Genomic DNA, 57671 nt, shown 5'->3' with positions numbered 1-57671 from the left:
AGTTATGCGCGCCACCATCAAGATGCAGAGTAAACCGGCCAAAGCTGGGATCGTGGGCACGCAGAATTGCCTGCAGGCGTCCGGAGATCCCTTGTGAGGATAAACGTATACCTGCCAGCGGCCAGCGCGCTTCATCGACTTCCAGCGTGGAGAGTAAACGCCCGCGCAGGCGTAAAAGCGCTTTGGGTTTAACCGTCAGTTGCGGGTTGAGTAATGAGCCGTTCAGCTCGCCAGGAATAGTGCCAAAAAGCTGCATCGCAGAGAATTTGCTTTCACCCGTCAGCTGTAAAGGCAGTTGGCTTTGCGTGAGGCTGAGATGACCCGGCCCTATTCCCAGTACCACATTACCTTTGCCGCCGCGTCCCTGGGTTAACATATTAAGACGCCCACTGATCTCGGTGGCATCCAGGCCGGCCTGCCAGTTGTTCAGCGTCAGATTCACAAAGCCAGACAGCGGTTGCGCCGCAAGTGGCCAGTAATATTCCCCGCGTTCAATCGTTATGCGCTCGCGGCTGGCCTGCCAGGGAAGATGGAGCAAGGGCTGGTCAGTTCCCGCCGTAGTAATATTGAGCACACCACGCTGATGCTGCCAGCTTAATGCGGCTTGCACCGGCTGTGGAAAAGCCGCCAGCGCCAGCATGCCGGTAATCTCGCCGTTAACGGGTAAGCCGTTGGCATATTCAGGCAGTTCGAAGTGACCATTAAGGCTCAGCGGTTCGGGTAATGCCGGATGCGTCAAGGTCAGTTGGCTAATATTCAACTGCTGGCCCTGTAAGGTGGCATCGAGCTGCAAGTTGGTGCCGCGGTAGTGCAACTGTTGGCGGGATGAATCCAGCGTCAGATCCAGCCCCCCGGCATAATCCTGCCAGGGAGAGAGCGTGAGTTTGCCAATATGGATGTCAGCGCCCGGTAACATTGCCTGCCACTGGGCCAGCGTTTTGGGCGCGTCCGTCGCGTTTTCCGTTTCAGGAAGCTGTTGAAGACATTCGCTCTGTAGCGTCACCAGCTCCGCATTAAGTTGCCAACGCGAGTGCTGCCAGCCAAGGGCAGCGTGGTTGACACTTGCCAGACGACAGTCCCCCACCTGGTAATGGATTTGGGGAAACACAACCTGTCCGTTGCGCCAGCGCGGCGCGCCTTCCAGTTCGACGCGCGTGCCGACAGGCAGCCAAATGCCAACCAGACGCGGCAGCCACTGTGTAATGGTCAGCAATAATCCCAGCAGCAACACAATCAGCGCCAGCACAGCGGCGAGACGTCGACGGAAAATCCGCGGCATGAAAACAAGAATCCTTTTTTTCTCAATATCCTGAGAATAATGATGGCACGTAACGCCGGGAAGGTGAAGGTTTCACCCCCTAAGGTAAACAGGTATCAGCAAAAAGTAACAGAAAACGTTATTCTTGTTGCATCCCCTTTTCAGGAGCACAACGATGAAAATCGCCGTATACAGCACTAAACACTATGACCAGAAGTATCTTGAACAGGTCAACCAACAGTATGGTTTCGAATTGGTCTTCTTTGATTTTTTACTCAGCGAAACCACAGCGAAGACGGCTGTAGACTGTGATGCGGTTTGTATCTTTGTGAATGATGACGGTAGCCGTCCGGTACTGGAAGAGCTGGCCGCGCTTGGCGTCAAATACATTGCACTGCGCTGTGCGGGATTTAATAACGTCGACCTTGATGCCGCTGCGGCGCTGGGACTGCAGGTCGTGCGTGTACCGGCTTATTCCCCGGAAGCCGTCGCCGAACATGCGGTGGGACTGATGATGACGCTAAACCGCCGGATTCATCGCGCTTACCAACGCACCCGCGATGCCAATTTTTCCCTGGATGGCCTGACCGGTTTTAATATGCATAACAAAACCGCCGGAATCATCGGCACCGGCAAAATTGGCATTGCCACTCTGCGCATATTAAAAGGGTTCGGCATGCGTTTGCTGGCTTTCGATCCCTATCCGAGCGAGCAGGCTTTAGCGCTCGGCGCGGAGTATGTCGATCTGAAAACCCTGTTTGCACAGTCGCACGTGATAACGCTGCACTGTCCACTCACGCCGGAAAATCACCATTTACTGAATGCGCAGGCTTTTTCACAGATGCGCGATGGCGTGATGATCATCAATACCAGCCGGGGAGGATTAATTGATTCTCAGGCCGCAATTGACGCGCTGAAACAGCAAAAAATTGGTGCGCTCGGCATGGACGTTTATGAAAATGAGCGGGACCTGTTTTTTGAAGATAAATCGAATGATGTGATTCAGGATGATGTTTTCCGCCGTCTGTCAGCCTGTCACAATGTGCTGTTTACCGGCCATCAGGCTTTTCTGACAGCCGAAGCCCTGACCGCGATTTCAGAAACCACGCTGGAAAATATCAGTCAGCTCAACCGGGGAGAATCCTGTCAAAATCAAGTTACCGCCTGACGCGGTGGGCCGGCACCATCCGGCCTGCTTCATTTAGCGTGCGCAGTTGCCACCGATCAACGCCTGCTCGCTGCAGCGACGGCCGTTAACTAACTGGCACATCCCGATGCGCGAACCGTCCAGTTGACTTGAAAACGCCAGGGTACCTCCTGCATTGGCACAGTTTGCCTCTGCCATAGACGACATCACCACGTGTGGCTGAACATGGGCGGCAGTAGCTTGCTGTGGTGGCTCGTTGTCGTCGCTGTTACTGCTACAGGCAGACAGTAGCAACGCGGCACCAGCCAGCAGAAAAGTAGCGGCTTTCATCAATCAGACTCCGGGAAGGTGAGTTAAAGGCTAAGCAAGAATATGTCAGGCCCGACGCGGGGTCGATAGAAGAAACAGCTTTTTACAAAAAATATGACGGCTAATTGCAAGCAGAATTATCCTGTTATCACACTGTCACGTAACTGCACTTATCTAAGCATGATGATTACCGGAGAAAAACAATGTTAATGGATATGCTGATTCGTATCGCTTTGGCTGGGATTCTGGGCGGTCTGATTGGCCTGGAACGCCAGATGCGCGCCAAAGAAGCCGGATTGCGGACCCACATCCTGGTCGGTATCGGCAGCGCCATGTTTATGCTGGTGTCCAAATATGGCTTTGCGGATATGTTGATAAAAGATCATGTCGCCCTCGATCCCAGCCGCGTCGCGGCACAGGTGGTGAGCGGTATGGGCTTTCTTGGCGCAGGCACCATCCTGATTCAAAAACAGGTGGTAAAAGGCCTGACCACGGCGGCCGGACTGTGGGTTACCGCCGCTATCGGACTGGTAATCGGGAGCGGCATGTATGAGATTGGCATTTACGGTACGGTGCTGGCCCTGGTGGTGCTGGAGGTGTTCCGCCGCCTGAGCCATTTATTGATTGGCAAACATCACACGCTGATTGTTTATCTTAAGGCCAAGAGCGTGCCATTGGTCCTGCTGGTGATGCAACGCGAAGGCATTCGCTACGGTAATATTTCGGTTATTAACCGGGATGAAGAAAGTGGCCAGTGTGAATTAAGCGTGCAGGTGACCTTGTCCCGCAAATCCAGCGATGCGCATCTGTATGACAAAATTATGGAAGTTAAAGGCGTGCAGTCGCTGGAAATGATGTAATCAGTGTAGGCTGGCATCAGATCATTACCCTTGACACCTGTGCAAACAACGTTGAGTGACCCAGCCACATTGACGGGATAACTTTGCTCAGGTGTCGCATAGATTGATAGACTCTGAAAGTACTCATGAGGTTCAATATGTGCGCTCTCTGCTGGGCGGACGCAAAACCACTATTCATCGTCGACGTCTGCCACTGTCTGTATATGGAAGCATAGTTGTATTAGGGAAATATGATTTTGAAAAATGCCAGATTCATTAAAAACACTGCGCTGTTTATCGTGTGCTTCTTATTAGCCTTCTGGCTTTCAGCATACAAAATGCCTCTGAACGCGTTAACCCAGACAATAGTCGGCTGGTCATATTCGCACCTTCATGGTCTTATAACAGATACTTATGAAAGCGGATCAGATCCGATTACTTTTGCAACGTTGGTCGCGGTCCTTCTCGTTTATTCATTCATACTCTATGCCGCTTGTAGAAAGCTCATCGCTGTCTTCAAAAGATGATAAAAACTCCAATGACGTAAGCCAAAACGGGGGAGTATGACCAGAGTTTAATCGTACTCCCCCGAGTGCAACTTAGGCAGATGCTGTTGAGCCATTGCCCGCTTGCCGGGCTTTCCTTAGTTATAAAATGTTATCTCGCTAGCGCTTTAAATAAGAAACGAAACCACCACAATTTTTGCCAGACAACATCTCTTTTAAAAGCTGGAGCAGGAATTGATGTCGATTTTACAATGTGCCATGTGAAGTTAAGAAAACATCTACTGTGGCCGTGCTCATAGCCATATGTGCAAACCTCGTAATGTTTCTTGCTGTCTACAGGTGTGTTAGTGCTTAAATCCCTGATAAGTGAATGATATGAATCATTCCTGTCGAGGTTCCGCTCAAGACAAAAATAAGCCTTCGGAAGGTAACGCTGACGTGAACCATGATATTTATGAAATTTTACAAACCTGTAATCCTCAGCGCCATAGTGTCCTGAAAACTCTTCATCATAACCCCAAAAACGCATAAATCTTGCGCGAGAAATAAAGAACAAATTACTGTGGCCTTTGTAAAAACCTCGCTGATTTTTTCGATAAATCTTGTAAAAATTTCGATCTGGACTTTTATGATTGATGAGATAACGGAACGTTTTTTCCGGTAACTCATGATCAAGATCAGTTATTAATACTTTGTCTGATTTGGCATAAGTGACCCCTAAATTTCTTGCGCCACCCTGATTCCACTTAATATCACTGTCTATACACAGCCAGGTCAGATTCAGTCTAAACTCAGGTACTTCATACTTTAAAGGAGAGCAGTCGTCTACTATTACAAACTCTGTGACCTGCAATACTTCTTCAGGCATCTTTTCGTATTTCCTGAGAAGGCTTATTACAGAATCAATATTATCTTGATTGCAATAAAAATGTGTTATGTAAGTAAGTTTTATATGCTGCTTATCTGTTATTCTATTTGCCATATTTGTTTTCAGTTCGTTGCAACAAGGAAGCTAATCAACTTCATATGTATATTACAGCGAAGAAAGATAAAGCAAAAAAAACTAAACTCAATAATTAATCACAGCACCCTGAAAAGAATTAATTACTTGACAGAAATTAAGATTGGCTCCAACAAAAATACTGGATACTGTTAACGCTCACATTACCTTGGTTAAAAATCTTCGCTTATATTAACTTTTGATTTGTGGTTTTTTACTTTAATGAAAACTGACGGTGTATTGCCCCGCTGTCGCGTTCAAGATCTGACGAAAGGTAATCATCGTTTTGTAGTCACGGAGCATTTTCCTGTATCCCTTTCTTTCTCTACTGACACCCAGCATCAGCCATCATCTGTATTAATCAATACACATCAATTGTGAGAATTGTAATCTCTATGATGTATAAGTGATTTTTTTTGGTTAAAGCATCTGTGATTGATCGTTTTTACCGATCGTTTTTGCATAATTGATCTGCACATACGATTACACACACAAACTGTACGCCTATAAGATTGAATGGTTGCTGACACGAGGGAATGTATGATGACTTATATAATTATAATTCTGGCCATTCTTATAGCTGTAGGGATTGTATTTTGGTTAAAGGATCGACCAGGCGATAGTCCGCAATATCAGGAAGGCGGCTACGACTAAATCAAATGACTATCAGCCCGTAATACCGGGCTTTTTATTATCCGCAACCGGCAAAGCTGATTCAGTAACTGACCGTGAACCCATAATCTGCTGTTTGGTTGGTGCGAATTCCTCAAGCTCTAAACAGGGTTTGCCGCGCAACTCCCTAACAATTCGTTCTCAAGCTTGAAATATGGTGCACTCATTGAGATTTTTACCGCCTTTGCTTCTGCAGAACGGGCAATTACACACTCATCGTTATGACTCAGTACAGCTATGGGTTTTCTGCGCAGGTCTGGTCTAGATACTGTCTGACAGCTGGCATAAAACGAATTAACGTCAACCAGGGCGAACCACAGTCGCCACCATTAGGGTTGAAAACCTGGAACACCCTTTCCTCACCCGCTAACGTTGAAATATCGCGAAAGGTTGTAGTGTGCGTTTCAATCCATTTGTTTGCAGCGTGTAGCGTGTAGCGTGTAGCGTGTAAGTCCAGTTTAGGCGATCAAGTTCCCGAACAAAATCAATCGTGCTGAGTGTGGAGCGCCCTTTGCAGTCGCGCTTAATAGCCTGGCGAAAAGCAATCATGATTTCGTAGTCACGGTGCATTTTTTTGCGCTCCAATTTTATCTGTATATAAATACTGCAATATCAATTCATGATTTTGATCAAGCTTTACGGTTGAGAGATTTGTGGAGCCTATGAATTCCAATAATTTTTAGCGTGAATACTCTTCTATGAGCAATTTTACTGTTTACTTAAAAACTCAATAACCATAAATTATACATGGTTAAATTTTTCTCATTACTATGGCTTTCATTTAGTAACGGCGGATCGATAGCACGAACATTAAGGACAACGAAAAGGATAAGAAAATGTATTACAGGGATGAAATAATAAATTATTTGCAAACCAATAACATATTGGCTTCTAAATTAGATCGTGCGTTAACAGGTGTCATGGATTTAGTTTCAGACCAGATAGATACGATTAGTGCAGGTGCAAAACGTGCAATTTATTATACATCGTGCTTTACTCAAGAATACCAAGACGTGTGTAAAAAACAGCTGAATGAAGATGTAAGATTTACTAAAGGTCTCTACCATTTCTTACAGCGCAAAGATATTGTTTATGAGATATTGCATATTTATTTTGAAGAAATATTCAAGAAAAAAACATCAGATCAATTAGAATGCATTAAAAAAAACCTGATGGCTGTTAATATTTACATTGCTGCAAACGCTTTAACTAAATCCGGGTTTGCTTTGGCAACGGCAACATGTGTTTCAATCGGCTTGAATCTTAGCCTTAATATGGGTTCTATTGCTGGTCGTACAGCGAGAGTAGCAGTTGCATATGCGGGAATGTATGGCATTGTGCAGAAGGCCGCAGATAGCGCTGATCGTCTTCGAACTAGCTATCCAGCATTCTTTTCAACGCTATATGCTAATGAACTTGAAATGCTTTATTTCCTGGTTGAGCCCATATTTATTCGTGCCGACGCGTTCCGGGCTCAATGGGCATCAGATGCAGATATTGCTAAAATCATTGAAAGAATGATTAGGTAGCCATGATGTCATTTATTAAGAAAGCTTTTTTGTGGCTGTTTCAACAGCTATTTTCGCTATATGCGCCACCAATTTGCGTTTTAATATTTGCAGTTGCTTTTTTTCAGGTATTCCCTGATGGGCCTCTATGGCCTGTTGGTATATTTGCTATATTCATCATGTTTATATTTGTAAAATATTTAAAATGGTAATGTTATGCATGAGCGCTTTAGTTGGTAAGTCTGTCGGCGGCAGTTGTGGCTGTGTTAAGTGTTTACTGAGTTTTTCAAAAAGCAGCATAAAGTGGCCGATTTCTTTTGCGCTTCATTATCCGTTCCCACGTGCCCCATTCCCTTTATCAAAGTCTGTTCCAGGGCTGAGGAGAGTCCAGCCATCGCGAACAGGCACGATGTAGTCTGTCTGAACTGCCTCAGCTGTTTCAGTGCTGTAGGCAGTCATTTCCCTGTCATCGTTAACCGATTCCTGTTTCAGACCATCCGCACTTATGGCGTAACACGCATCGCTCATCTTTGGAACGCAGCAGTAAAACGTGCTGGCATTCGTCGCCGGAATCCGTACCATACGCGGCATACTTTTGCCTGCTGGCTGTTTACTGCCGCTAGCGCAAATCCATCATTTATTACGAGTCATCTGGGGCATGAAAACGCGCTAAGGGTTTATGAAGTCGATACTTCGTGGATACATGAACTGGACGCCGATCAGGTGCAGATGCTCAACAGTCAGCTTGCCCTTTAAAAACGTTGCCCCCTGCATGCCCCTTTTGGTTTTAGAGATTGAATAAAATGCAACAAGATCAGGAAATTAATAAGAAAGAGCAGTACAACCTCAACAAACTTCAGAAGCGTTTGCGTCGTAACGTCGGCGAGGCTATTGCTGATTTTAATATGATTGAGGAAGGCGATCGCATCATGGTGTGCCTGTCGGGCGGCAAAGACAGCTACACCATGCTGGAAATCCTGCGTAACCTGCAAAAAAGTGCGCCGGTGAAATTCAGCCTGGTGGCGGTTAATCTGGATCAGAAACAGCCAGGATTTCCAGGTCATATCCTGCCCGAGTATCTTGAAGCGCAAGGTGTTGAGTACAAGATCGTTGAAGAAGACACCTACTCTATCGTTAAAGATAAAATTCCCGAGGGTAAAACGACCTGCTCTCTATGCTCACGTCTGCGCCGTGGAATTTTGTATCGCACCGCCACGGAACTGGGTTGTACCAAAATTGCTCTAGGTCACCATCGTGATGACATTCTGCAAACGCTGTTTTTGAACATGTTTTACGGTGGCAAGATGAAAGGTATGCCGCCGAAACTGATGAGCGACGACGGTAAGCACATCGTGATCCGCCCTCTGGCTTACTGCCGTGAGAAAGATATCATTCGTTTCTCAGAAGCCCGTCAGTTCCCGATTATCCCGTGCAACCTTTGCGGTTCACAGCCTAATCTGCAACGCCAGGTTATCGCTGATATGCTGCGCGACTGGGACAAGCGCTATCCTGGCCGTATTGAAACGATGTTCAGCGCCATGCAAAACGTCGTGCCCTCTCACCTTGCCGATATCAACCTGTTTGATTTCAAAGGCATTCAACACGGTGACGCGGTAGTCGACGGTGGCGATCTGGCATTTGATCGTGAAACGCTACCGGTCAACCCGGTTGGCTGGCGTGCCGACGAAGAAGAAAACCCGGCTGTCAGCGAACGTCTTAACGTGCTGGAAATTAAGTAACGTTTATCTATTGGTTAAAAGCAAAGGGCACGCGTCATGTCGCGTGCCCTTTTTTTATACGTTGCGGTGAGGGGGCGGGTCCATTACCGGCGGAAACTCAGGATCCGGTGGCGGATCGGGTTGCGGCTGCGGAATGGGCGGCGGATCGGTCGGAATTGGCTCGCTGCTGTGTATCGCCATAATGCCGTTCTCCTCTGTAGCGAATGGATTTTAAGCTTAGGAAAGAATTGACATCTCAGCCAGCGGACAAAAAAAAGCCGGCGAGTTAGCCGGCGTATTTCGAATTAAAAATGCTATGCAATAATTCTAAAAAAGGAAGTAAGACAATATGGAGCGCAACGCCCATCGCTTGACGTTGCATTCACCTGCGGGAGAGATTTTGCGCGCTTTGCGCATCGCAGATATTGATGTCGATCAGCTTTAGCCCTGTTAATGTGATTTTCCTGCGCAACGCCCCCTGCACCTCTTCCCACGGCCTTATAGCCAGCGTCGCTTACGCAGATAGCCTGCTACACCCAACGCCAGCAGCACGAGTAAAAGACAAAAGACACTAAAGCCATAGCGCCATGCTCCGCCGGGAATGCCGCCCAGGTTGACACCAAACAGGCCGGTCAAAAAGGTAGCAGGCAGAAAGATCATCGCCATCAGCGACATAGTATAGGTTCGGCGGTTCATGGATTCTGCCATTACCGAGGCGACTTCATCTGCCAGTACGGCGGTTCTGGCTACGCCAGCATCAAGATCGTCCAGGCCGCGTCCCAGCCTGTCGGCAATTTCCTGCATACGACGGCGTTCGCTGTCGTCCATCCAGGGCAGTTTTTCACTTGCCAGACGGGAGAAGACATCGCGCTGCGGTGCCATATAACGTCGCATCACAATCAGCTGCTTGCGTAACAGGCCCAGCTCACCGCGCGGTGGAATACGCTGGTCCAGTAAGGCATCTTCCAGCTCAATGATTTTGTCATGTAAATCTTCGATAAATTCGCTGGTGTGACCGGTTAAGGCATCGCAAACCTCCACCAGCCAGCTGCCACAGTTAACCGGCCCGTTGCCGTTTTGTAGATCGGTCAGTACTTCGTCCACGGCAAACACTTTGCGGCGGCGGGTAGATACAATCAGCTGATCGTTGATAAAAACCCGCATCGCCACGAGCTGGTCGGGACGTGCGTCACTGTTGTGGTTCACGCTGCGCAGAACGATCATAAAACCATCGCCCAGGCGGTTAACCCGCGGGCGCATGCTTTCACCGGCAAGCGCATCGCGCACGGCATCCGGAATCTGGGGCGTTGACTGCAACCATTCTGCGCTACGCGGATGCGTATAGTTGAGGTGTAACCAGCACGGATGCTCGTCGTGCAGCAACTGCGTTTCGTCAATCGGCACCATGCCGCCCTTGCCATCCAACTGGCAGGAAATGATGGCATCGGTCACCTTCAGCGCTTTTCCTTGAATCACATCCACAACGTCACCCCACTATCAAAATCAATACGATACAGTCTAGCGTGACGGGATTGAGTTGCAATCTTCAGCCTGTATACAAAGATGTCAAAAGGCGGCCGCATGTTGGCCGCTATCTCTTAATGCTTCTCTATCCACAGCTCGCGGCTATAGGCAACGTCTTCGGGATTGGTAATCGGATAACCCTTCACCCACGGCTTAATCAGACGACCATTGGTATACTGATAAAGTGGCGCGATGGGTGCCTGATCAGCGATGATTTGTTCTGCCCGGTTGTAGTCAGCGTTACGTGCCTGCTCACTGGTTTCCATGCTCGCTTTTGCAAGTACCGCATCATATTCGGCATTGCTGAAACGCGGAATATTGCTGCTGTTGCCTGAGGTCAGCAGATTCAGGAAGGTCGAGGGTTCATTGTAATCCCCTACCCAGGAGGCGCGAATAACGTCAAAGTTGCCACTGTTACGGCTGTCTATGTAGGTTTTCCACTCCTGGTTTTGCAGCTTCACGTCCACGCCGAGATTCTTCTTCCACATTGAGGCCACCGCAATCGCTATTTTCTGGTGGCTTTCAGAGGTGTTGTACAACAACGTCAGCTTGAGCGGCTTCCCGGGGCCGTAACCGGCGGCAGCCAGCAACGCTCTGGCCTGGGCATCCATTTCTTTTTGGTTGTGCTGTTGCTGCAGCGTGGGCAGCGGTTTAAAGCCTGCCGTTACATCCGGCGTGAAATGCCATGCCGGTTTTTCCCCCGTGCCTAAGACTTTTTCGGCGATGACGGCGCGATCGATACTCCACGACAGCGCTTTGCGGACACGAACATCGGCGGTTGGTCCTTTCTGGGTATTAAAGGCGTAATAGTACGTTCCCAGCTGATCGGGCGTAAAGACCTGGCCCGGCAGCGTCTTTTTCAACAACGCATACATGTTCTTAGGGAAAGACTCCGTAATATCCACATCATCGGCACGATAGCGCTTGGTGGCACTGGACTCTTCATTGATGGGCACAAAGGTCACTTTGGTTAAGACGGAGTGGGCGTTGTCCCAGTAATGCGGATTACGCTCCAGGACAATTTTTTCATTCACAACCCGTTGGCTGAGTTGGTAAGCGCCGTTGCCCACCAGTTTGCCCGGCAACGTCCACTGCGCACCCTCTTTTTCAACCACAGCTTGCGGCACAGGATAAAAAGCAACGTTGGAGAGCATGGCAGGAAACCAGGGAACCGGACGCGTCAGCGTAATCCTGAGGCGATTTTTATCCAGCGCAGTCACACCCAGCTTATCCGGTGGCATGTCACCTTTGGTGATTGCTGCCGCATTGCTCAGGCCGCTCAGCGCAATAAAGGACGCCTGAGAAGAAGAGGTTTTAGGATCGACGACGCGCTGCCAACTGTAGACAAAGTCCTGCGCCGTCACCGGTTCGCCATCAGACCAGCGGGCATTATTTCGCAGGGTAACGATCCAGACTTTGTTGTCACTGCTGCTCCAGCTCTGTGCCACGCCAGGCACAATTTTGCCGTGCGCATCCTGGCTGGTCAGCCCTTCATACAGATCGCGCATTACCTGTATTTCAGGCAGACCTACGGCTTTAGCGGGATCGAGCGAGGCGGGCTCATCTTTAATATGGCGGACAATTTCTTGTTTAGCGGCAAGTTGGGCACCGGCGGGAACATCGGCTGCGAAGATCGGCATGGACGCGCTAAGCAGGCTCAGGGCCGTTAGCGTCAACGAAAAGCGGATTACCATTATCACCCCTTTATAATAAAGAAGCGCTGAATCAGCATATTACTGACTCAGCCTGTTAACGGTCACTTTAGCGCAAATCGCTGATTGATAAATAGCTATTTTCCCTGACCCGCTTTTCCGCTACTTTGACATAAACCCTCAGGAGAAAGTCACTATGTCATCCCTTCACCCGCGACCGCTACGCGGCAAACTGGCTATTTCCTGGCAGCAGTATGGCCGATCGGTTCTGGGCGCCCCACTGCTCTGGTTTCCGGCCGTGCAGGCAGACAGCGACAGTGGCCTGATTCTGGCCGGTACGCACGGCGATGAAAACGCAGCAATAGCGGCCCTTTCCGCTGCGCTGCGGACGTTGCCGGAGGCGCAGCGTCGCCATCATGTGGTGCTGGCGATGAATCCTGACGGCTGTCAGCTGGGTTTGCGAGCCAATGCGAAAGGTGTCGATCTGAACCGCAATTTTCCAGCCGCCAACTGGCAGTCAGGGGATACGGTTTATCGCTGGAATAGCGCAGCAGACGAACGGGACGTAACGCTGTCGACGGGCACACATCCGGCATCCGAGCCAGAAACCCAGGCGCTGTGTGCGCTGATTCATCAGCTTAAACCGGCCTGGGTGGTTTCCTGGCACGAACCGCTGGCCTGCATCGATGATCCCGATCAGACGGAAATCGGCGCCTGGCTGGCGGCACAGACCGGTTTACCTCGCGTCAGCAGCGTGGGCTACGCCACGCCGGGTTCCTTTGGCAGTTGGTGTCACGACCTGAGTTTGCCGTGCGTGACCGCCGAGATGCCTGTCATTTCCGTGGATGAAGCCACTGAAACCTATCTGGAGACGATGCTCACTCTGCTGCGCTGGCAGCCGTAATCAACGCACCGTCCTGCACCTTAAGGGCCGGTTCGGCATCGACAGCCAGCCAGGTTGCACCGTCTAAATCGGCAAAACGCACCAGCGGCACCAGCGGCAGTGCGGCGCGAATCGCCCTTGATGTGCAGATCATACAGCCCGCCATGAGCGTAAAGCCCTGCTGTCGCGCAGCATGCGCCAGGGCTAGTGCTTCGGTCAGTCCGCCCGCTTTATCGAGTTTAATATTCACCATCTCATAGCGCCCACGCAGTGCAGGCAGGCTTTCACGCGTGTGACAGCTCTCGTCGGCACAAATGGGGAGAGGATGAATAAAGTTCGCCAGCGCCTCGTCTTCCCCTGCCGGTAAGGGCTGTTCGAGCATAGCAACCTCAAGATCGGCTAATAGCTGGCAACGCGCGGCCAGGCCCTCAGCGTGCCAGGATTCATTAGCATCGATGAGTAATGTCGCCTCTGGTACGGCGGCACGAATCGCCATCAGCCGCTCGGTAATAAAGTTATTATCCATTTTGATTTTGAGCAGGGTGGCGCCATGTTGCCATAAAGCCTGCGCGCTGCTGGCCATCGCCTCCGGTGTATCAATGCTCACCGTGTGGGCAGTGATCACAGAACGGGTCGGTTCGACGCCAACTAACTGCTCCAGACTCCGATGCTGCTGGCGTGCAGCAAGATCCCAGAGCGCGCTGTCGATGGCATTTCTTGCCGCGCCTGCCGGCAACAGGTTCTGTAAGGCATCCCGTGACAACCCCTGCTGCAGTTGTGGCATAACGGTAGCAATTTGCTCCAGCACCAGCGCTTCGCTTTCGCCATAGCGCGTGTAAGGTGTGGCCTCACCAATGCCTTTCACGCCATCTTCTTCAATTTCCACGACGACGACTTTAGCTTCGGTGCGAGTGCCTCGAGCAATGACAAACGGCGTGTGCAGCGGCCATGCTTCGGGATAACATTTTACCGTTCTCATTACCTCTCCTTATTGTCGGTGATTCATCACTGTCATTTAACTTTAGGCAACAAATGCTCTCGTAAACCCTTAAAATTTATGTCATAAACAATGGCTATACCTGTACTGACGCGTTATTTTTGTCAGATCACATCATTAGAAGGAATGCTTATGTCTCAGACTGTTCACTTTCAGGGCAACCCGGTCGCGGTTGCAGGTCAGTTCCCGCAGCCGGGCGACAGCGTTAAATCGTTTACTCTGGTGGCTAAAAACCTGGCTAACGTCTCACTCTCTGAGTATGCAGGAAAACGCAAGATTCTGAATATTTTTCCCAGCGTCGATACCGGCGTGTGCGCCTCTTCGGTACGTAAGTTTAACCAGCTGGCGGGTGAACTGAGTAATACCGTGGTGTTATGTATTTCCGCTGATCTGCCCTTTGCCCAGTCGCGTTTTTGTGGCGCGGACAACCTGAACAATGTGGTTACGCTCTCCACGCTGCGCGGGGGTGAATTCAAACGTGATTTTGGTGTGGAAATTGCCGATGGCGCCCTGCAAGGCCTGACCGCACGTGCAGTGATCGTTCTGGATGAGCATGACAAAGTGCTTTACAGTCAGTTGGTGAATGAAATCACCACTGAACCCGATTATGACTCCGCACTCGCTGCGCTGAAATAATGACCACAGCGGATAAGCCAGACTTATCCGCTGCGTTTGTTTTATTCGCTGTCGCCGCGTTTTTGCCCCAAACCGTACTCTCGCAATTTATTGGCAATGGCCGTATGGGAAACACCCAGGCGTTTTGCCAGTTTGCGCGTGCTGGGATAAGAAAGGTATAAACGCGTCAGAATTGACCGCTCAAAGCGGCTGGTGATCTGGTCCAGCGTCCCTTCCATCGCCTCTTCCCCGAGTGACACATCCAGTGCCTGTTTAGGTAAAACGATATGCTGAGGCCGTAATTCGTGGCCTTCCAGTTGCGTTAAGGCACGATAGAGCGCGTTTTTGAGCTGACGCACGTTTCCGGGCCAGTTATAGCGCATCAGAAAAGCATTCAGCTGTGAGGACAACCGTGGACGCGGAATGCCCTGTTCATCGGCGAAGCGCGCCACAAACATGTCCGTTAACGGCATAATGTCCTGAACCCGCTCGCGCAGGGGCGGCAGGTTTAGCGTCAGCACGTTGAGCCGGTAAAAAAGGTCTTCCCTGAATTCGCCACGTTGCACCAGCTCAAACAGATTCTTCTGGGTCGCGCAAATCACGCGGACATTGACGTGAACTTCGTGCTCTTCACCCACGCGCCGGAACGTGCCGTCGTTAAGAAAGCGCAGCAGTTTGGTCTGCATGGTCGGCGACATCTCACCAATCTCGTCCAGCAGTACCGACCCGCCGTTGGCCTGCTCGAAAAAGCCTTTTTTTCCCTCAAGCGCATTAGGATAGGCACCCGCCGCATGACCAAAAAGCTCACTTTCCGCCACATCATCCGGCAGAGATGCGCAGTTGAGTGCCAGAAAAGGCATTTTCCCGCGAGCGCTGCGTAAGTGGCAGGCCCGCGCCAGCATATCTTTGCCCGTACCGGTGTCACCGATGATCAGGAGCGGCGCATCATGCATCGCCAGCTTGCGCGCCTGTTCCACGACCTGACGCATTTTGGGCGTGACCGCAACGATATGATCGAACTCGGTTTCGTCGGTGACGACCAGACTCTGCAACTGGCGGCCCATGCGAGCGGTGGACTTCAGCATCACCATCGCACCGACAAGCTGTTCTGCCTGGTCATTTTCTTCTGACAGGTAGATCGGATGCGCTTCCATCAGGAAATCGCGCCCTTCTATCACCACATGTTGTGCCTGAGCCTGAACGCGGTCGCTTTCCAGCCAGCGCATAAAGTTGAAGCCGTTGATCAGATGATCGGCCGTCACGTTGCGGATCTTGTTTTCATCAAGATTAAACAGGTTTTGTGCCGCCGGGTTCGCCAGCTCAACCTTACTTCTCAGGTCCACCGAAAACACCGGCTCCGGCATGGCCACCAGTAAGGCGCTCAGAACCCGGTGCTCACGTTCGGAAGGCATATAGGGCACAGTGCGGACATCAGTCACGCCCGCCGTACGGCGGATTTCCGCCATAAGATTACTGAACTGTTCGAATTCCAGCGTAGAGAAATTAAGATAGATGCGGCCTGAGGCGGCGACTTCAATGCCGCGAAGATCGATGCTGCGCGCTACCAGCAGGTCGAGCAATTCGCGCGCCAGCCCGATACGGTCCTGACAAAACACTTCTAAACGCATTGCGTAGGCCTTAATCCGTTTGATATTTGGCGATAATACGCTAAATAACCCGCCCGCAGAAAGAGGGCTGTCAGGAAAAGTTGACAGCGGTGACGCACGCGCATTTTTTTAAACGCGTAAACGGCGTCAGCCAGGATGACGGCCTTACGCGTGCTGAGTGGGTCAGAAATAAACACGCACCGGCAGGCATGGCACAATACGGCTGATGCGCCTTCTTTCACGTACTGCAGAATGACATGACCGCGCCGTTGGGCCACAGCGCTCGTCATCCTGTTTCATTTACTGGCGTTTCTCGCCGCCCTTTTGTAGCGCGTCTTTTAACTGCCCCAACAGCTCACGACGGTAATCACCCAGGCGCGGTTTATCGTTTTCGAGCCAGGGTAAGGGGCGGCATAACTCCATCGCTTTAATGCCCAGACGCGCCGTCAGCAATCCCGCGCCGATGCCCTGCGCAGCACGCGTCGAAAGCCTGGCGGCGATGTCCTGCGACATCCAGTCCATCCCAACTTCACGCACCAGCTCGGAAGCCCCTGCAAAGGCCATGTTCAGCAGTACCAGTCGGAACAAACGCAGCCGACTAAAATACCCCAGCTCAATGCCATAGATGGCGGCAATCCGGTTGACCAGTCGTAAGTTACGCCAGGCGATAAACGCCATATCGACCAGTGCCAGGGGACTAACCGCGATCATCAGCGCGGATTCGGCCGCATGACGGCTGATTTCCCGCCGCGCCTGGCGGTCAAGAACAGGCTGCACCATCTGGGCATAAAGCCGGACCGTTTCCCCGTCATTGTGGGTTTCATGGCGCGCAGCATGCCAGCGCTGCAAGGCAGGATGCGCTTGATCGAGTTCGGCCTGGCGCGCCAGCTTTTCACAAAAGGCACGTCCTTTCCCAATGCCGTGACTGTTGAGCAGTTCCCGGCCCAGATCGCGCTCTTCGGCCCGCTGACGGAGCTGATACAAACGACGCCACTCGCTGGTCAGCGCGCCGACGCCAGCAAGCACAATCAGCCCGCCCGCCATGCCGCTGCCCAGCGCAAACCAGTCCTGAGCCAGCCAGGCATTGTGGCTCCATTGCACGCCCTGCGCCACCACGCTGACGCCAAACAGCGCCAGGCCAGCGCCCACCATTTTACGCCACAGGCTGCGTTTGGGTTTTAAGGCCGCCTCGACCGCCCGCTCGCCTGCACTTTCTTCTTCAACCGCCGCCTCGTTATCCTGCACGGCTAAAAAGGCGGCCTGTGAATCGGCTTCAAACGTCTGAGCCGGACGCAACACCGCGTCGGGCTTATCGTCCAGAGGCCGGGCAAAATCAATGCGCGGTTTCAACGGATCGCTCATCGCAATTTATCTCCCAGTAAAAATTCCAGTGCCGCATCCATGCGGATATGCGGTACGGGGCGATCGATATCCAGCTGCTGCGGGCGAAACTGCTCAAACTGAAAGCCTTGCTGCTGCCAGAACGCGCTGCCTGGCAGCCGCGGCGGAACCTCACCCGGATAAACGGTTAATGCCTCGCCGTCCTGCAGGCGATGACCTCGTAGTGCCGGAATTTTTTCGCCACGATGATCGACCAGCCCGCTTTGCGTGGCCTGAACCGAGGCCAGGCCGATGCAGTCCATGCTGATGCCTTCGAACGCCGCGTTTTGCCAGGCATCCTGCACCAGCTGCTGCAACAGCGAGACCATATTGCCATGCTGATCGCTGGTGATGTGATCGGCTTTCGTGGCGGCAAATAACAGCTTATCAATCACGGGTGAAAACAGCCGCCGGAACAGCGTTCGCTGTCCGTAATGAAAGCTCTGCATCAACTGGGTTAGCGCCAGGCGCATATCGTTAAACGCCTGCGGCCCGCTGTTGAGCGGCTGCAGACAATCCACCAGTACGATCTGGCGGTCAAAGCGCAGAAAATGATTTTTATAGAACCCTTTCACCACGTGCTGGCAGTAGTAATTAAATCGCTGCTGCAGCATGGCAAAGTTACTGCCTTTGTCCGCCTGCGCCAGCTTAGCAGCCTGGGCTTCATCAGCTGTCGGCCACGGAAAAAACTGCAGCGCTGGCGCGCCCGCCATCTCGCCGGGCAGCACAAAACGCCCCGGCTGAATAAAGTGCAGTCCTTCCGCTTTACACCGATGCAGGTAATCAGTCCAGGCTGCGGCGATCCCGGCCAGGCGGTTTTCATCGGCGGGGGCAAGCGGATCGAGTTTTTGACAATGTTCGCGCCAGGGTGCAGCCCAGTCTGCGCGATCGCCCTGCATTAAGCCGTTCATCTGTCGCGACCAGGTCAGGTAATCCTGTGCCAGCATAGGCAGATCGAGCAGCCACTCACCTGGGTAGTCAACAATTTCAAGATAGAGCGTGGCGGTATCTTTGAGATGGCGGAGCAGTGAATCATTGGGACGGTAACGGAGCGCGAGGCGCATTTCACTGACGCCTCGCGTGGGCGTGGGCCAGGCGGGCGGCGTACTGTACAGCTGCGCCAGCCCTTCATCATAGGTGAAACGGGCGGTGCCCATATCCCGTTGCGGCACACGTTTCACGCCCAACAGGCGCTCATCGCGCACCACAGAAAACAGCGGCAGTCGTGCGCCGCTGTGTACAGAAAGGAGCTGGTTAACCAGCGAGGTAATGAAGGCCGTTTTACCACTGCGGCTCAGTCCCGTCACCGCCAGACGAAGATGTCGATCGACGCCGCGGTTCATCAATGCCAGCAACTCAGTTTGCAGTCTTTTCATCTTTTTCCTTGATGAAGCGTGATGCAACCCGGCTCATCACGCGTTTCAGCAGCGGCTCAAGCGCCAGTCCTAACAGAAGACGAAGTGGACGGCGCGCCACCGATTTTACGGCCCAGCCGGTCACGCCAGCAGGACCATAGGTTACCGCATTGATAATGATAAATTTGGCGGCTGACTTCAATGCAGGTGTTGCACGATGACGAAAAGCCGCAGTGCGTGAAACAGTCATCACTTCCTCCTGACGGTCCGCAGAGGGCCAGTCTGGCCCGCCGCAGGACAACGGTTAAATCTGACGGAAACGACTGCGCACGCTAAAGGTTTCAGAGGTGACGTAACGTTCGATGTCCCGGACATTACGTTCGTCCTGCTGCAGTGCAGTTTCCAGTTGGTCCAGCAATTCGCCGGGGCTGGGTTGATGTTCCCCGTTGTCTGCGCCTGCCGGTTTGACGTCCAGGACAAAACCCAACACGAAATAGGCAATCACCGTAAACACGAACAGACCAAAGAACAGCGACAATACGACAATGACACGAAGCAGTCGCACCGGCACATCAAGGTATTCGGCTAAGCCGGCACAAACCCCCATCAGTTTCCCGTCGTCAGGCTTGCGCCATAGCGTGCGGCCTTTCATCATGGTTGCCTCCAGTTAGGATGTTCAGCATCAAGGATGGCTTCAAGTGCATCAATACGATCCCGCATGCGCTGTGCATCTTTGGTCACCTGTTGCAGGCGCTGCATCTGGCTTTGCGACAGATCTGCCCCGCCGTTGCGCTTGTTACTGTAATGTAGCCATAGCCAGACAGGTGCCACAAACAGCACAAATATTGTTAAAGGTATGGCTAAAAATAGTGCGCTCATTGACTCTCCTTAATCCTTTCCAGCAGAAAGCGGCTTATTATTCGCTGCGGTTCATTTTGGCTTTCAGCGCGTTGAGTTGTTGACTGATTTCATCATCCGCTTTCAGGTCGGTGAACTGCTGATCCAGCGTTTTAGGTTTACCAAAACCGTGGCTCTCTGCTTCCGCTTCCATGTGGTCGATGCGACGTTCAAATGATTCGAAGCGCGCCATCGCCTCATCAATTTTACCGCTGTCCAGTTGGCGACGCACATCACGTGAAGAAGACGCGGCCTGATGACGCAGCGTAAGGGCCTGCTGACGTGCACGGGTTTCGCTCAGCTTTTTCTCCAGCTCAGTGATTTCACCTTTCATACGCGCCAGCGTCTCTTCTACCTGCGCAACTTCCTGCTTCAGCGAGGCAATCAGATCGGTCAGTTTCTGTTTTTCGATTAACGCTGAACGGGCCAGATCCTCTTTATCTTTACGCAGGGCCAGTTCGGCTTTGTCCTGCCATTCCACCTGCTGAATCTCGGCCTGTTCGATGCGGCGTGACAGCTGTTTCTTTTCAGCCAGGGCGCGGGCAGAGGTGGAACGGACTTCAACAAGCGTGTCTTCCATTTCCTGAATCATCAGGCGCACAAGCTTCTGCGGATCTTCTGCACGCTCAAGCAGTGAATTAATGTTGGCATTAACGATGTCAGTGAAACGAGAAAAAATACCCATAATGATGTTCCTCTTATTTGTCATGGTTTCATCTTGCTGGTGATACCTGATTCAAGATGCGTGCCAACTTTTATCTTATTGATTTTATTTGCATTGGTGGCTTTGCAGTTTTTTTAAACTGTTCTAAGATAGTTAAATTGATTAATCCGTGGCGAAATTCATCATGTCCGTTAATAACGACAACCTGCTAGGGGAATCGAACAACTTTCTGGAAGTACTGGAACAGGTGTCGAAACTCGCTCCGCTGGAAAAACCCGTGTTGGTAGTGGGCGAACGCGGTACAGGTAAAGAGCTGATCGCCAGCCGTCTGCACTATCTTTCAGACCGCTGGCAGGGCCCTTTCATCTCACTCAACTGTGCTGCGCTGAATGAAAACTTGCTGGATTCTGAGCTTTTTGGCCACGAAGCCGGGGCATTTACCGGTGCGCAAAAGCGTCATCTGGGCCGTTTTGAGCGTGCAGACGGTGGCACGCTGTTTCTAGATGAGCTGGCTACCGCGCCAATGCTGGTACAGGAAAAACTCCTGAGGGTCATTGAATATGGTCAGCTGGAGCGCGTCGGCGGCAACCACGTCTTTCAGGTCAATGTGCGCCTGATCTGCGCCACCAATGAAGACTTACCGGCGCTCGCGGCCGCAGGGCAGTTTCGCGCAGACCTGCTGGACCGCCTGGCGTTTGATGTCGTTCAACTGCCGCCGTTACGCGAGCGCCGTAGCGATATTTTGGTCATGGCCGATCATTTCGCCATCCAGATGTGTCGTGAACTGGGGCTGCCCCTGTTTCCAGGCTTTACACAGCAGGCGCAAAACACCTTACTTGATCATCACTGGCCGGGTAATGTGCGTGAACTTAAAAACGTCGTTGAGCGGTCGGTGTACCGCCACAACACCAGCGATGAACCGCTGGATGAGATTATCATCAACCCGTTTGCGCGTCGTACGGCCCCTGAAGAAGCTCCGCTTCCTGCCAGCACGCCAGATGCACCCGCTGCCCTGCCGTCTCTGCCGCTCGACCTGCGCCAGTGGCAAAACCAGCAGGAGCGCGATGTGGTGGAAATCAGTCTGCAACAGGCGAAGTATAATCAACGCCGCGCTGCCAGCTTACTTGGCGTCACCTACCACCAGCTCAGAGCCATCATGAAAAAGCACGGTATCCAGGCTCGGGACGTCCAGGCATAACGGACGATCGACCGGATTAAATTGCAGATAAACGCTGAGTTGTTGCTGTCGTAAACAATGATCATTGTACGGCTGAGACCGGGCGGGTGGAGTCAAAAGGATGGGTGCGGGAAAAAAGGGCCCGCCGAAGCGGGCAACTGGAAGCAATGTGAGCAATGTCGTGCTCTTCTTCGGTAGAGCCACCGTCGAAGCGCAACTGAATAATAATCATTCCTGTTCGCATCTGTAAAGGGGTTGTTGAGAATTTTTCTCATTTCCACACCAATGCTGCGCCTTTATTACCACGCACCCGTCGCCTTTACCCTGCTGCAACGGGCTGGTCGCGCTTCACATTGCATTGCATTCAACAAGGTGACGACGGTGATGCCTTTCGCGCCGCCAACCTGGCCGAACCCGCCCGGGTACAACCCCATCGGAATCGGGCCAGGAAGCATTAGCCGCTTCTTTCTACGCTCAGGTGCGCGAAAAACCGGCAATCGACGATGCGTATTTGGGGCCGCGCCCGCTTTGCGATACACTCTGCCTAATGCCTGAGAATCGTTGAGTTCTATGTTAAAACTAATTCCTTCGCTGTTACTGAGTCTCAGCGTGTTAAGCGCGCCTGTCTGGTCTGCGCCAACACCGGCTGGAGATATTCGTCAAAGCGGATTCGTCTATTGCGTTAATGGCACGCTGAACACGTTTAATCCGCAGATGGCCAGCAGTGGCTTAACGGTGGATACGCTGGCTGCCCAGTTATATGACCGCCTGTTGGATGTCGATCCTTACACCTACCGTTTGCAGTCCGATCTGGCCGCCAGTTGGGAAGTGCGTGATAACGGCGCGACCTACCGTTTTCACCTGCGCCACGGGGTACAGTTTCAGCACACCTCAAACTTTGCACCCACGCGCGCGATGAATGCCGATGACGTCGTTTTCAGCTTTGCCCGCATGTTTGATCGCAAACATCCCTGGCATAATGTTAACGGCGGCTATTACCCCTATTTCGACAGCCTGCAGTTTGCCGATTCGGTTCAGAGCATTAAAAAAATCGATAACGACACCGTCGAGTTCCGCCTTAACAGCCCGGACGCCTCGTTTCTCTGGCATCTGGCGACACATTACGCGCCCGTTCTGTCGAAAGAGTACGCCGACAGTCTGGATAAAGTGGGCCATCAGGAAGAGCTGGACCGGCTACCGGTGGGAACAGGCCCGTTCCAGCTGAGCGAATACCGCAGCGGGCAATATATTCGTCTGGCGCGGAACCCGCATTACTGGAAAGGCGTGCCGCGCCTGCAGCAGGTGGTTATCGATCTTGGTGCCGGGGGAACAGGACGGTTATCGAAGTTGCTCACGGGCGAATGCGACGTTCTCGCCTATCCCGCCGCCAGCCAAATCTCGATTCTGCGCGACGATCCCCGGCTGCGCATGACCCTGCGCCCCGGCATGAACATCGCTTATCTGGCATTTAACACCCGCAAGCCGCCGCTCGACCGGCCGGACGTTCGTCACGCGCTGGCGCTGGCGATCAATAATGAGCGCCTGATGGAATCCATCTACTACGGCACCGCCGAGACGGCCGCCTCGATTTTACCTCGCGCGTCCTGGGCTTATGATACCGATGCCAGCATTACGGGTTTCGATCCCAAAAAAGCCAGAGAAGCGCTTGAGGCGGCGGGAGTAAAAGATCTTCATCTGCGTCTGGTTGTGCCTTCCGCCTCGCAGTCCTGGAACCCTGCGCCGCTTAAAACAGCCGAACTTATTCAGGCTGACCTTGCGCAAATTGGCGTGCGCGTCACTATCGTTCCGGTTGAAGGCCGTTTTCAGGAGGCGCAGTTGATGGCGATGAACCACGATCTGACGCTGGCAGGCTGGGCAACCGACAGTAACGATCCTGACAGCTTCTTTCGCCCCCTGCTGAGCTGTGCGGCCATCAGTTCCCAGACCAACTATGCTCACTGGTGTTCGCCCGCGTTTGACGACACGTTAAAAAATGCCTTGCTGTCACAGCAGCTGTCTGGCCGCATTGACAACTACGATAAGGCGCAGCAGATTCTGGCGCGCGAGCTGCCCGTGCTGCCGCTGGCTTCATCCCTGCGCCTGCAAGCCTATCGGCATGATATTAAAGGTCTGGTATTAAGTCCGTTTGGTAACGCTTCGTTTGCCGGCGTTTATCGTGATGAGCGAGAGGATCGTTAAGTGATCATCTATATTCTGCGTCGCCTGGTGTTGCTGGTCATTACCCTGTTTTTTCTTTCCCTGGTGAGTTTCAGCCTGAGCTATTTCACGCCGAATGCACCGCTGGAAGGCGCATCGCTGTTTGACGCCTGGTGGTTCTGGTTTAAAGGCATGCTGCAGCTGGATTTTGGCGTGTCCAGCACCAATGGTCAGGAGATTGGCGTACAGCTGCGCGAAGTCTTCCCCGCCACCATGGAGCTGTGCCTGATGGCGTTCACCCTGGCTCTGATCGTCGGCATTCCGTTGGGAATTTGTGCCGGTGCCATGCGGCATAAATGGCAGGATAAGGTGATCAGCGCGCTGGCCCTGCTGGGATTTTCTATTCCGGTGTTCTGGCTCGCGCTGCTGTTTACCCTGTTCTTCTCACTGACGCTGGGCTGGTTGCCCGTATCCGGGCGCTATGACCTGCTGTATCCTGTTCAAAACATTACCGGATTTGCGTTGATTGATGCCTGGCTCAGTCACTCGCCATGGCGACATGAGATGATGATTAGCGTACTGATGCATCTGATTTTACCGGTTACCGTTCTGGCGATGGCCCCCACCACCGAGATCGTGCGTTTGCTGCGCATCAGCACCAGCGACGTCGTTGATAAGAACTATGTGAAGGCGGCCGCCACCCGCGGATTATCCCGCTTTACCGTGATTCGCCGCCACGTGTTACACAACGCGCTTCCCCCTGTGATTCCGCGTCTTGGCTTACAGTTTTCCAGCATGTTAACCCTGGCGATGATTACGGAAATGGTGTTTAACTGGCCCGGATTGGGGCGCTGGCTGATTAACGCGATTCGCCAGCAGGACTATGCGGCAATATCCGCCGGTGTGATGGTGACCGGTGGCGTAGTGATCGTGGTGAACGTCCTCTCTGACATTGTCGGTGCGGCGCTGAATCCGCTGAAACATAAGGAATGGTATGCCGTACGATAACATCTACGCCGAAAAGCGCCTGCCCAGCGCGTTTCGTCAAAGCTGGCACCATTTTTATGGCGATATGCCGGCGATGATTGGCCTGTACGGCTTTGGCGCACTGCTGCTGCTCTGCCTGTTTGGGCATTTCCTGGCACCCTATCCCATCGACCAGCAATTTCTGGGTTATCAGCTGCTGCCGCCCTCCTGGTCGCGCTACGGTGAAGTCTCATTCTTTCTCGGCACTGACGACCTGGGGCGTGATTTACTGAGCCGCTTACTCAATGGCGTTGCCCCGACGGTAGGTTCTGCCATTCTGGTGACGCTGTTTGCCACCTTTTGGGCGCTGGTGCTGGGCATTGTGGCGGGTATGACGCACGGCGTGCGCTCTGCGGTGCTGAACCACGTGCTGGACACGTTACTGTCGATACCTTCTCTGCTGCTGGCCATCATTGTGGTGGCCTTTCTCGGCCCGCGCCTTGAACATGCGCTGCTGGCGGTCTGGCTGGCGCTGATGCCACGGCTGGTGCGCGAAATTTACAGCGCCGTCCACGACGAACTGGAAAAAGAGTATGTGGTGGCGGCCCGTCTCGACGGCGCGACCAGCATCAATATTATGTGGCACGCGATTTTGCCTAATGTATTACCGATGTTGATCAGTGAGATTACGCGCGCGCTCTCTATGGCTATTCTTGATATTGCCGCTCTGGGTTTTCTTGACCTTGGTGCTCAGTTGCCCTCGCCGGAATGGGGGGCGATGCTGGGTGATTCGCTGGAACTGGTTTATGTGGCTCCCTGGACGGTGATGTTGCCCGGTGCCGCCCTGATGGTCAGCGTATTAGTCGTTAACCTGCTCGGTGATGGCATTCGTCGGGCCGTTGAGGCGGGAGTAGAATAATGCCGTTACTGGATATTCGTAATCTGACGATTGAGTTCATGACCGCTGATGGCCCGGTTAAAGCGGTGGACCGCATTAACCTGTCGCTCAGTGAAGGGGAAATCCGCGGTCTGGTCGGTGAGTCCGGTTCGGGCAAAAGTCTGGTCGCTAAAGCCATCTGTGGCGTGACCAACGATAACTGGCGTGTTACCGCAGACCGTATGGTATTTGATGACGTCGATCTGCTGCGCCTGTCCCCGCGCGAGAGACGTCGCATCGTGGGTCATAACGTTTCGATGATTTTTCAGGAGCCGCAATCCTGTCTCGATCCGTCGGAAAGTGTCGGACGTCAACTGATGCAGGCGATTCCGCGCTGGACCTATAAAGGCGCGTGGATGAAGCGCTTTTGGTTCTGGCGTAAAAGCCGGGCTATTGAGTTGCTGCACCGGGTGGGCATTAAAGATCACACCGACATTATGCGCAGTTTTCCTTACGAGTTAACCGAGGGCGAATGCCAAAAAGTGATGATCGCCATCGCCCTGGCGAATCAACCCCGCCTGCTGATTGCTGACGAGCCGACTAACGCGATGGAGCCGACCACACAGGCGCAGATATTCCGCCTGCTGAGCCGGCTTAACCAGAACAATAACACCACCATTTTGCTGATTAGCCATGACCTGCGAACCATGAGCCAGTGGGCAAACCGCATTAACGTGATGTACTGCGGTCAGACCGTAGAAACGGCGCAAAGCGAAGACCTGATGAGCACACCGCATCATCCTTACACGCAGGCGTTGATTCGTGCCATGCCTGACTTTGGTCGTCCGCTTCCGCATAAGAGCCGTCTCAATACCTTATCCGGTGCGATTCCATCGCTGGAAAGCCTGCCTATCGGTTGCCGTCTGGGGCCGCGCTGCCCCTACGCACAACGCAAATGTGTAGAAGCGCCACGGCTCACCGGCACGCGATCGCACCTGTATGCCTGCCACTTCCCGCTCAACGTTGAGGGCCAATAAGATGGAAACGTTGCTGGAAGTCCGCAATCTCAGCAAAACCTTTCGTTACCGCACCGGCCTGTTTCGTCGTCAGCATGTTGAGGCGGTGAAATCCGTCAGCTTTACGCTGCGTGAAAAGCAGACTCTGGCGATTATTGGCGAAAACGGTTCAGGCAAATCCACGCTGGCAAAAATGCTCAGCGGCACCGTTGCTCCCAGCGACGGCCAGATTATTATCGACGATCACCCGCTGAGCTTTGGCGATTACGGCTATCGCAGCCAGCGCATTCGTATGATCTTCCAGGACCCATCAACCTCGCTGAATCCACGCCAGCGCGTGAGCCAGATTCTGGACCTGCCGCTGCGCCTGAATACCGATCTGGACGCTGAGGCGCGGGAAAAGCGCATTATTACCACCCTGCGCCAGGTGGGATTGCTGCGCGATCACGCCGGTTACTATCCGCATATGTTGGCTCCGGGCCAAAAGCAGCGTCTTGGCCTGGCCCGTGCGTTAATCCTGCAACCCAAAGTGATTGTGGCCGATGAGGCTCTTGCCTCGCTGGATATGACTATGCGTTCACAATTGGTCAATCTGATGCTGGAGCTACAAGAAAAGCACGGTATCGCTTACATTTATGTGACCCAGCATCTTGGTATGATGAAGCATATCAGCGATAAAGTGCTGGTCATGCATCACGGCGAAGTGGTGGAGCGCGGCGGCACAGCAGACGTGCTTGCGTCGCCACTGCATGAGATGACAAAACGTCTGATCAACAGCCATTTTGGTGAGGCCTTAACGGCTGAAGCCTGGCGGCGGGAGCGTTGATTTTGCGGCATATAGTGGAAAACGCTGCGCGTTTTTCCTGATTTCAAGCAGACGTGCTAGAATCCGCACGTCGATTAACGTCGGTCGTCTATTATTTAAACAACACGACCGCCAACTACCATGACCATAAGGATTACAGCTATGGGTTTTCTTTCCGGTAAGCGCATTCTGATTACTGGTGTTGCCAGTAAACTTTCCATCGCCTACGGTATTGCACAGGCGATGCGCAAACAGGGCGCAGAACTGGCTTTCACCTACCAAAACGACAAACTGAAAGGTCGTGTGGAAGAGTTTGCCAAAGATTTGGGTTCCGACATCGTGCTGCCCTGTGATGTTGCAGAAGATGAAAGCATCCAATCCCTGTTCACTGAGCTGGCAAAGACCTGGCCAAAATTTGACGGTTTCGTGCACTCCATCGGTTTCGCGCCTGGCGACCAGTTGGATGGCGATTACGTTAATGCCGTAACCCGCGAAGGTTTCAAAATCGCGCACGACATCAGCGCCTACAGCTTTGTTGCAATGGCTAAAGAGTGCCGTGCCATGCTGAACCCGAACGCTGCTCTGCTGACCCTGTCTTACCTGGGTGCAGAACGCGCTATCCCTAACTACAACGTTATGGGCCTGGCAAAAGCGTCTCTGGAAGCTAACGTGCGTTACATGGCTAACGCGATGGGTCCAGAAGGCGTGCGTGTTAATGCCGTTTCTGCGGGTCCGATTCGTACGCTGGCAGCGTCAGGCATCAAAGATTTCCGTAAGATGCTGGCCCATTGTGAAGCGGTAACCCCTATTCGCCGTACGGTAACTATCGAAGACGTGGGTAACTCCGCTGCCTTCCTGTGTTCCGATCTGGCGGGTGGTATCACCGGTGAAATCGTTCACGTTGACGGTGGCTTCAGCATCGCCGCCATGAACGAACTGGAACTGAAATAAGTTTCCTCACGGGCGAGCCTTGCTCGCCCTGTGCTGTACCCGCCCGATTGCCTCGTTATTCCTTATCGCTATTATTTATCACCGATTGGTCTTTTGCCCTGACCTGCCCGTGGGCGACGATAAGTCAGCCCTGCGGCCTGCGACTAAATCACCGCCTGCGCCGCATCAGATTTTGCAAAAGGACGGATGATGCAACAACGCCGCTATCCCGGCCAGGATCACTGGTTTTACGAAAGTCAGACCCGCCCGCGGACCGTACAGGCTGCCCCACTTTTTCCTGAAGCCGCCCATGTCGATGACCGGTTTTTACTGGGGTTAGCACAGGAAGCCTCCGTTATTCAGCCTTTACTCCAGACAGACCAGCCCGCGATACAGATCGCCCACAACGTCGTTCTCCAGCTGTTTCCTGACCAGGTGAATACCACGCTGACGCATACGCTCACGCTGTATGATCGGTTAAGTACCGCGCTGACCGTCGCCCAGGTGACAGGCATTCAGCGCCTGTGTAATCACTATTCCGCCCGACTGAATCCCCTGCCGGGTCCAGATTCCTCCCGTGAAAGTAACAATCGCCTGACACAAATTACGCAATATGCGCGCTTGCTGGCGATGCAGCCTGCGCTAATCACGGCTGAAAGTATTCGTGCGCTGCATGCGGCCGGGCTGAGCGAAGCCGATATCGTCACCCTTAACCATTTAGTGGGCTTTGTCTGCTATCAGGCGCGTGTCATTGCCGGTATTCATGCTCTGCTGGAATTGCCGGTACGCTGGATGCCGGGGATGTCACCTGCCCCGGATGCCGAGGCAGCGACGTTTGATCAGCCCTGGCAGTGGCAGCCGGTCCTGACGCCGCTGGAGCCGCGTTATGCCAGCGAGGAGCAACATGCTGCGGTCACGCAGTGTCAGGGCTCGCCCGCACTTCAGGATGCGGTCTGGCTGCTGGCGCACGCTGCCGGGTTATTGCAGAGCTGGTTTGCCCTGCGTCATCAGCTTGAAAATACGCTGACCTCATCTGTAGAGGCCACTGCGGCAAGGATTCTGGGCAGCCGCTGGCTCTGTCAGCAGGCTGCAGACGCTAAAAATTTGCTGGATGAAGTGGATGCGGCGCAGTTGCCGAGTGAACAGCAAGTCATTATGAACCTGGCCGCGCAGTTGACCCGCCAGCCGGAGCGCTTTAACGCGCGCGATCTTCAGCCGCTGGCTGACGCAGGCTGGTCACATGCCGCGCGGTTCAGCGTGATTCAGTCCATCGCGCTGGCCAACTGGAACAGTCGTTTATTTTATGCCTGCGGTGAAGCCCGCTAGCTATCGAGATGACTGCGCGCTTCATCGTAAAAATGTTGCGCCAGCGGCGTCGCCCGGCCAGGTTCGGCGACGACCAGCGCCGCCTGGCGCGCCATTTTAGGCATTGCAATGGTCCGTTTTTCCAGTCCATGTAATGAGGCGGGCAGTAAATGTCCTCGTGGTGAGATCAGCACGCCAAGACCGACCTGGGTGCACTGTAACAGCTGCATGATGGACGCGCTTTCGACCACCACGCGCGGCACCAGCGCGACGTCGCGAAACGTCATATCCAGATAGCGGCGAAAATAGCGGGTTGGCTCCGCCAGACACAGCGGCTGCTGTGCCAGCGTTGGCAGGTCAAGCGTTTCATGCGCGCATAAGTGCTGAAAATGGTCGGGATGAAAAACGGCTTCCACGCCGCTATCCGGCAGCAGGGATGCCTGAAAATGCAGTTCCCGTAACGTCGCCATTTCAAAAAAGCCAATGCCCACATCGACCGTGTGGCTGTTCAGCGCTTCCAGCAGTTGATCGGCGCTTAATACGGCAATACGGTAATCCAGTTGTGGATAGCGCGCCTGCACCGCTTTTAACAACTGCGCCAGCGAAACGCTGCACTGCGGGACAACACCAAGACGAAGCGTACCGTTCACCCCGTGTTTTAACGACTCGACCTCCAGCTTGAGTCCCTGATAAACCGAAACGATTTCCCGCGCCCAGGCCAGTACCCTGTCGCCTTCCGGCGTAAAACCCGCAAAATTGTTGCTGCGGTTGATCAGCGACAGACCCAGCTCACGCTCCAGGTTTTTTAACCGCATCGATAAGGTAGGCTGGCTGACAAAGCTGGCTTCGGCGGCACGACCAAAATGGCGCTCGCGTTCGAGATTGCAAAGGTAGATGAGCTGTTTGATGTCGATTTTCTTTACCCGCCGTAACACCGTTTTTATGAATACCTATTATGTGCCGATGGATTAACAGAATGCCAGTCAGAGATAGTGCTGTAACCAATACCGCGAAGGCCTTAAACGGACGCAACATATTCAGGGCGCAATAAGGTTATGAAGATGGCTGTCACAATGGCAGGTCAGATAATCGGGGGGGCGTTGTCAGCATTCACAGGTGAATACCGGTGTTGATGATCTTATAAACGCGTTAATTTGTAATTTTTATTGGTGTTTCCCTGGTGTTGCAGGTGCTTACTTGTGCGGATAAGGCCAGGCGTGATCAATGCCGGTGGAAGAGAGGACGCCCGTGACCAATAAGTAGATCACCACCAAAGCGAAGATAACAATTGCTGATATTTCAAATATTTTAATCAGACTGTGTTTAGCCATAAATAACCCCCTGCTCATTGCGTGTATTTGACATTCACCTCTTACCTTAGAGTGTTACCGGTAAAGTACAAGTCCTGATCACAAAATGAAACATAAAGTATTTCTTATCTATTTAATGGATTTATCGCAGACAGGGGAAAGCCAGTTGCAGGAAGCGGATTCAACGGGGATTTTTTCTTCAGGCGCAAGGCGCTATAACGATGCAGAAACGGCGAAGGCGCATCACTCGCACCTTCGCAAGTGTGAAGAGGTTTACCCGACGCCCAGGGCCGCTTTCACCTCTTGTGCGATTTTCTCTACCTGTGGGCCGTAAATCACCTGCACATCATGTTCACTAACGCGGTTGATGCCATTGGCACCGGTGCTCATTAGCGTCTGATCCACCACTTCTTTCATGTCTTTGACCCGAACCCGCAAACGTGTGAAGCAGCAATCGACATCCTCTATATTGGCTGCACCACCCAGACCACTGATGATCACGTTGGTGCGCTCGCTGCCTTCAACCAGCTGTGGTTTTTCATCATCCGTTTCACGTCCCGGCGTTTCGACATGCATACGCGTAATAATAAAGCGGAAAGAATAGTAATAAACCGGGGCGTAAATCACCCCAAGCGCCAGCGTCCACCACCAGTGGGTTTTACTGCCGCCAAGCATGCCAAAGACCACCAGATCGATCACACCGCCCTGCACATTTCCAATCATCAAATGCAGCATCGACATCAGCATAAATGACAGGCCGGTTAAAAATGCATGCAGCAGGTAGAGCACTGGCGAAACGAAGATAAAGCAGAACTCCAGCGGTTCGGTGATGCCAGTAGTGAATGACGTCAGTGCTCCAGCCATCACCAGCGCCCTGACGCGCTGTTTATGTTCAGGCCGCGCGGTGTGATAAATCGCCAGGGCAGCAGCAGGCAGACCAAACATCATGACCGGTATTTTTCCCTGGGCCAGGAACTGGGTGGCGGTGCGAAGCGTCGCGTCCGGGATAAGTCCGGGATGCGTGAGCGAGGCATTAAAGATGTTTAACGCACCGACTATCGTCTGTCCGTCCACGATAGCCATGCCGCCAATGGGCGTGAAGCGCACGGTTTCGTTCAGGATGTGATGCAGGCCCGTGGGGATCAGAATGCGTTCCGAAGCCCCCAACAGAAATGCCCCGTACTGCCCGCTCCGGCCGATCATCTGTCCTACCCAGGCAATGCCTTCGCCAATGGTCGGCCAGACCAGCGCCAGTAAGATGCCGATCAGCGGCAGGAACACCACCGTCACGATCGGCACAAAGCGACGCCCGCCAAAGAAACTGATCGCCGTGGGTAACTGCTGCGTATAAAAGCGGTTATGCAGCATCACGGTGATCAGCCCGGCAATTACACCGCCCAGTACGCTCATATTGTAGGTAAAAATACCCAGCATCTGAATGTACTCAGCCGACGTCATCATGGCTGTGGTCTGATCCAGCCCGGCCTGTTGCAGCGCCTGCGGCGTGGTTGTGGCTGCGGTAATGCCCTTCGCCGCTAGCGTGGCATTGATACCGACATTCATGGCGATATAACCGATAACGGCGGCAAAGGCTGCGGTAGGCTTTTCTGCTTTCGCCAGTCCAATGGCGCTGGCGACGGCAAAGAATAGCGGCAGATTAGCAAACAGCGCGCCGGCCACTTTACGAATAAACCCGATGATGAGCTGGGCAACCTGCATATGTGCGAAAGCTTCGCCGGTAACGGCGGGATTCTGCATTGCCGCCGCCAGCCCCAGAAAGATACCGGCCGCTGCAATCACCGAAATTGGCATCATCAACGCCTTGCCAAACGCATGGATCTGGCTGGTGAGTTGTTTCATGGTGTCGCGCCCTTTTCTGTTTTAAACAGCAAGTATTAGCGCGATGTGCCGATAACACCCGTTATGGAGAGGTTACGAGAAGGTAAAACATGAACATCATCACAGTTGGCGTGCGACCACGATAAACGCCAGCTATCGCACCATTAAGCCAATCAATTAGACAAGCTTTGTCGTCGATAGCACACTAATATTTACTATCAGGATATATCCTTGCAACATTCGTCCAACATAAAAATAAGCCTGCACCTATGATGAAATTTAAGCGTCAAATTAAACCATACCGTGCCGCAGCGGGCGGCTGGGGTTCACTGGAAGCTACCACACGTTTTGTTTTCGACAGTAAAGCTGCCCTGAAAAATCTGCGCAATTTAATGCGCATGAACAAAGCTCGTGGCTTCGACTGCCCAGGCTGCGCCTGGGGTGATGACAATAAAAGTACATTTAGCTTTTGCGAAAACGGGGCGAAAGCCGTGACCTGGGAAGCGACGCGCCGCGTGGTCGATACCGACTTTTTCGCGAAACACAGCGTTACGACCCTGTATGCGCAAAGTGACTACTTCCTGGAATATCAGGGCCGTCTGACGCATCCGTTACGCTACAACGCTGAAAGCGACCATTACGAACCCATCAGTTGGGATGACGCCTATGCGCTCATCGCGAAACACATTAAGGCGATGGATAATCCGGATCAGATGGAGCTTTACACCTCGGGTCGCGCCAGTAATGAAGCCTCCTGGCTTTATCAACTGTTTGGCCGCATGTCAGGCACCAATAACTTCCCGGACTGCTCCAATATGTGTCACGAGGCCAGCGGTGCTGGGCTGAAACGCAGCATCGGCGTGGGTAAAGGCACCATTCGTCTTGACGATTTTGATCATGCCGATGCCATTTTTGTCTTTGGGCAAAACCCAGGCACTAACCACCCACGCATGCTGCACAGCCTGCGTCACGCGGCCGACCATGGTGCTAAAATCGTTACCTTTAACACGCTACGTGAGCGCGGTCTGGAGCGTTTTGCCGATCCGCAAAAGCCGCTCGAAATTGTCACCTCCAAAGCGGGCACCATCAGTTCTGCCTATTATCAACCCCATCTTGGCGGTGATATGGCGGCCGTGCGCGGCATGGTGAAAGCCCTGCTGGAAACCCATCGCGCGCGTATTGCAGCGGGCGAAAGCGGCTTGTTCGATCAGGCCTTCCTGAACGCCAAAACGCACGGCGTTGAGGCGTACTTCGACGCCGTAGATAACACAGACTGGATGCAGATTGTGGCGCAGTCGGGCCTGACAGAAGCACAAATCCGTGAAGCGGCAGCGATCTATCAGAACGCCGATCGGGTGATCTGCACCTGGGCAATGGGCATTACGCAGCACAAGCATTCGGTTGATACGGTGCGTGAAATCACCAACCTCCAGCTGCTGTTTGGTCAGTTAGGTAAAAAAGGGGCCGGCCTCTGTCCTGTGCGTGGTCACAGTAACGTTCAGGGTAACCGCACCATGGGCATTGATGAAAAGCCGTCCAAACCTTTCCTGGATGCGCTGGGTCAGCACTTTGACTTTGAGCCTCCGCGTGCGGCAGGCCATAACACCGTTGAAGCCCTGAACGCGATGCTGCGTGATGAAATTAAGGTTCTTATCGCCCTGGGCGGTAATCTGGCCGCCGCAGCACCGGATTCTCCGCGTACTGAAGAAGCTTTATCACGCTGCGGTCTGACCGTGCACATCAGCACCAAGCTTAACCGTAGCCACCTGGTGCCGGGTCATGAAGGGTTGATCCTGCCGACATTGGGTCGTACCGAACGCGATTTGCAGGCGACAGGTAACCAGTTCATTACCGTGGAAGATTCGTTCAGCATGGTGCATGCGTCAGAAGGTGTCGGTATTCCTCTGGCGAAAACACAGCGTTCTGAAACGTCGATTGTTGCCAGTATTGCCCATGCGGTTCTCGGTGATGACAAGGTGAAGTGGTTAGATCTGGCAGCTGATTACAACCTGATTCGCAATCATATTGCGGCAACCATTCCCGGTTTTGCCGACTTCAATACCAAATGCGATCAGCCTGGTGGCTTCTACCTTGGCAATGCCGCGGCAGAGCTGCGTTTTAATACGCCGACCGGTAAGGCCGAGTTCAACCCGGCAGCGCTGCCCGAGTCGCTGTTTCCGAAGCTTGATCAGGAAGTGCCTTTCACGCTGCAAACCCTGCGCTCACATGACCAGTACAACACCACGATTTACGGTCTCGACGATCGTTATCGCGGCGTGTACGGCCAGCGTGAAGTCGTCTTTATTAACCCCGACGACATGGCTGAATTAGGGTTTAGTGAAGGCCAGAATGTGGATATTGAAACCCTGTGGAATGATGGCATCACCCGTCGCGTGAGCGGCTTCAAACTGGTGCCTTACAACATTCCGCGTGGCAATCTGGCGGCCTACTATCCTGAAACTAACCCGCTGGTCCCGTTAAACAGCTATGGCGATATCAGCGGCACACCGACCTCGAAATCGGTGCCGGTTAAGCTGGAATTGTCGCAGGCGTTGACCACCCAACGTATCGCCTGATTCAGGCTTTTCTCCAGGCAAAAAGCCGGTTCGTCCGGCTTTTTGCCTTGCCGCGAGACCCCGATTCGCGTAAAACTGTCAGCCGCTATTAGGCCACGAAACGTAAAAATCATGTTCCAGGATAATCCGCTGCTTGCGCAGCTTAAAGAGAAGCTTCATTCGCAAACGCCGCGTGCAGAAGGCGTTGTAAAAGGCACCGAAAAGGGATTCGGCTTTCTGGAAGTCGATGCACAAAAAAGTTATTTCATCCCGCCGCCGCAGATGAAAAAAGTGATGCATGGCGACCGCATTGTTGCCGTCATCCACAGCGATAAAGATCGTGAAAGCGCAGAGCCAGAAACGTTGGTTGAGCCTTTTCTGGGCCGCTTTGTTGGCCGCGTGCAGAAAAAAGACGACCGTCTTTCTATCGTGCCCGATCATCCGCTGCTGAAAGAGGCCATTCAGTGTCGTCCGGTGCGCGGACTGACCCATGATTTCCAGAATGGCGACTGGGCCGTCGCTGAAATGCGTCGTCATCCGTTGAAAGGCGACCGTGGCTTTTATGCCGAACTCACCGAATTCATTGTCAAAGCCGACGACCACCTCGCCCCATGGTGGGTGACACTGTCACGTCATAATCTGGAGCGTGAAGCGCCAGAAATCGGCTTTGGCGACATGCTGGACGAGAACCTGACGCGTGAAGATCTGACCGCTCTGGATTTCGTGACTATCGACAGCGCCAGCACTGAAGATATGGACGATGCGCTGTATGCCGAAGCACTGGACGATGGCGCACTGCGTCTGACCATCGCCATTGCCGATCCCACTGCCTATGTCGCAGAAGGTAGCGAGCTGGATAAGCTGGCGGCGCAACGTGCGTTCACGAACTATCTGCCGGGCTTTAATATCCCGATGCTGCCCCGCGAGCTGTCAGACGATGTCTGCTCGCTGCGCCCTGACGTGCGTCGTCCGGTTCTGGCGTGCCGCGTGACGGTTGCTCAGGATGGTAGCCTGGCTGACGATGTTCAGTTCTTTGCAGCCTGGATCGAGTCAAAAGCCAAACTGGTTTACGACGAGGTTTCCGACTGGCTGGAAAACAGTGGCGAATGGCAACCGCAAAACGAGGCTATCGCTAACCAGATCCGCCTGCTGCATCGCTTGTGTCAGTCCCGTGCTGAATGGCGTCAAAACCATGCGCTGGTGTTTAAAGATCGTCCTGACTACCGTTTTCTGCTGGGCGAAAAAGGGGAAGTGCTGGAAATCATCGCCGAACCGCGTCGTATTGCGAACCGGATTGTTGAGGAAGCCATGATCCTGGCAAACATCTGTGCCGCCAATGTGCTGCGCGAAAAGCTGGGTTTTGGTATCTACAACGTTCACGCGGGTTTCGATACGGCGAATGCCGAGCAGGCCGCCGCTGTGCTGGCGACTCACGGCATTACCGCCGATCCGCAGGCTATCACCACGCTGGAGGGGTTCCGCGTACTGCGCCGTGAACTGGATGCACAGCCTACTCAGTTCCTCGACAGCCGTATTCGTCGTTTCCAGACCTATGCGGAGATCACCACCGAACCGGGCCCGCACTTTGGCCTGGGGCTGGACGCTTACGCCACCTGGACCTCCCCAATCCGTAAGTTTGGCGACATGATCAACCATCGTCTGCTGAAGGCCATCGTGCGCGGTGAGCAAATCGGTCGTCCGGATGATGCGCTGACGGTCACCATGAGTGAACGTCGTCGTCTTAACCGCATGGCGGAGCGTGACGTGGGCGACTGGCTCTATGCCCGTTACCTGTCGCCCTTTGCGGCTACGGATCGTAAGTTCAGCGCGGAAATCATCGATGTTTCTCGTGGTGGCATGCGCGTCCGCCTGCTGGAAAATGGTGCCGTGGCGTTCATTCCAGCGCCGTTCCTGCATGCCGTGCGTGACGAACTGGTTTGCAGCCAGGAAAGCGGTACAGTACAGATTAAAGGTGATGTGGTTTACCGCGTATCCGACGTGATTGACGTGACCATTGCTGAAGTCCGCATGGAAACGCGCAGCGTCGTTGCACGCCCCGCAGCCTGAGACTAAACCGGTGGGACAGCCTTGTCTGTCCCGCCGACACATTCCACCTCGCCTTCCCTCTGCATGTGCGTGCTAAATTTGCTCCGCGCTTCACAGTTTTATCTTTATTAACTTCCACTTACATTCCATTACATTAACGTTAGCTCGTTGTCTTCGATCGCCTTCCATTCGGTCTCTACAAGGAGTGAGTTATGAAGAACGTCAAAAACGGCGTGCTTTGGTTAGCAGTGGCGTTAATTGGCGCGGGTGCGTTCGCGATGCTGGCGCTTAACCGCGGCGAGCACGTCAACGCAGTCTGGCTGGTGGTTGCCGCAGTTGCCTTTTACAGCATCGCTTATCGTTTTTACAGCCTGTTTATCGCCCGCAATATTTTTGAACTGGACGACCGCCGTCTGACGCCAGCTGAGCGCCTCAGCGATGGTCTTGACTATGTTCCCACCAATAAGTGGGTGCTGTTTGGTCACCACTTTGCGGCTATCGCCGGTGCTGGCCCGCTGGTCGGCCCGATTCTGGCGGCACAGATGGGTTTTCTGCCTGGCACTATCTGGATCCTGATCGGGGTGATGATGGCGGGCGCCGTTCAGGATTTCCTGATTCTGTTTATCTCTACGCGACGTGATGGCCGTTCGTTAGGCGAAATGGCGCGTCAGGAGCTGGGCGCTTTTGCCGGTGTGATTACTATGCTGGGTGCGCTGGGCGTGATGATCATTATTCTCTCTGCGCTGGCGCTGGTGGTGGTGAAAGCCCTGGCGAACAGTCCGTGGGGACTGTTTACCATCGCGGCGACCATTCCGATTGCGCTGTTTATGGGCATCTATATGCGCTTTCTGCGCCCGGGAAAAATCGCCGAAGTCTCGTTGATCGGCTTTGTGCTGATGATGGCGGCCATTATTTACGGTGGTGATGTCGCACAGCATCCTTACTGGGGCCCGTTCTTCACGCTGAAAGGCACCTCGCTGACCTGGGTGCTGGTCATCTATGGTTTTATCGCCTCGGTGCTACCGGTCTGGCTGCTGCTGGCCCCGAGGGATTACCTTTCCACCTTTCTGAAAATCGGCGTCATTGTCGGGCTGGCTGTGGGCATCGTCTTTGCCATGCCAGAAATGAAAATGCCTGCCGTAACCCGATTTATTGACGGCTCGGGGCCGGTCTTCTCTGGCGCCCTGTTCCCGTTCCTGTTTATCACCATTGCCTGTGGCGCTATCTCCGGCTTCCATGCGCTGGTATCCAGCGGAACCACACCTAAGCTGATTGAGCGCGAAAGCCATATTCGCTTTATTGGTTACGGTGCCATGCTGATGGAGTCGTTCGTGGCCATCATGGCGCTGATTTGCGCCTCGGTACTGGACCCGGGTGTGTACTTTGCGATGAACTCGCCCGCGGCACTGATTGGTACTACGGTAGAAAATGCCTCTCAGGTCATCAATGGCTGGGGATTTGTGGTCACGCCTGAGATGTTAAGCGGTATCGCCCGGGATGTGGGCGAAGCCTCCATCCTGTCACGTGCCGGGGGTGCGCCGACTTTTGCAGTCGGTATGGCACACATCATTACTGAGGTGTTTAACAGCCGCGCCATGATGGCCTTCTGGTACCACTTCGCCATCTTATTTGAAGCCCTGTTTATTTTGACCGCCGTGGATGCCGGTACCCGCGCCTGCCGCTTTATGGTGCAGGATCTGGTTGGCACGGTCGTGCCGTCTATGGCGAACAACCGTTCATGGCTGGGCAATATGTCAGGGACCACCGTCGCCGTCGCCGGCTGGGGTTTCTTCGTTTATCAGGGCGTTATCGATCCACTGGGCGGTATCAACACCTTGTGGCCACTGTTTGGGATTGGTAACCAGATGCTGGCCTCTATGGCGCTAATCCTGGGCACGGTGGTGCTGTTCAAGATGAAGAAGCAGCGCTATGCATGGGTGACGATTCTGCCCACCATCTGGCTGTTTATTACCTCGATGACGGCGGGATGGCAGAAGATTTTTCACGAAAAACCGTCAATTGGTTTTCTTGCTCAAGCCAATAAATTCCGAAAAGGTCTGGATGAAGGCGTTATCATCGCACCAGCTAAAACCGTGGCCGATATGCAAACCATCGTATTCAGTAACCAGATTAATGCTGCCCTGTGCGGATTCTTTATGCTGGTCGCCGTCACGATGCTGATTGCCGCCTTCTTTGTGATTCGCCGTGCGCTAAGCAGCAACGTGCCTACCACGCATGAGTCAGATGTGGAATTACGTAAGGAGGTGCGCCATGTATGACAGCATCCATCGCGTAGCGCGGCCTCAGGGGAGCTGGCATATTATGCGTTGCGATTTACTTTCCACTCCTGTTCGCACCGGCTTTCGCTGGCGCGCACTGTGGCAGGGACTTCAGCAAAGTTTTCGTTTGATGGTTGGCGTGCAGGATTATCAAAAATACCTACAGCACATGCGGCGGCGGCATCCTGAAATGACACCGATGAGCGAGCGGGAGTTTCATCGTTATTGTCTGGATGCCCGCTTTCCCAGTCAGGCCGGAAAGCTGGGTAAATGTCCGTGCTGAACATAAACTGAGCCCCGCTTCGGCGGGGTTTTTTATGCCCGTTTTTTCTGGAAAGTAAAATAAATACAGTTTCATCTTGTGCTGGCATCAGTTGATGAATACTGTTGCTAAAATAACGAGATAACGCCAGCAATGTACTTCCTGGAGGGAGTGACCATGACCGATGAACAAGGGCAATCATTGTTGTATACCTTGTTTGGTACAACCAGCCCTCATTGGCGATTAAACGCGGACAGTGATGCGCTGCTATTTGCCTTAGATGAATCATCGAACACCAGCGTGGCTGTTCCCCTGACGCCGGGTCAATGCAGTTTGCTTCGCGCGATGCCGGTTATCACTTCCAGTATAAATCTGACGTTAACAATACACGGCGAGCAGGTCGCCATGCATTTTGTTGGTCGCAGGATCAATAAATCCGTCTGGGCCGGTACCGCGTCGGCATGGGGTGATACCTCGGCCGTGGCTCGCGACCTGACGCTGGGTCTGTCTTTTGCTGAACAGGTCGTTTCGGAAGCCAATTCCGTCATTGTGATCCTAGACCAGCGCGGCAACATTCAACGCTTTAACCGACTCAGTGAAGAGTACACCGGCCTGTATGAACAGGACGTGATCGGTCGGAATGTTTTTCAGCTGTTTATGACCAAACAGGAAGCCGCCGCCTCACGTCGTAACATTGCGGGTTTCTTCCGCGACGGTAACTCCTACGAAGTCGAACGCTGGATCAAAACGATGAAGGGACAGCGACTGTTTCTGTTTCGTAATAAGTTTGTTCACAGCGGCAGCGGTAAAAATGAAATTTTCCTCATCTGTTCAGGAACGGATATCACGGAAGAACGCCGCGCGCAGGAACGACTGCGCGTTATGGCCAATACCGATGGTATTACTGGCCTGCCCAATCGTCATGCGATTCATCAGCAGATTAGCCAGGCGCTGGAGCGTGCAGAAGGCAGCGAAACCGGCGTGGTCTATCTGGATTTAGATAACTTTAAGAAAGTTAATGATGCCTACGGTCATATGTTTGGCGATCAGCTGTTACAGGCCGTTTCTCTGGCTATCCTGAGCTGTCTGAGCAAAAACCAGACACTCGGACGGCTGGGCGGTGATGAATTTGTCGTGCTGGCGGAACACACCAGCCAGGCGGCGCTGGAGGCGATGGCCACGCGTATTCTCGATCGCCTGCGTCAGCCGTTTCGCATTGGTCTGATCGAAGTTTACAGCGGCTGTTCAGTCGGCATCGCCCTTGCCCCGCTGCATGGGGAAGACCGTGAATGTCTGATTCGTAACGCCGATACGGCGATGTATCACGCCAAAGAGAATAACCGCGGTCGATATTGTGTTTTTGCTGAAGAGATGAACCGGCGGGTTTTTGAATACCTTTGGCTCGATACCAATTTGCGTAAAGCGCTGGAGCAGGACCATTTATTAGTGCATTACCAGCCTAAAGTCGATTCTGACGGTAAAGTACGCAGTGCGGAAGCGCTGGTACGCTGGAATTCGCCAGAGCGCGGGCTGGTATCACCCGGCGAATTTATCCCCTATGCGGAAGAGTCCGGCCTGATCGTGCCGCTTGGTCGCTGGGTCATGCTCAATGTGTTGAAGCAGATTCTTGCCTGGCGGCAGCAGAATATTCACCTGCGCGTCGCGGTGAACGTCTCGGCGCGTCAGTTGCTCGATCAATCGATCTACAGTGACCTGAAGCAAGCCCTGACGGATGCGGGTTTGACCGAGTCCCCAGTAGATATTGAACTGACGGAAAGCTGCCTGATAGAGAATGAAGCCGAAGCGTTGAAGCTGATGCGTAAATTCCAGGAACTGGGCGCGCAGATTCACCTTGATGACTTTGGCACCGGCTACTCCTCCCTGTCGCAGCTGGCGCGCGTGCCCATTAATGCCATTAAGCTGGATCAAAGCTTTATCCGAAATGTGAACAAACGGCCGGTATCGCAGTCTCTCGTCAGGGCCATTGTCGCGGTGGCGAAAGCGCTGGATTTGCAGGTGATTGCCGAAGGCATTGAAACTGTCGATGAAGAAGAGTTTGTCGTGAAAAGCGGCGTCGATGGGCGACAAGGCTATTTTTACGCAAAACCAATGCCCGCAGAACAGTTTGGGCACTGGCTGGCTCAGCATCCTGCCCGCGTATAGATCGCTAACCCGCTTTACGCAGTGATGCGCTGTGGCGGTTTTGTAACTGTACTAAACGTTCCATATAGGCAATATCTTTCGCTTCGAGCGTAAATGCGTAATCTACCCAGTCCTCGGTAATATCCATTAATTCAGCGCGTGACAGCTGTAATACCCGCTGGCGCGCCTTTAACATGGCACGTACGCCATTGAGTTTTGGCCGCAATGTATCGATAAACGTGCGGGTAGCCCGGTAACTGTCGCCCGGTTGAAATACCTTATCCACTAAGCCGCGCGTTTCGTACCATTCAGCACTGTGGGACTCACCTTCCATGATCAGCTCTTCAGCCAGTTTCATGCCCGAACGCCGCGCCACTAACGAGTAGCCCCCCATTCCCGGAAACAGGTTAAAGGCGATTTCAGGAAAGCCCATCCGGGCATTGTTCTGGGCCAGGATAAAGTGATGCGCCAGCGCGGCTTCAAAACCGCCGCCAAGGGCGCTGCCTTCAATCATCGCGAGCGTAACCGCGCCGGTATCAAATCCGCGGGCGGCCGAGTGGATGCAGTCAACACAAGCCCGTGCATAGGCACGCAAAGCTTCACGGCGGTTGTTGCGAATACATTCCACAAAAAAGCGCAGATCGCCACCGGCATTGAACATTTGTGGTACTAACGAGCCGGTTACCCAGAAATCGATAGGTAAGCCCGAACGCTGAGCGGTATAACTCAGGTTCATGATTTCTTCGATCAATTCATGATTAAAACTGGGGCGTGGTTGGGCGCGCAACATCATCCACATGGTGCGACGTCCTTCCTCGTAATAGGCAACTAACTGCGTAGTGTGTCCGGCTTCGGAAAACAGTCTGCATGTGGGTTGGTTAATCACGGTCATTGTCTCATCCTCTGTTATTTTGATGCGCTAATTGCGCCACATCAGCCTAATCCAGAGTGAGGCCAGACCAAATGAGAGATTGATTTACAACATAAATTCCAGAGTGATCCCCGATGCATTCGGTTTAAATGATTAGTATGCTTTCTTGATAAAGTCAGGCTAAATCACAGAAAGACGCGAACCTATAACGGGTATTGATGAGACTGAAAACCGCATAACATGCCGTCAGCAATAAACGGGTCGGGACGCAGACAAGGCTGCGCCCCCATAATTATTTCTGGCCGTACCAGGCATTTTCACCGTGCTTACGCAGATAATGCAGATCAAGCAGGGTTTGCTGAATAGGCGGAAGACCGGCAGTGAGTTGCTGGCTAAACAATCCCATGTAGGCCACCTCTTCCAGCACCACCGCACTGTGCACCGCCGCATGTGCGTCTTTGCCCCAGGCAAAAGGACCATGCGAGTTTACCAGCACCGCTGGGATGGCGGTCGGGGAAAGCCCGCGTTGTGCGAAGGTTTCAATAATCACCTCACCTGTATTCCACTCATACTGGTTCTTGATCTCTTCGTCACGCATTGCTCGCGTGCAGGGAATTTCACCGTAGAAATCATCCGCGTGCGTGGTGCCCCAGGCAGGAATCGGGCGGCCTGCCTGTGCCCAGATGGTGGCGTGGCGGGAATGTGTATGGACAATTCCGCCAACCTCGGGCCAGGCCAGATATAGCGCCCGATGCGTTGCGGTGTCGGATGAAGGGCGTTTCTCACCTTCAACCACCTCACCGGTTGCCAGACTCACCACTACCATGTCTTCAACTTTCATCACATCGTAGCTGACGCCGGAAGGTTTAATCACTAACAGGCCTTGCTCACGGTCAATGGCGCTGACGTTTCCCCATGTAAAGGTGACAAGGTTATATTTGGGGAGATCCAGGTTAGCTTCCAGAACCTGTTGTTTAAGATGTTCCAGCATTTTTTTCTCCTGCTGAGAAGGGTCTTAATATTCTGCTGAGCAGGCAGGAAAAGCGTTATGGAGCAAATGGCTAAAAAGCAGCGGAAAATGGCTGTGAATGAAAAATTGTGCTGCGAATTAAGAATTATCTATCTTCGGAAATTCTTCAAAATGAATAGAATTCTGTCAGGCATCCGACAGGTCCATCTGTTGATGATGCTTTTCAGCCGCTACAAACAGATCGTCCATGGTGTCTGGCGTTTTTATACCAAAAGGGATGCGGTAATAATGCGACACAGGCGGCCTGAAAAAATTTCACAGCTATACTTACTGTGTTGCCTCTGCATACACAATAAAGGAGAAGTTTATGACAATTACAATGAAAAAAATGACCGCTGTTGTATTAGCAACCACGCTGGTTATGGCGTTAAGTGGCTGTTCAAACTGGTCTAAGCGTGACCGTAACACCGCAATCGGTGCAGGTGCCGGTGCAATTGGGGGTTCTGTATTAACCAACGGCAGCGCGCTGGGCACCGTCGGCGGTGCAGCAGTGGGTGGTATCATCGGTCATCAGGTTCACTAAGAACCGCATTACAATAAATAATAACGGCTACGCAGCGCATCTACATAACAAGCCGGGCTACTCTGTAGCCCGGTTTTTTTTATCCACCCGCCAGTTTGACCTTCATCCCTTTGGCTTCCAGCAGGCTTTTTAATAAATCACGTTTGTCGCCCTGAATTTCAATCACACCCTCTTTTACCGCGCCGCCGCAACCGCATTTTTTCTTCAGTTCAGCGGCCAGCTGATTCAACGCTGATTCATCCAGATCCACGCCGGTAATAAGGCAAACGCCCTTGCCTTTTCGTCCGCTGGTTTGGCGCTGGATACGGACAATTCCGTCGCCTTTAGGACGTTCTGCCTTTGGCTCGGACTGAGTAAGGCGACCTGCGTCCGTAGAATAGACTAAAGGGTTATCACGGCTCATTTTACCGTCTCCAAATCCTGCAGTAGCGACTTAAGCGTCGCTGCGGGGTCCGCAGACTGAGTAACAGGACGTCCTATTACCATATAATCCACGCCAGCAAGCCGGGCCTGTTGCGGCGTCATGACGCGACGTTGATCCCCTGCGTCACTACCCAGGGGCCTGATTCCTGGCGTAACCAGCGTGAAATCATGACCGATGACCTGTTTGAACCGCGCGGCTTCCTGTGCCGAACAGACCACGCCATCAAGTCCGCATTCGTGCGTCAGTTTTGCCAGTCGCTCAGCCTGCTCTGCGGGTGACACGGTGATCCCAAGGCCCAATAAGTCATCGGCATCCATGCTGGTCAGGACGGTAACGGCAATCAGCAAAGGCGCCTGCTGACCAAATGGCAGCAGCGCTTCACGGGCGGCATTCATCATACGTGCCCCGCCGCTCGCGTGAACGTTCACCATCCAGACACCGAGATCGGCGGCGGCGGCAACCGCCCGAGCGGTAGTATTGGGGATATCGTGAAATTTCAGGTCGAGAAAGATGTCGAATCCACGCTGCTGCAGGGTTTTCACAAGTTGCGGGCCAAACAAGGTGAACATTTCTTTGCCCACCTTCAGGCGGCAACTGCCCGGCTCTATCTGATCGACAAAGTGCAGCGCGCTATTCATATCGTGGTAATCAAGCGCCACTACCACCGGCGAAGTCTGGGATAAGGCCATGCTATTTCCTCTGCAGTAGGCACCTGCTGGCGCGTTAGACAAACGGCACGCATTCTACCTGCCTGCTTTTCGCATCACAATCCCTGTTGTTGTGCTAAGCGATATGCGCACGGAGCTGGACTGTTATTTTGAATAAACGCCGATAGCATGTTGTAACTAAAAAGCAGCGACCGACGCCAGCGCTTCGGGGTTATTGTCCATCGAGTCCGCGAATCGGTTTAACGGATGACCAGGTCCGGCATGAAGGACAGTGCCAGTAAAGCGCATGCGCCGTGAAGCCACATTTGTGGCAGCGATAGCGTGGCTTGGTGCGGATTTGTTCGCCAACCAGATCGCGCAGCACCATCAGGCTTTCTTTTGCACGCCCATCTTCTGCCTCGTGCAGGTGAAACTCCATCAGGCGATGAAAGACGCGCATATTGGGGTGACGTTGTAACTGATGATTAATGTAGTTTTGCGCGGCTTCGGCGCCCTGCTGCCGCTCCAGAATCTCTGAAAGATAAAGCTCCGCTGCAGCACCTGTATTCTCGTCAACACAACGCTTAAGGAATTCTGCCCAGGCATCAGGCTGGTTGAGGCGCTGAAAACACGTCTCCAGCATTGGAAGCGTTTCACTGACCAGCTCTTTATCCTGATCCAGAACGCGCTGCAAATGCTCGACGGCTTTTGCGTACTCCCCTTTTTCCATCAGGATGCGGCCCATCATAATAGAGACGCGGGCGCTCTGCCGATCGGCCGACTCCCCCTTTTTCAGCAGCGTCATGGCTCTGTCGAGGTCGTCGCTGCTCATCGCCTGCAGGGCGAGTTCACAATAAAAGTGGGCAATCTCACCTTTCTGCCGGTCTTTACCCAGCTTTACCAACCGCTCGGCGACGTCAATAGCCTGCTGCCAGTCGCTGGTCGCCTGATGGATAAGCAGAAGTTGTTGCAGTGCGCCAATACGAAAATCCGTCTCATCCGTCAGCTGTTTGAACATGTCTTCGGCACGGTCGTAAAGGCCTGCCGCCATGTAGTCCCGCCCCAGTTGCTGAATCGCTAACAGGCGCTGTTCGTAGCTCAGTGACGCGCTTTCCATTAAGGACTGATGGATGCGGATAGCGCGATCGACCTCGCCCCGGGAACGGAACAAATTGCCAAGCGTAAGGTGGGCTTCAACGGTGCCGCTGTCTTCCTTGAGCATATCAAGGAACAGATCGACCGCTTTATCTTGTTGATTGGAGAGTAAGAAGTTTACCCCCGCCACGTAATCACGCGACAGGCGGTTTGATTCCTGTTGCTTGTCCTGCTGCGCACTGCGTCTGCCCATGTACCATCCATAGGCAGCGGCGACAGGAAGTAACAGAAACAGCAGCTCTAACATGGAGGCTTATTCCTGCACAGCCGGCGGCAGCGGTTTACCACTTGTGCCTGGCGTGCTCTGATCGACCTGCGCCTGCAGACGCTTAATTTTACGTTGCGCATTAGCAAGAGAGACGCGAATACGCAACCAGAAGAGCCCACAGATAACCCATCCCAGCAAAAAGCCAACACCAAAAAGGGTTGCCAGTAAGGTGGAGATACGGAAGTCGCCCTGCGCCAGCAGATAGTTAAAGGTGATAACCTGGTCGTTGTGCGCGCCAAGGGTCACGGAAATGATAAAAATGACCAAAACCACTAAAAAAATCAGCAAATATTTCACAGTGCATCCCGTTGTGAGGTAGTCGAAAAGAATTATGCCAAAATTACGGCAAAAATACTGCTCCTGGCAGCATCAGATGACGCGCTTTTGCTCAATCTCAAGATAAAGATATGGTGCTGAATGTTGCAATTACAATCCTTGCTCCCGTTCAGCGACCTCTTGCTGTTCTTCTGGCGGCAAGCTCAGTGGGCCACAGAAGCGTTGGGCGAGCCAGGTCGCCAGGACAACAAACAGCCAGGAAATGAAAGTGGCAACAGCCAGATCGCGCGGCCAGTGCATGCCCAGCAGCAAGCGACTGCCCATTACGGCCACGGCCCAGACGCCGACAAGCACGATGGTTTTATAATGCCGACGCGGCCATAACAAACCGATGACCAGCAAGGCCCAACTGGCGGCAAACATGGTATGTCCGGATGGGAAAGCAAAACCCGTTTCAAACGCCCAGTGTTTTTTCAGCCAGCCGGGAATGTGCGACTCATCCGCGATCAGCTCAGTGACGCGCTGGCCACGTTGCTCGCGGCTCAACTGGTAAAAGGTCTTATCATCCAGCCCGTGGGTTTTCTCCAGCCAGACAACATAAGGGCGCGGTTCCTGCACCTGCTCTTTGATAAAGGATTTCGTGTACTGGCCAGCTAAAATCGTAGCGTTCATGATCAACAGCAGCAGCAGCAGCAGCGCCGGTTTAAGCCTGAAACGCAGGCACCACATCACCCAGGCACTTAACACCAGGCTGGTCAGCATGCCCCAGGGCCGCGTGACCGTTTCCGTCATCCAGAACAAGATCTTAAGAAACGTATTACTTTCGCCAGGCTGCCACTGCCAACCGGACAAGCCGACCGCAACAGGCATAATGAGCAGCAGCACCATTCCTGCCAGCGTACGTTGAAAGATGTTAACCATCCCTTTTCCTTTCTCCTGGTGAAAACCTATAACAAAAGCATAACTTTAGCTTAAAAAAGAATAACATAACCTTTTCAGATTAGATAATCGTGCTTTATCACAACAATCGTTTACACAGATTAACAGCCTGCCTCGCGGTTGTGGCACAATATTCCTCGTTTGTCAGGCCGCATCGGCCTGTGCACTATTATGATGATAGTGCATCCTTTGAGGGTTCTGGAGAGTCACATGCAGCTTAAACGGGTGGCAGAAGCCAAACTGCCAACGCCATGGGGAGATTTCCTGATGGTAGGTTTTGAAGAACTGGCAACCGGTCATGACCACGTTGCTCTGGTCTTTGGCGATATTAATGATAATCAACCAGTGCTGGCTCGCGTCCATTCCGAGTGTCTGACTGGCGATGCGCTGTTCAGTTTGCGTTGCGATTGTGGCTTCCAACTTGAAGCTGCGCTGAATGCCATTGCGGAAGAAGGCCGTGGTGCACTGCTTTATCACCGCCAGGAAGGTCGCAATATTGGCCTGCTGAATAAAATTCGTGCCTATGCTTTACAGGATAAGGGATACGACACCGTTGAAGCCAATCATCAGTTGGGTTTTGCCGCTGACGAGCGTGACTTCACCCTGTGCGCGGATATGTTCAAGTTACTCGGCGTGAATGAAGTTCGTCTGCTGACTAACAATCCGCGCAAAGTCGAGATTCTCAGCGAAGCCGGGATTAACATTGTTGAGCGCGTGCCGCTGGTTGTGGGGCGCAATCCTGAAAATGCGCACTATCTTGATACAAAAGCAGAAAAAATGGGCCATCTGTTGCCTAAGTCCTGAATGAAACAGCCGGGTCGCCCCGGCTGTCTTATTAGTTAAGCATGTTGCGAATGACGTAGTGCAGGATGCCATCGTTGCGGTAATAGGTTAGCTCATTACCGGTATCAATCCGGCAGCGCGTGTCCAGCGTCTCTTTACTGCCATCAGCTCGCGTTAACGTAACCGAAACGGTACATCCCGGCTTAAGCTGAGACAGATTTTCAACGTCCACCGACTCATCCCCCTTCAGACCCAGGGTTTTACGCGTGACACCCTGTGGAAATTCCAGCGGTAAAATGCCCATACCAATCAGGTTGGAACGGTGAATACGCTCAAAAGATTCGGCGATAACCACGCGAACGCCTTGCAGACGCGGCCCTTTCGCGGCCCAGTCGCGGCTGGAACCCGACCCGTACTCTTTCCCCGCAATCACTGCCAAAGGTACGCCCTCAGCCTGATATTTCATCGCAGCATCGTAAATGGCCAGTTGTTCACCGCTGGGATAGTGTTTGGTATAGCCGCCTTCAACGCCGGGCACCATTTCATTTCGAATACGGATGTTGGCAAACGTACCGCGCATCATCACTTCGTGGTTGCCGCGACGTGAACCATAGGAGTTAAAATCATTGCGCTCAACGCCATGCGACAGCAGATAACGACCCGCCGGACTTTCGGCTTTAATGCTACCGGCAGGCGAAATGTGGTCGGTGGTAACCGAGTCGCCAAGGATCGCCAGCAGGCGCGCGCCATGAATATCTTTAACCGGTTTAGGTTCCTTCTCCATGTCATCAAAGAAAGGTGACAGACGAATATAGGTGGAACCTTCATCCCAGTCATAGGTTGCCGCTTCACTCACCTTGATTGCCTGCCACTCTGGCGTGCCGTCAAAGACCTCCGCGTACTCCTTATGATACATATCGCTGGTCACCTGCTGTACGGCGGTCGCAATCTCTTCAGGTGACGGCCAGATATCTTTCAGGAAGACTGGCTTGCCATCACGATCCTGTCCAAGCGGTTCGGTTTGCAGGTTGATCTTCATATTACCTGCCAGCGCATAGGCGACCACCAGCGGTGGAGAGGCCAGCCAGTTGGTTTTAATCAACGGATGAATTCGCCCTTCAAAGTTGCGGTTGCCCGACAGCACCGCCCCCACCGTCAGGTCGCCTTCTTTAATCGCAGACTCAATTTCATCCGGCAACGGACCCGAGTTACCAATACAGGTGGTACAGCCGTAGCCCACCAGGTTGAAACCCAGTTTATCAAGGTGCGGGGTCAGCTGCGCGACGGCCAGATAGTCGGACACCACTTTGGAGCCCGGTGCCAGGGACGCTTTCACCCACGGCTGACGTTTTAAACCACGCTCTACCGCTTTTTTCGCCAGTAAGCCTGCGGCCATCAGGACGCTGGGGTTAGAGGTATTGGTACAGGAGGTGATCGCCGCAATAGCTACCGCGCCATCGGTCAGCGTATGCGTCAGCCCGGTTGCGCTGTCGGTGTACTCAACCTGCTTATGTGGTTTTTGTGCGTGATTGACTTCAAGTTCATTACTGGCGTCAAAAGCGGCAGGCACATCGCCCAGCGACACACGATCCTGTGGGCGCTTAGGACCGGCAAGGCTTGACTCTACCTCATTCATATCCAGCGCAAGGCTGCTGGTGAAAATAGGCTCGTCGCCAGCGTTGCGCCACAGGCCCTGACGTTTAGCATAGTGTTCAACTAACGCCACCTGCTCCGCATCGCGGCCGGTTAACGTCATATAGCTCAGCGTCACTTCATCAACCGGGAAGAATCCGCAGGTCGCGCCGTATTCTGGTGCCATGTTAGCAATGGTCGCGCGGTCCGCCAGCGGCAGGTCAGCCAGACCATCGCCATAGAACTCGACGAACTTGCCGACGACGCCATGTTTACGCAACATTTGCGTAACGGTCAGCACCAGGTCGGTCGCGGTAATTCCGGCGCGCAGTTTACCGGTGAGTTTGAAACCGACCACGTCGGGAATCAGCATGGAGACGGGCTGCCCCAGCATGGCGGCTTCGGCCTCTATCCCGCCCACGCCCCATCCCAGTACGCCAAGGGCATTAATCATCGTGGTATGAGAATCGGTGCCGACTAACGTATCGGGCCAGGCATAGTTTTCGCCGTTAATTTTTTGTTGCCAGATAGCTTTACCCAGGTATTCCAGATTCACCTGGTGACAGATACCGGTACCTGGTGGTACGACCCGAAACTGGTCAAAGGCCTTTTGGCCCCAGCGCAGAAAAACGTAACGTTCGTGGTTGCGTTCCATTTCCAGGCGCACGTTCTCTTCAAAAGCCTCATCGTCGCCAAAATGGTCCACTGTTACCGAGTGGTCGATAACCAGATCGACAGGTGAAAGTGGATTTACTTTCGCCACATCACCACCGAGGCGATTAACCGCTTCGCGCATAGCGGCAAGATCGACCACCGCCGGCACACCTGTGAAGTCCTGCATTAATACACGTGCCGGACGGTAGGCAATCTCACGATCGGCATGGGCTGTTTTCTGCCAGTCGACGAGAGCCTGAATATCCTCTGCCGTAACAGAGTCGCCATCCTGCCAACGTAACAAGTTTTCGAGCAGGACTTTCATGGACTTGGGCAAGCGGTCAATGTTGCCCAGATGTTGTGATGCGCGAGGTAGACTGAAGATGTGATAGTTTTGATTATCTACCTGCAGTGTTTCCTGACTCTGCTCGCGTAGTGTTAACGACATAGCTCCTCCTTTATAATCATGGTCTTTAAACCTCAGAGACAACAAGGTTTAGTATAAAGATAGACCACTTTTCTGTTAACGTTTTGATTACAACACCAATTGCTACAATCTGACGCAAACAAAAATGCCTCGTAAAATTACGAGGCATTTTTTATAAACCGGAATCGTTATATTACAGGGCAGCCCAAAACGCGGTCATCCACACGGTAAAGGAGAAAGCATAGGCACTGAACCAGGTCATTTTAATCATATTCATAAGATTACTCCTGCGCCGAATGGGCAATAAAAAGCCGTACAACCATCCTTTTTAAGGGATGTCATCTTTTATACTGCGTGTGAAAAGGGCTTAATTAAGCAGCCTGAATGACAGAAGATGTGTCTAAAAGAAAAGAGCGATGTTTAATTATTTTGCTTTCGGGTCCAGAAAAGACTCGATGAAATTACGTTGATGATCGTTTAAATCCCAGTTCTCGGGGATAGACACTTTTTCCGCCTTTGCAACCGGCTCTTTTGCTTTGTAGCCAGAGAGACGGTGCTGACGAGTGGTGGTCGTGTGCTTATGGCAGAGTGCGTTTGCCCACATGGCTTAACCCCAAATGCGCCAAATCATTAATGCTACAACAACCCAGAACAGCGCTGAGGCAGCGAATACAGTCAACCAGGCGTTGCGACGAGTGTTACCTGAGCGCTTAACCTTGGTGCTTTTAACCGGGAAACCCGGGTCTACAGTCAGTCTCGTAGTCATAGTTTTTGATAATCACTCTCAACAAAACGATTGATAACATCGATTAAGATTTAGGAAGAATCCTAAACCCGTTAAGGCCAAAAATCCAGTAATTTTTATTGCACAAAACGATTAACGCAATTTATCAAAACGGTTAAAATTACTTAAGTAACGATTAATTACTTATTATTAATAAACCTGAATCGCGGTCACAAAAATTTGAGTTAATTTAACTTTAGATCCAGCCATAACTAAACTCCTCTTTCTGCAGCCCCTGAATAAACGCTTTACCGTCAAGGCTTAACTGGAGTATGGGAATTATCCTGGCGAGTCGCAAAGATATCACGTCAAAAATGTGTCGTAATTCGCATTTAAGATACAGCAAACTTTAAACATGTGATCGACACAGCATTAACAAAAAAATAATAAAACTTTTCAACCTAAGCATGGCGCTAACGTTCAAACAAAAAAAAGCTGCACTAAGCAGCCTGAGACTAATGGATTGCACCTACCAGTTACTTAAACGGCAGCTTTATATCCTTAAACATGGCTTCAATATCGTCGTTAGAACGCAGCGCCACCGCCGTATCCACCACATCGCGCGTCAGATGCGGCGCAAAGCGCTGGATAAAGTCATACATGTAGCTACGCAGGAAGGTGCTGCGGCGAAATCCAATCTTGGTAGTGCTGTTGATGAAGATTTCAGAGGCTTCAATTCTGACCAGATCAGGATCAGCGACAGGGTCCACTGCCATACTGGCGATAACGCCGACTCCTAATCCCAGCCGGACGTAAGTTTTTATCACGTCCGCATCTGTCGCGGTAAAGACGATACGCGGCGTCAGGCCCGCGCGCATAAAGGCGGTATCCAGCTCTGAGCGTCCGGTAAAACCAAAGGTGTAAGTGACCAGCGGAAAATCGGCCAGCTCCTCAATGGTCACCTGCCCTTTGCCTGCCAGGGGATGATCGGGCGTGACGACAATAGCCCGGTTCCAGTGATAGCACGGCAGCATGATCAAGTCGTCGTACAGGTGCAGCGCTTCTGTGGCAATCGCAAAATCGGCATTACCCTTTGAAACTGCCTCGGCAATTTGCGTCGGTGATCCCTGATGCATATGCAGTGAGACGCGCGGATAGCGCTCGATAAACCCTTTAATCACGCCGGGCAGTGCATAACGTGCCTGCGTATGGGTGGTTGCCACATACAGCGAGCCTTTATCGGGCCAGGTATGTTCACCGGCCACGGACTTAATCGCATCGACTTTAGAGAGCACTTCACGGGCGATACGAATTATTTCTTCACCCGCCGGCGTCACCTGGGTGAGATGCTTACCGCTGCGGGCAAAAATTTGTACGCCAAGTTCATCTTCCAGCATACGCACCTGTTTACTGATCCCAGGCTGCGAGGTGTAGAGACCTTCTGCTGTCGACGAGACATTAAGATTGTGGTTAACGACTTCTACGATGTAGCGCAACTGCTGTAATTTCATATCTGTTTTTATCCTGGTCGGTTACAGAGTCGCATCCCCGGCTGACGTACTGTCGCCCAGGCGGGTGAAGTATGGCTGAGCAGTAAGAAGGGATCGGAAATGCTATAACCACTATAGCATTTTAAGTACCACTGTAGAACGGATTGATATAAGGCAAGAAAAAGGCCAGCGGGCGCTGGCCTTTAGGGGAATTACTTTTTCGCTTCCTGCCACTTACCGTCAATATAGAACGCTGACCATCCTGTGGCTTTGCCTTCTTTTTCGGAAGCAACATACTGCTGTTTGGTTTTGCGGCTAAAACGGACCAGGGTTTTATTCCCTTCCGGATCGGTCGCTGGCGCCTCAGCAAGGTATTTCAATTTCTCAGGCAGACGATCGTGGAAACGTTGCAGTTCCTCAACCAAGGGTGCCCGGGTTTCGCGTGATTTTGGAAACGTGTTGGCGGCCAGGAAAACACCTGCAGCACCATCACGCAACACGAAATAGGCATCCGACTTCTCGCACGGCAGTTCAGGCAAGGGTACCGGATCTTCTTTCGGCGGCGCGACGTCACCATTGCGTAATATCTTGCGCGTGTTTTTGCACTCATCATTGGTACAAGCCATGTATTTACCAAAACGCCCCATCTTCAGGTGCATTTCAGAACCACACTTTTCACACTCAACAATGGGACCGTCATAACCTTTGATTCGGAACTCGCCCTCTTCGATTTCATAGCCATCGCATTCAGGGTTGTTACCACAAACGTGCAGTTTGCGTCCGTTATCAATCAGGTAGCTGTCCATGGCCGTACCGCATTTCTCGCAACGGCGACGTGCGCGTAACGCATTGGTTTCAGCATCATCGCCTTCCAGAATATTCAGGACTTCATTTTCAGGAATCAGATTGATGGTTTGCTTACAGCGCTCTTTCGGCGGCAGTGCATAACCTGAGCAACCAAGGAAAACCCCGGTGCTGGCAGTGCGAATGCCCATTTTGCGGCCACAGGTTGGGCAGTCGATGGTCGTTAATACCATCTGGTTAGGCTGCATCCCACCTTCTTCGGGATCTTTTTCCGCCTGTTCCAGCTGCTGACTGAAGTCAGAGAAGAAGCGATCGAGCACCGCTTTCCATTCCGCCTGATTGTTAGCGACCTCATCGAGGCTGCTTTCCATATGCGCGGTAAAATCGTAATTCATCAGCTCGCGGAAGTTTTCTTCCAGACGATCGGTGACGATTTCACCCATTTTCTCAGCATAAAAACGGCGATTCTCAGACCTGACATAGCCGCGATCCTGAATGGTGGAGATAATGGCAGCATAGGTTGACGGACGACCAATACCGCGCTTTTCCAGTTCACGCACCAGGGAAGCTTCACTGAAGCGCGCCGGTGGTTTGGTAAAGTGCTGGCTTGGCAACAACGCCTGCAGACTCAGTTCATCACCCACGTTAACCGGCGGTAATGTGCGATCTTCATCGTTCTTACGCAGTGCCGGCATAACTTTGGTCCAGCCATCGAAACGCAGCGTACGCCCTTTCGCTTTCAGTTTGTAATCGCCCGCGGCTACCGTCAGCGTGGTCGAATCATACTGTGCAGGCGTCATCTGGCAGGCAACAAACTGACGCCAGATGAGCTGATACAGCTTCTGTGCATCCGCTTCCATGTCTTTAAGTTGATCGGCCACAACCTCTACATCAGAAGGACGAATCGCTTCGTGCGCTTCCTGTGAATTCTCTTTACTGGCAAAGGTATTGGCATTGTCGGGCAGATATTTTTTACCGAAATTGCCGTCGATATAGCCGCGAACCATGGAAACCGCATCCTGACTCAGGTTGGTCGAGTCAGTACGCATATAGGTAATGTGGCCCGCTTCATAAAGTCGCTGTGCCATCATCATGGTTTTTTTTACGCCGAAGCCCAGGCGCGTACTGGCGGCCTGCTGCAGCGTGGAGGTGATAAAAGGTGCACCAGGCTTGCTGCTGGTTGGCTTATCTTCACGATCGGTAACCTCAAAACGCGCTTTTTCAAGCAGCGCCAGTGCGGCATGTGTCTGTTCGTGATTGACCGGACGGAAGGGTTTATCACCCGCGTGGGTGACCTCCATCGCCAGGTCGTCGCCCTTCGGTGTGGTCAGGTTGGCGTTGAGTTCCCAGTACTCTTCAGGAACGAAGGCTTTGATCTCGCGCTCGCGCTCGACCACTAATCGCACGGCAACCGACTGAACGCGACCGGCCGATAAGCCACGGGCGACTTTTTTCCACAACAAAGGGGAAACCATATAACCCACAACACGGTCCATAAAGCGACGGGCCTGTTGCGCATTCACACGGTCAATATTCAGCTCGCCCGGCGTTTCAAAGGCCTGACGAATCGCGTTTTTGGTGATCTCATTAAACACCACGCGGCTAAAGCGTTTGTCATCGCCACCGATCACTTCCCGCAGGTGCCAGGCAATAGCTTCCCCTTCGCGGTCAAGGTCCGTTGCGAGATAGATGTGGTCAGCGTTCTCGGCTAAAGCCTTTAGTTCAGCAACCACTTTCTCTTTATTTGGCAGAATCTGATAGTCCGCTTCCCAGCCGTGATAGGGATCGACGCCCATACGACTGACCAGTGCGGCCTTCTCGTCCTTCTTTACTTTTTTGACTTTTTTATCTGTCGAGGTTTCAGCACTTTTTTTGGCGGTTGAACCACTGGTCGGCAGATCCCGGATATGGCCCACGCTGGATTTCACCACGTAGCCACTGCCGAGGTATTTATTGATTGTTTTGGCCTTTGCCGGGGACTCAACAATAACGAGTGCTTTACCCATATTTACCTTTACCTAATGAATACGTCCTGCTCTACGGGAGAGGATTGGATGCCCAAAAACCCATGAGGTTCACTTTTGCTACGCCTGTTTTTCATTTCAGGTCGTGGGGCTCAATCTCTGGTCAGTGAAAACAGCTCATGCAACGTTATGATAAAAATCGCTTTTTCTCCCTGACTTAATCGCACTTCCCGGTGCAATATCCCTGGAATCTGAAACGCCCACACTGTACCTGATAAAATCTGTTACGCAACTTAATTAGCATCTGCTGTGAGTAAAGCCGCTTTTTTACCCCTCACGGCGGTTTGTCGAACAACGCGGTACGCAAGTAATATAGAAAGAATTAACAGACTGTCAAAAAGGAGCCGACACATGCACAATCAGACCCAGGGTATTTCATCTCAGGCACTACTGGAGATCGCCAATAGGCTGCTTGTACAACATGATGATTATCTCGCCGACATCAAAGCCGATGCGGTCAGTCAACAGGGTGATGTCCTCGTTTTCCGTGGCCCCTATTTTTTGGATGCGCAAGGACTGCCAACGGCAAAAACCACTGCCGTCTTTAATCTTTTTAAACACCTCGCGGTTGAACTGTCGCCCCGCTACCACCTGATATAAAAAAACCCGGCCTTGGCCTAATGCCGATCATTTAAGGATCGGTTGACCGATCCAGTGGCAGGTGTAAAAAGGGTTCATGTTCATCATGGACCCTTTTTTATGGAACTCTCACAGGCTCTGGGCATCATTCATACCACCTCTCCCGAACGCGCCCGCTCGCTCTCTGATCTTATTCCCGCTGAGCTTATTCAGCAGGCCCTGAC

Annotated in this window: 51 protein-coding genes and 4 pseudogenes (1 of these 55 running past the window's edge); 23 read left to right on the top strand and 32 right to left on the bottom strand. The window is 52.7% G+C overall.

Annotated features, from left to right (window positions below; all coding sequences use genetic code 11):
• On the bottom strand, positions 1-1279 hold the 5' portion of the coding sequence (locus tag FBY13_RS00270; protein ID WP_186440772.1) for a YdbH family protein. 1343 nt of this gene lie to the left of the window's left edge; the window shows 1279 of its 2622 coding nt (coding positions 1-1279); its start codon is at positions 1277-1279; the stop codon falls past the left edge of the window.
• A 154-nt stretch (positions 1280-1433) separates the two neighbouring features.
• Between FBY13_RS00270 and FBY13_RS00265 the strand changes: the two genes are divergently transcribed.
• On the top strand, positions 1434-2426 hold the full coding sequence (locus FBY13_RS00265; RefSeq protein ID WP_063879728.1) for a 2-hydroxyacid dehydrogenase: 993 nt from the start codon (positions 1434-1436) through the stop codon (positions 2424-2426).
• Between the two features lie 33 nt (positions 2427-2459).
• Here the strand turns inward: FBY13_RS00265 and FBY13_RS00260 are convergent, their stop codons facing one another.
• Positions 2460-2735, bottom strand: coding sequence for a DUF333 domain-containing protein (locus tag FBY13_RS00260; RefSeq protein WP_063879729.1), 276 nt, complete (start codon positions 2733-2735; stop codon positions 2460-2462).
• A 182-nt stretch (positions 2736-2917) separates the two neighbouring features.
• Between FBY13_RS00260 and FBY13_RS00255 the strand changes: the two genes are divergently transcribed.
• Entirely contained in the window at positions 2918-3574 is a 657-nt protein-coding gene (locus FBY13_RS00255; RefSeq protein WP_063879730.1) for an MgtC/SapB family protein, read from the top strand.
• A gap of 636 nt (positions 3575-4210) precedes the next feature.
• On the opposite strand, the gene FBY13_RS00250 is transcribed toward FBY13_RS00255, so the two are convergent.
• The 4 genes and pseudogenes from FBY13_RS00250 to FBY13_RS23605 all read right to left on the bottom strand — a co-directional run.
• On the bottom strand, positions 4211-5041 hold the full coding sequence (locus FBY13_RS00250) for a glycosyltransferase (RefSeq protein WP_145393176.1): 831 nt from the start codon (positions 5039-5041) through the stop codon (positions 4211-4213).
• Positions 5042-5773: 732 nt separating this feature from the next.
• Positions 5774-5872, bottom strand: a pseudogene (locus FBY13_RS23860) (hypothetical protein); the annotation flags it as partial.
• Positions 5851-6051: pseudogene (locus FBY13_RS00245) on the bottom strand (DNA polymerase V subunit UmuC); the annotation flags it as partial. The pseudogenes FBY13_RS23860 and FBY13_RS00245, both read right to left, overlap by 22 nt.
• Positions 6052-6053: 2 nt before the next feature.
• Positions 6054-6301: pseudogene (locus tag FBY13_RS23605) on the bottom strand (hypothetical protein); the annotation flags it as partial.
• A 266-nt stretch (positions 6302-6567) separates the two neighbouring features.
• On the opposite strand from FBY13_RS23605, the gene FBY13_RS00235 reads away from it, so the two are divergent.
• The 3 genes and pseudogenes from FBY13_RS00235 to ttcA all read left to right on the top strand — a co-directional run bounded on the left by FBY13_RS00235 (position 6568) and on the right by ttcA (position 8978).
• Complete coding sequence (locus FBY13_RS00235) at positions 6568-7260, top strand: hypothetical protein (protein WP_145393175.1); 693 nt, start codon at positions 6568-6570, stop codon at positions 7258-7260.
• A gap of 483 nt (positions 7261-7743) precedes the next feature.
• Positions 7744-7995, top strand: a pseudogene (locus FBY13_RS00225) (site-specific integrase); the annotation flags it as partial.
• A 47-nt stretch (positions 7996-8042) separates the two neighbouring features.
• Entirely contained in the window at positions 8043-8978 is a 936-nt protein-coding gene (gene ttcA / locus FBY13_RS00220) for a tRNA 2-thiocytidine(32) synthetase TtcA (RefSeq protein WP_145393174.1), read from the top strand.
• A gap of 54 nt (positions 8979-9032) precedes the next feature.
• Here the strand turns inward: ttcA and FBY13_RS23600 are convergent, their stop codons facing one another.
• The 3 genes from FBY13_RS23600 to FBY13_RS00210 all read right to left on the bottom strand — a co-directional run bounded on the left by FBY13_RS23600 (position 9033) and on the right by FBY13_RS00210 (position 12175).
• Positions 9033-9158 carry a hypothetical protein gene (locus FBY13_RS23600; protein WP_255474398.1) on the bottom strand — a complete coding sequence of 42 codons (126 nt, stop codon included), beginning with the start codon at positions 9156-9158 and terminating at the stop codon, positions 9033-9035.
• A 297-nt stretch (positions 9159-9455) separates the two neighbouring features.
• Positions 9456-10439 (bottom strand): zinc transporter ZntB, encoded by a 984-nt coding sequence (zntB, locus tag FBY13_RS00215; RefSeq protein WP_063879733.1) that lies wholly within the window; start codon positions 10437-10439, stop codon positions 9456-9458.
• 116 nt (positions 10440-10555) lie between these two features.
• Positions 10556-12175 carry an ABC transporter substrate-binding protein gene (locus FBY13_RS00210; protein ID WP_096010547.1) on the bottom strand — a complete coding sequence of 540 codons (1620 nt, stop codon included), beginning with the start codon at positions 12173-12175 and terminating at the stop codon, positions 10556-10558.
• 154 nt (positions 12176-12329) lie between these two features.
• Here FBY13_RS00210 and mpaA point away from each other — a divergent pair, with 154 nt between their 5' ends.
• A complete protein-coding gene (mpaA, locus tag FBY13_RS00205; protein WP_063879735.1) occupies positions 12330-13037 on the top strand; it encodes a murein tripeptide amidase MpaA in 708 nt (235 codons plus the stop codon).
• Here mpaA and ycjG read toward each other — a convergent pair.
• Entirely contained in the window at positions 13012-13995 is a 984-nt protein-coding gene (ycjG, locus tag FBY13_RS00200; protein WP_145393173.1) for an L-Ala-D/L-Glu epimerase, read from the bottom strand. The genes mpaA and ycjG overlap by 26 nt on opposite strands.
• A 150-nt stretch (positions 13996-14145) precedes the next feature.
• Here ycjG and tpx point away from each other — a divergent pair, with 150 nt between their 5' ends.
• A complete protein-coding gene (gene tpx, locus FBY13_RS00195) occupies positions 14146-14649 on the top strand; it encodes a thiol peroxidase (RefSeq protein WP_063879737.1) in 504 nt (167 codons plus the stop codon).
• Between the two features lie 41 nt (positions 14650-14690).
• On the opposite strand, the gene tyrR is transcribed toward tpx, so the two are convergent.
• The 7 genes from tyrR to pspA form a co-directional block, all read right to left on the bottom strand.
• Positions 14691-16256 (bottom strand): transcriptional regulator TyrR, encoded by a 1566-nt coding sequence (tyrR, locus tag FBY13_RS00190; RefSeq protein WP_145393172.1) that lies wholly within the window; start codon positions 16254-16256, stop codon positions 14691-14693.
• A gap of 279 nt (positions 16257-16535) precedes the next feature.
• Positions 16536-17597, bottom strand: a complete 1062-nt coding sequence (locus tag FBY13_RS00185) for a YcjF family protein (protein ID WP_109716405.1) — start codon at positions 17595-17597, stop codon at positions 16536-16538.
• Complete coding sequence (locus FBY13_RS00180; protein WP_109716406.1) at positions 17594-18991, bottom strand: YcjX family protein; 1398 nt, start codon at positions 18989-18991, stop codon at positions 17594-17596. The genes FBY13_RS00185 and FBY13_RS00180 overlap by 4 nt, the downstream gene beginning before the upstream one ends.
• Complete coding sequence (pspD, locus tag FBY13_RS00175; RefSeq protein WP_063879741.1) at positions 18972-19220, bottom strand: phage shock protein PspD; 249 nt, start codon at positions 19218-19220, stop codon at positions 18972-18974. Before pspD ends, FBY13_RS00180 begins: the two co-directional genes overlap by 20 nt.
• A 54-nt stretch (positions 19221-19274) precedes the next feature.
• Complete coding sequence (pspC, locus tag FBY13_RS00170) at positions 19275-19625, bottom strand: envelope stress response membrane protein PspC (RefSeq protein ID WP_145393171.1); 351 nt, start codon at positions 19623-19625, stop codon at positions 19275-19277.
• A complete protein-coding gene (gene pspB, locus FBY13_RS00165) occupies positions 19622-19849 on the bottom strand; it encodes an envelope stress response membrane protein PspB (RefSeq protein ID WP_063879743.1) in 228 nt (75 codons plus the stop codon). Before pspB ends, pspC begins: the two co-directional genes overlap by 4 nt.
• Before the next feature lie 37 nt (positions 19850-19886).
• Positions 19887-20552, bottom strand: coding sequence for a phage shock protein PspA (gene pspA, locus FBY13_RS00160; RefSeq protein ID WP_063879744.1), 666 nt, complete (start codon positions 20550-20552; stop codon positions 19887-19889).
• Positions 20553-20715: 163 nt separating this feature from the next.
• Between pspA and pspF the strand changes: the two genes are divergently transcribed.
• From pspF to FBY13_RS00120, 8 genes are all read left to right on the top strand, one after another.
• Entirely contained in the window at positions 20716-21729 is a 1014-nt protein-coding gene (gene pspF / locus FBY13_RS00155) for a phage shock protein operon transcriptional activator (RefSeq protein WP_063879745.1), read from the top strand.
• A gap of 549 nt (positions 21730-22278) precedes the next feature.
• The gene (gene sapA, locus FBY13_RS00150; RefSeq protein WP_145393170.1) at positions 22279-23907 is read left to right on the top strand and encodes an ABC transporter substrate-binding protein SapA; all 1629 of its coding nucleotides are present in this window, start codon (positions 22279-22281) and stop codon (positions 23905-23907) included.
• On the top strand, positions 23908-24873 hold the full coding sequence (sapB, locus tag FBY13_RS00145) for a putrescine export ABC transporter permease SapB (RefSeq protein WP_145393169.1): 966 nt from the start codon (positions 23908-23910) through the stop codon (positions 24871-24873).
• Complete coding sequence (gene sapC / locus FBY13_RS00140; RefSeq protein ID WP_063879748.1) at positions 24860-25750, top strand: putrescine export ABC transporter permease SapC; 891 nt, start codon at positions 24860-24862, stop codon at positions 25748-25750. The genes sapB and sapC overlap by 14 nt, the downstream gene beginning before the upstream one ends.
• Positions 25750-26745, top strand: coding sequence for a putrescine export ABC transporter ATP-binding protein SapD (gene sapD / locus FBY13_RS00135; RefSeq protein ID WP_063879749.1), 996 nt, complete (start codon positions 25750-25752; stop codon positions 26743-26745). Before sapC ends, sapD begins: the two co-directional genes overlap by 1 nt.
• Before the next feature lies 1 nt (position 26746).
• A complete protein-coding gene (sapF, locus tag FBY13_RS00130; protein WP_063879750.1) occupies positions 26747-27550 on the top strand; it encodes a putrescine export ABC transporter ATP-binding protein SapF in 804 nt (267 codons plus the stop codon).
• Between the two features lie 141 nt (positions 27551-27691).
• Positions 27692-28480 (top strand): enoyl-ACP reductase FabI, encoded by a 789-nt coding sequence (gene fabI / locus FBY13_RS00125; RefSeq protein WP_063879751.1) that lies wholly within the window; start codon positions 27692-27694, stop codon positions 28478-28480.
• 189 nt (positions 28481-28669) lie between these two features.
• Positions 28670-29785: an oxidoreductase gene (locus FBY13_RS00120; RefSeq protein ID WP_145393406.1), complete on the top strand. Its 1116-nt coding sequence runs from the start codon at positions 28670-28672 to the stop codon at positions 29783-29785.
• Here FBY13_RS00120 and FBY13_RS00115 read toward each other — a convergent pair.
• From FBY13_RS00115 to FBY13_RS00110, 3 genes are all read right to left on the bottom strand, one after another.
• A complete protein-coding gene (locus FBY13_RS00115) occupies positions 29782-30678 on the bottom strand; it encodes a LysR family transcriptional regulator (RefSeq protein WP_063881185.1) in 897 nt (298 codons plus the stop codon). The genes FBY13_RS00120 and FBY13_RS00115 overlap by 4 nt on opposite strands.
• 279 nt (positions 30679-30957) lie before the next feature.
• Entirely contained in the window at positions 30958-31095 is a 138-nt protein-coding gene (locus tag FBY13_RS23350; protein ID WP_172823899.1) for a hypothetical protein, read from the bottom strand.
• A gap of 252 nt (positions 31096-31347) precedes the next feature.
• On the bottom strand, positions 31348-32934 hold the full coding sequence (locus FBY13_RS00110; protein ID WP_063879753.1) for a PTS transporter subunit EIIC: 1587 nt from the start codon (positions 32932-32934) through the stop codon (positions 31348-31350).
• Between the two features lie 251 nt (positions 32935-33185).
• Between FBY13_RS00110 and FBY13_RS00105 the strand changes: the two genes are divergently transcribed.
• The 5 genes from FBY13_RS00105 (at position 33186) to pdeR (ending at position 42218) form a co-directional block, all read left to right on the top strand.
• Positions 33186-35489, top strand: coding sequence for an FdhF/YdeP family oxidoreductase (locus FBY13_RS00105; protein ID WP_145393405.1), 2304 nt, complete (start codon positions 33186-33188; stop codon positions 35487-35489).
• A 111-nt stretch (positions 35490-35600) separates the two neighbouring features.
• Entirely contained in the window at positions 35601-37535 is a 1935-nt protein-coding gene (locus FBY13_RS00100; RefSeq protein ID WP_096010537.1) for an exoribonuclease II, read from the top strand.
• 191 nt (positions 37536-37726) lie between these two features.
• A complete protein-coding gene (locus FBY13_RS00095) occupies positions 37727-39793 on the top strand; it encodes a carbon starvation CstA family protein (RefSeq protein WP_096010536.1) in 2067 nt (688 codons plus the stop codon).
• The gene (locus tag FBY13_RS00090) at positions 39786-40076 is read left to right on the top strand and encodes a YbdD/YjiX family protein (RefSeq protein ID WP_063879756.1); all 291 of its coding nucleotides are present in this window, start codon (positions 39786-39788) and stop codon (positions 40074-40076) included. Before FBY13_RS00095 ends, FBY13_RS00090 begins: the two co-directional genes overlap by 8 nt.
• A gap of 156 nt (positions 40077-40232) precedes the next feature.
• Positions 40233-42218: a cyclic di-GMP phosphodiesterase gene (pdeR, locus tag FBY13_RS00085; protein ID WP_063879757.1), complete on the top strand. Its 1986-nt coding sequence runs from the start codon at positions 40233-40235 to the stop codon at positions 42216-42218.
• A gap of 4 nt (positions 42219-42222) precedes the next feature.
• Here the strand turns inward: pdeR and FBY13_RS00080 are convergent, their stop codons facing one another.
• Positions 42223-43089 (bottom strand): crotonase/enoyl-CoA hydratase family protein, encoded by an 867-nt coding sequence (locus tag FBY13_RS00080; protein WP_063879758.1) that lies wholly within the window; start codon positions 43087-43089, stop codon positions 42223-42225.
• 271 nt (positions 43090-43360) lie between these two features.
• Positions 43361-44059, bottom strand: coding sequence for an L-ribulose-5-phosphate 4-epimerase (gene araD / locus FBY13_RS00075; protein ID WP_096010534.1), 699 nt, complete (start codon positions 44057-44059; stop codon positions 43361-43363).
• Between the two features lie 346 nt (positions 44060-44405).
• On the opposite strand from araD, the gene osmB reads away from it, so the two are divergent.
• The gene (osmB, locus tag FBY13_RS00065) at positions 44406-44621 is read left to right on the top strand and encodes an osmotically-inducible lipoprotein OsmB (RefSeq protein WP_063879760.1); all 216 of its coding nucleotides are present in this window, start codon (positions 44406-44408) and stop codon (positions 44619-44621) included.
• A gap of 79 nt (positions 44622-44700) precedes the next feature.
• Here the strand turns inward: osmB and yciH are convergent, their stop codons facing one another.
• The 5 genes from yciH to pgpB form a co-directional block, all read right to left on the bottom strand.
• Entirely contained in the window at positions 44701-45024 is a 324-nt protein-coding gene (gene yciH, locus FBY13_RS00060) for a stress response translation initiation inhibitor YciH (protein WP_096010533.1), read from the bottom strand.
• On the bottom strand, positions 45021-45734 hold the full coding sequence (gene pyrF, locus FBY13_RS00055) for an orotidine-5'-phosphate decarboxylase (protein WP_145393168.1): 714 nt from the start codon (positions 45732-45734) through the stop codon (positions 45021-45023). The genes yciH and pyrF overlap by 4 nt, the downstream gene beginning before the upstream one ends.
• Positions 45735-45924: 190 nt before the next feature.
• Positions 45925-47094, bottom strand: a complete 1170-nt coding sequence (lapB, locus tag FBY13_RS00050) for a lipopolysaccharide assembly protein LapB (protein ID WP_063879763.1) — start codon at positions 47092-47094, stop codon at positions 45925-45927.
• Positions 47095-47100: 6 nt separating this feature from the next.
• Positions 47101-47412, bottom strand: coding sequence for a LapA family protein (locus FBY13_RS00045; RefSeq protein ID WP_063879764.1), 312 nt, complete (start codon positions 47410-47412; stop codon positions 47101-47103).
• Positions 47413-47541: 129 nt separating this feature from the next.
• Positions 47542-48312: a phosphatidylglycerophosphatase B gene (gene pgpB / locus FBY13_RS00040; protein WP_145393167.1), complete on the bottom strand. Its 771-nt coding sequence runs from the start codon at positions 48310-48312 to the stop codon at positions 47542-47544.
• Between the two features lie 228 nt (positions 48313-48540).
• Here pgpB and ribA point away from each other — a divergent pair, with 228 nt between their 5' ends.
• The gene (gene ribA / locus FBY13_RS00035; protein ID WP_063879766.1) at positions 48541-49134 is read left to right on the top strand and encodes a GTP cyclohydrolase II; all 594 of its coding nucleotides are present in this window, start codon (positions 48541-48543) and stop codon (positions 49132-49134) included.
• A 31-nt stretch (positions 49135-49165) separates the two neighbouring features.
• Here the strand turns inward: ribA and acnA are convergent, their stop codons facing one another.
• The 5 genes from acnA to topA form a co-directional block, all read right to left on the bottom strand.
• On the bottom strand, positions 49166-51847 hold the full coding sequence (gene acnA / locus FBY13_RS00030) for an aconitate hydratase AcnA (protein ID WP_096010530.1): 2682 nt from the start codon (positions 51845-51847) through the stop codon (positions 49166-49168).
• Between the two features lie 403 nt (positions 51848-52250).
• Positions 52251-52430, bottom strand: a complete 180-nt coding sequence (locus FBY13_RS00025; protein ID WP_074181022.1) for a hypothetical protein — start codon at positions 52428-52430, stop codon at positions 52251-52253.
• A gap of 3 nt (positions 52431-52433) precedes the next feature.
• A complete protein-coding gene (locus FBY13_RS00020; protein ID WP_074181023.1) occupies positions 52434-52592 on the bottom strand; it encodes a YmiA family putative membrane protein in 159 nt (52 codons plus the stop codon).
• A gap of 494 nt (positions 52593-53086) precedes the next feature.
• Entirely contained in the window at positions 53087-54061 is a 975-nt protein-coding gene (cysB, locus tag FBY13_RS00015; RefSeq protein ID WP_063879768.1) for an HTH-type transcriptional regulator CysB, read from the bottom strand.
• A gap of 191 nt (positions 54062-54252) precedes the next feature.
• On the bottom strand, positions 54253-56850 hold the full coding sequence (gene topA / locus FBY13_RS00010; protein ID WP_063879769.1) for a type I DNA topoisomerase: 2598 nt from the start codon (positions 56848-56850) through the stop codon (positions 54253-54255).
• Between the two features lie 369 nt (positions 56851-57219).
• Between topA and FBY13_RS00005 the strand changes: the two genes are divergently transcribed.
• A complete protein-coding gene (locus FBY13_RS00005) occupies positions 57220-57468 on the top strand; it encodes a YciN family protein (protein WP_096010528.1) in 249 nt (82 codons plus the stop codon).
• Positions 57469-57671: the final 203 nt, after the last annotated feature.

Source organism: Pantoea sp. SJZ147, from assembly GCF_007828605.1.
GTDB classification, from domain to species: domain Bacteria; phylum Pseudomonadota; class Gammaproteobacteria; order Enterobacterales; family Enterobacteriaceae; genus Pantoea; species Pantoea allii.
This window is presented reverse-complemented; position numbering and strand designations above follow the sequence as displayed.

Excerpts from the sequence above, each read along its gene's own strand:
- FBY13_RS00265 (WP_063879728.1), top strand. The coding sequence starts at position 1,434 with ATGAAAATCGCCGTATACAGCACTAAACACTATGACCAGAAGTATCTT.
- FBY13_RS00260 (WP_063879729.1), bottom strand. The coding sequence starts at position 2,735 with ATGAAAGCCGCTACTTTTCTGCTGGCTGGTGCCGCGTTGCTACTGTCT.
- FBY13_RS00255 (WP_063879730.1), top strand. The coding sequence starts at position 2,918 with ATGTTAATGGATATGCTGATTCGTATCGCTTTGGCTGGGATTCTGGGC.
- FBY13_RS00250 (WP_145393176.1), bottom strand. The coding sequence starts at position 5,041 with ATGGCAAATAGAATAACAGATAAGCAGCATATAAAACTTACTTACATA.
- FBY13_RS00235 (WP_145393175.1), top strand. The coding sequence starts at position 6,568 with ATGTATTACAGGGATGAAATAATAAATTATTTGCAAACCAATAACATA.
- ttcA (WP_145393174.1), top strand. The coding sequence starts at position 8,043 with ATGCAACAAGATCAGGAAATTAATAAGAAAGAGCAGTACAACCTCAAC.
- FBY13_RS23600 (WP_255474398.1), bottom strand. The coding sequence starts at position 9,158 with ATGGCGATACACAGCAGCGAGCCAATTCCGACCGATCCGCCGCCCATT.
- FBY13_RS00210 (WP_096010547.1), bottom strand. The coding sequence starts at position 12,175 with ATGGTAATCCGCTTTTCGTTGACGCTAACGGCCCTGAGCCTGCTTAGC.
- mpaA (WP_063879735.1), top strand. The coding sequence starts at position 12,330 with ATGTCATCCCTTCACCCGCGACCGCTACGCGGCAAACTGGCTATTTCC.
- ycjG (WP_145393173.1), bottom strand. The coding sequence starts at position 13,995 with ATGAGAACGGTAAAATGTTATCCCGAAGCATGGCCGCTGCACACGCCG.
- tpx (WP_063879737.1), top strand. The coding sequence starts at position 14,146 with ATGTCTCAGACTGTTCACTTTCAGGGCAACCCGGTCGCGGTTGCAGGT.
- tyrR (WP_145393172.1), bottom strand. The coding sequence starts at position 16,256 with ATGCGTTTAGAAGTGTTTTGTCAGGACCGTATCGGGCTGGCGCGCGAA.
- FBY13_RS00185 (WP_109716405.1), bottom strand. The coding sequence starts at position 17,597 with ATGAGCGATCCGTTGAAACCGCGCATTGATTTTGCCCGGCCTCTGGAC.
- FBY13_RS00180 (WP_109716406.1), bottom strand. The coding sequence starts at position 18,991 with ATGAAAAGACTGCAAACTGAGTTGCTGGCATTGATGAACCGCGGCGTC.
- pspD (WP_063879741.1), bottom strand. The coding sequence starts at position 19,220 with ATGACTGTTTCACGCACTGCGGCTTTTCGTCATCGTGCAACACCTGCA.
- pspC (WP_145393171.1), bottom strand. The coding sequence starts at position 19,625 with ATGATGAAAGGCCGCACGCTATGGCGCAAGCCTGACGACGGGAAACTG.
- pspB (WP_063879743.1), bottom strand. The coding sequence starts at position 19,849 with ATGAGCGCACTATTTTTAGCCATACCTTTAACAATATTTGTGCTGTTT.
- pspA (WP_063879744.1), bottom strand. The coding sequence starts at position 20,552 with ATGGGTATTTTTTCTCGTTTCACTGACATCGTTAATGCCAACATTAAT.
- pspF (WP_063879745.1), top strand. The coding sequence starts at position 20,716 with ATGTCCGTTAATAACGACAACCTGCTAGGGGAATCGAACAACTTTCTG.
- sapA (WP_145393170.1), top strand. The coding sequence starts at position 22,279 with ATGTTAAAACTAATTCCTTCGCTGTTACTGAGTCTCAGCGTGTTAAGC.
- sapC (WP_063879748.1), top strand. The coding sequence starts at position 24,860 with ATGCCGTACGATAACATCTACGCCGAAAAGCGCCTGCCCAGCGCGTTT.
- sapD (WP_063879749.1), top strand. The coding sequence starts at position 25,750 with ATGCCGTTACTGGATATTCGTAATCTGACGATTGAGTTCATGACCGCT.
- sapF (WP_063879750.1), top strand. The coding sequence starts at position 26,747 with ATGGAAACGTTGCTGGAAGTCCGCAATCTCAGCAAAACCTTTCGTTAC.
- fabI (WP_063879751.1), top strand. The coding sequence starts at position 27,692 with ATGGGTTTTCTTTCCGGTAAGCGCATTCTGATTACTGGTGTTGCCAGT.
- FBY13_RS00120 (WP_145393406.1), top strand. The coding sequence starts at position 28,670 with ATGCAACAACGCCGCTATCCCGGCCAGGATCACTGGTTTTACGAAAGT.
- FBY13_RS23350 (WP_172823899.1), bottom strand. The coding sequence starts at position 31,095 with ATGGCTAAACACAGTCTGATTAAAATATTTGAAATATCAGCAATTGTT.
- FBY13_RS00110 (WP_063879753.1), bottom strand. The coding sequence starts at position 32,934 with ATGAAACAACTCACCAGCCAGATCCATGCGTTTGGCAAGGCGTTGATG.
- FBY13_RS00105 (WP_145393405.1), top strand. The coding sequence starts at position 33,186 with ATGAAATTTAAGCGTCAAATTAAACCATACCGTGCCGCAGCGGGCGGC.
- FBY13_RS00100 (WP_096010537.1), top strand. The coding sequence starts at position 35,601 with ATGTTCCAGGATAATCCGCTGCTTGCGCAGCTTAAAGAGAAGCTTCAT.
- FBY13_RS00095 (WP_096010536.1), top strand. The coding sequence starts at position 37,727 with ATGAAGAACGTCAAAAACGGCGTGCTTTGGTTAGCAGTGGCGTTAATT.
- FBY13_RS00090 (WP_063879756.1), top strand. The coding sequence starts at position 39,786 with ATGTATGACAGCATCCATCGCGTAGCGCGGCCTCAGGGGAGCTGGCAT.
- pdeR (WP_063879757.1), top strand. The coding sequence starts at position 40,233 with ATGACCGATGAACAAGGGCAATCATTGTTGTATACCTTGTTTGGTACA.
- FBY13_RS00080 (WP_063879758.1), bottom strand. The coding sequence starts at position 43,089 with ATGACCGTGATTAACCAACCCACATGCAGACTGTTTTCCGAAGCCGGA.
- araD (WP_096010534.1), bottom strand. The coding sequence starts at position 44,059 with ATGCTGGAACATCTTAAACAACAGGTTCTGGAAGCTAACCTGGATCTC.
- osmB (WP_063879760.1), top strand. The coding sequence starts at position 44,406 with ATGACAATTACAATGAAAAAAATGACCGCTGTTGTATTAGCAACCACG.
- yciH (WP_096010533.1), bottom strand. The coding sequence starts at position 45,024 with ATGAGCCGTGATAACCCTTTAGTCTATTCTACGGACGCAGGTCGCCTT.
- pyrF (WP_145393168.1), bottom strand. The coding sequence starts at position 45,734 with ATGGCCTTATCCCAGACTTCGCCGGTGGTAGTGGCGCTTGATTACCAC.
- lapB (WP_063879763.1), bottom strand. The coding sequence starts at position 47,094 with ATGTTAGAGCTGCTGTTTCTGTTACTTCCTGTCGCCGCTGCCTATGGA.
- pgpB (WP_145393167.1), bottom strand. The coding sequence starts at position 48,312 with ATGGTTAACATCTTTCAACGTACGCTGGCAGGAATGGTGCTGCTGCTC.
- ribA (WP_063879766.1), top strand. The coding sequence starts at position 48,541 with ATGCAGCTTAAACGGGTGGCAGAAGCCAAACTGCCAACGCCATGGGGA.
- acnA (WP_096010530.1), bottom strand. The coding sequence starts at position 51,847 with ATGTCGTTAACACTACGCGAGCAGAGTCAGGAAACACTGCAGGTAGAT.
- FBY13_RS00025 (WP_074181022.1), bottom strand. The coding sequence starts at position 52,430 with ATGTGGGCAAACGCACTCTGCCATAAGCACACGACCACCACTCGTCAG.
- FBY13_RS00020 (WP_074181023.1), bottom strand. The coding sequence starts at position 52,592 with ATGACTACGAGACTGACTGTAGACCCGGGTTTCCCGGTTAAAAGCACC.
- cysB (WP_063879768.1), bottom strand. The coding sequence starts at position 54,061 with ATGAAATTACAGCAGTTGCGCTACATCGTAGAAGTCGTTAACCACAAT.
- topA (WP_063879769.1), bottom strand. The coding sequence starts at position 56,850 with ATGGGTAAAGCACTCGTTATTGTTGAGTCCCCGGCAAAGGCCAAAACA.
- FBY13_RS00005 (WP_096010528.1), top strand. The coding sequence starts at position 57,220 with ATGCACAATCAGACCCAGGGTATTTCATCTCAGGCACTACTGGAGATC.